Below are 57671 nucleotides of genomic sequence, written 5' to 3'. Positions count from 1 at the left end.
ACGGTATTCATTGAGCATGGCTTCAACTACGATCAAACTCAAACATTTAAAAAAACAAAAACAGAAACCTCAGAGCGAGAAATTAAAATATCCACAGAATTGATTTCTATACTTAAAAAATTAAAAAAACAACAGCAGGAGCTTTTCATTAAACAAGGATATCGAGATGAGCGTAATTTAGTATTTCTAAATAGTAATCACAAAATAATTTCAGATAACGCAGCTAATAAAGCTCTTAGAGGCAAGCTAAGCAGTCCTGATGTTAATGCTGACAATATCATTACTTTTCATGGATTAAGGCACACACATGCTTCAATTTTGATTTCACACGGTGTTGATGTGTCTTATGTATCACAAAGATTAGGACACAAGAATATAGCAATCACGCTTAACACCTATTCTCACTTACTTCAAAAAGCAAAATTACAACAAGAAGAAAAAGCACTTAATGTATTAACGGAAAATTTGGGGTAATGTATAACGTCACACAAATGTCACACAAGCTGATTAGAAATACCGTAATATCAGTATTTACAGCCCCCTTAACATTCCCATACGGGTGATAAATAACTTCTAAAAGAGCTGTAAACACAACGTTTACAGCTCTTTTTTTAACTCAAAAAAATCATCGTAAAATTTATTTACGATGATTTTTAAATTTAACACTACTTGCAATGTCTTTCTCTCAGAGTTTCTGCTGCAGTATGCATTGCATCCATCTTTTGACTGATTACGTCATAAGAATTCAATGTCCTGCTTGAGAATGTGGCAAATCCACAATCTGGGTTTAACCAAACTCTTTCTGGTGGCAAGAATTCGAGTGCCTTTTCGGCTGATTTAACAATTGTATCTGGATCTTCAACTTCGTCACTTCTAGGATTTACAACACCTAATCCCAAAATGATTTTATCTTTCAAATCGTTATTTTCAAATAGTGAATCGATATCTCCAGCTCTAGGAGTTGAGAACTCTAGCGTAAGCATATCTACATCAATAGAATCAAAGAATTTACCTAACTTGTCATATGAACCTGACAAGAGTGTATCTTCTTTCTTAGTCCAATTACCTCTACATACATGAATTGATCCTAATGTTCCACTACCTTTGATTATCTTAAATAATGGTTCGATCAAATCATGTGCAAAATTCAATTCTCGGTCAACCTTGACCTTCTGTGATAAGGCACCTCAAAAGAATGTATTTTCTGATCCTGCTTTTGCAAAAACAACTTCCGACAAAATTGGATCATCGATTTGAATAACGTCAACACCAATATCAATTAGACGATGAATTTCATTGGAAAGTAATTTTACGACATCAGCACCAAGTTCATGACGATCTTCGTAAACTTTTCCAGTTATCTCCTCGAGCCACATTGATCTAGTTAACAAATATGGACTAGGCAATGTTGCCTTTACAGGTTTGTCAGTTAAAGATTTGAGACGCTTGATCTCCTCAAAATCCAAAACTGCATTAGTGTCAATACGGTCAACAGCAATCGGATTATTGATAGTTTCATCAGCATCCATGTTATTAACACTTTCATCGAAACTATCTTCATCTTCTGTTAAAGCTGAAACTTCTGCCAATGACATTAATTTAACGCCATCAACTTTGTCGGCAACGAAAGACATATAGTTGTCACGAGAAAGTTCACCATCAACAATTACATCGATTCCTGAATCTTCCTCACGTTTGATAACATCTTTTGTATCTTTGAGTAAGATTTTATCAAATTCTTCTTTATTGCCACTTTTTTTAGCATCTAATAGTTCAGCACTTCTCGGCATGCTACCCATCAAAGATGTACTAAATGGTTTAAAATCCATGATGATCCTCCCTTCCTAGAGCATTAATATATTTTAAAACTTGTATATAAATAATAACACCATAAAGTGGTCAGGACTTTATGGTGTTATTTAAGTTAAATTTTATGGATAAACGACGTTGTCTTCACCTGACATCAAATCCACAACTTCTGGCATTGTAGTAATACCACCAACACCTAATTTCTTATTTAATTCATAATAGTCCACGCAGATTCCACAAGATAAGACGTTAACACCATCTTTTTCAAGTTCAATTAAATCGTTAAGTGCATCTGAACCTTTCTTAGCTAGGTTAACTCCTTCAGCGTACATGATAATGTTCTTTGGTTTTTCTTTTTGCTCTGTGAGTTGATGAATAAATGCATTCATTAAGTTTTGTGTTAATGCTTTTTCTCCTGCACCCATTTCAGTAGTTTTTAATACAACATTGTATGCCATTTGTGAATCCCCCTTATTTAATTTACAAATTAAGTGTATCACAATGAAAACGCTTTTAGTGATTTTCAAAAAGATTTCTTGTTAGGAAAAACCCTAATTTACCAATGTGTGATTATTATTTCATTTTTATTGAAAATAAATTATATAATTCACAAAAATCTATCAAATGATAAATGTAAGCGACAAAAAAAGCTCGATCGACTATGATCGAGTTCAATTTAAATTTTCAATTTTTCACTTTTTTATAGTACAAACACGCCGACTAAACCAGCAACTAATCCAAATGCAAACACACTGGCTGCGGTAATACCTAAACTCTTCCAGCTTAAAACTGGTTTTAATAATGCTAATGAAACGATACTTACAGCAGGTAATGTCATCAACAATGCTGCTGTTGGTCCAGCTGTTAAGCCTAAGGCCATAAGTGCTTGGATAATTGGAATCTCACCAGCTGTTGGTACAACGAAAATTGTTCCAACTAAGGCAAACAATAGAACAGCTAACCAGCCGCCACTTAATCCACCTTGAATGGCTGGGAAAAGAACTCCTTCAAATGTACCTAATAAGAAGACAATAACTACATAAGCAGGAATACTGTCAATTATTAGTGTATAAAATGCTTTCCACCAGCGTTTCCATAATGCTTCACTGTTTTCGTTAACAGGATCAAATTCTGAACCTTCATTAACTTCAACTTGTTTCTTGGTACTTAATTTTCCAACCAATGTGGCAATGCTAATTACCATCAAGATACCAAAAACAATTCTGAAAATTGTATATTTCCATCCTAAAACTAATCCCATGAAAATCAGTGTAGCTGGATTCAATAATGGATTTGCTAGGAAGAATGCCATGATGCTGTTTACAGATGCTTTTGATTTAGAAAGTCCAACTGTAACTGGTGCGGAACAACATGTACACATCATTGTTGGCACACCCATCAATGTACCAATCAATGTATTTCTTAATTTTGTTCCACCAAGATATCTACGAACCCAACGGACAGGAATCAAAACTTGCACCAATGATCCAACAATGATTGCGACTGCTAAAGCTTTCCATACTGACAAGAAATAAGTAATCGTGAATGTAAATCCGTTTTGAAGTGAAACTCCAGCAGATTTAGCACCGACTCCAGCTATTATCGAATCCCCAACTGAATGAGTTGATGCTGCTGTGATTGCCTTCCCATAATATGGGTACCACTTAACATAAAAAATTCCGGCAATAAATATTGCGAAAAACAAGACAGCAAAGATGATCTGCTGTTTGTTTTTATTATTTGAAACTTGACTGTCCATATAAATCTCCCCCTAAAAAATTGTGAATGCCCTTTCACATATATTTTAGTATAAAGGTCTTTTCATCAATTTTCCATGGAGAATGTGAATTTTTTAATTTCATTTATCTATTGAAAAGTCAGTACTACCTTGGTTTTGACTTGACCGTGCTCAAGTTTTTGATGGATTTGTGCAATTTTATCAAACGATAAACTTTCAAAGCTTTTCTCTAAAAGTTTCCCTTTTTCAAAGCTTTCATTCAGGATTTTGGAAGCCTCTTTTAATTGTTCTGAACTAGCATGACTAATTACAAACCCCTTGATCGACTTACTACTTGTATATAATTTTCCAACATTAAAGTTTGAACCACCACTCTTCGGAGTAGTAATCAAACCAACTGAACCATGTAATCCAATCATATCGATATTGTTTTGTAATTGAACTTGGCCGGATGTATCCACTACATAATCAAAGCCAATGGATTTATCATCCAAAATTTTGTCAGTTAAATTTTCGTCATGATAATCAAAACATTTTTCCGAGCCCAGTTTTTTTAAACGATCAAAATCTCGAGGATTAGAAGTTGTTGAAACTTCTAATCCTTTTTGGGCAGCATATTCCAAGATCTTATCTCCCACATGGCCAGCAGCTCCCTCAACTAGAATACTTTGTCCAGAACGAACGTGTAAAACATCATTCAATAAAATTACTGCTGTGGCAGCTGAATGTACTGACGCTACAACCTGTTTTGGATCCACATCAAAAGGAACTGGATATGCTCGAGATTCAGGCACTGAAATGTATTCACTGGTAACACCCTGCCGACCGTCATACCCCATACTATTAGTCCAAACTAAGTCACCCTTTTTAAAATCTTTGACCTGCTTACCTAGTGACTCAATCGTACCAACAGCATCACGTCCGACTACAAACGGAAATTCCATTTCTGTCTTAAAGCCACCGGAACGCACAAAAGTATCAACATTGTTTACTGAAACGGCAATGACCTTTACCAAGATTTCATTGTCATTAATTTTAGGCATGGGTATCTCACCAATTTGAATCTGGTCCGCATCGCCAGTCTTTAATATGTATGCTGCTTTCATAAATAACCTCCAATAAACCATCAATTTTAATTATTAACTATCCGTTACAAACGTTCTTACAAAAATTATTATCTCTCAAAAATAACGTCCGAAACTATTCAAATATGACCGAATTTTTATGTGTAAATTTGCTATCTTATACCGATTTATTCAATAAAACAAATATAATCAATTAATTCAAATAAATTTATTAGATTACTCATTTTCAACCAATAATAGTTTTTGATTTCAATATTTATTCGTGAACTAATCAATATAAAATGCAGTTAATCCAAATACGGAGTTCCTCATCTTCGTAGAAGGATAATAAAAATATTTGTTTTCAGACAAAAAGTGAGGGTGATCAATATCGTAATTTTTACAAAAATACTACTAGTTGTATCACTGATTACATTTCTCTCATACTTGCTCTGGTTCTCAGTTTTCTATCTTGAACGTGTAAAAGATGTTAACTGCAAAGTGGATGGGACTCCATATAATTTATTCATCATGGTCCCACTATTAAATGAAGAAATGACAGTTTCAACTTACGTCAAAAATTTGATTCTTGAATTAAATAAATTAGGTAACAATATTCAAACTAACATCATTCTTATCAATGATGGATCCACTGATAACACTCTTAGAAATTTACAGTACCTTGAAGGCTCCATTAACAGTCCTCATACAAAGATTCATATATTAAACAGAACTTTACCCAACGCCCAACAAGGTAAAGGTAGTGCATTGAATTTTGGCTTGGATTACATTTCAAACATCCCAACATCATATGATTCAACGCACACAATCGTTGGAATCGTTGACGCTGATGGTTTCATTTCAGCAGATCACATTAAAATGATCATCGGTGCATTTGAGAATAACGACGTTGGCATGGTTCAAACGGCTGTTTCAATGAACAGCACCAAGCATAACTGGCTTTCAAAGATGCAAGATATCGAATTTCTAGGTGCTAACTCTTTCATGCAAGAAAGTCGTAACAAGATTGGACAAGCTATCGCCAGTGGTAACGGTCAATTCATTACTCTGAAGATGGCACAAGAAGTCCGTTGGGGAAATTCTCTACTAGAGGATTTCGAATTCACCGTCCGTGGACTGCTTAAAGGATTTAAGACAATTTTCGTACCACACGCTGTTGTATATCAAGAAGCTGTTCAAAAAGTTCATCCCCTATTTAAACAGCGAATCCGTTGGTGCCAAGGCTCAATGCAATGTTGGGCAAAGTACTCATTAAGGATCCTAAAATCACCACTGATCCACAATAGTGTCAAAACAGATATGCTACTATTTCTAACATTACCGTTTTTCAGCATGATTTTAAATGTAGCAAATTCATTCTCAGCTTTACTTCAAATCAACAATATTTTCACCAGAAAACCATTACCAGTCATGATTGTTTTCTTCACCGTTCTATTATTTACCCTATTTGTATGGCTATTGATGGGTCTCGAATACCATCAAAACTCCGACCGTTTCTCACTAGTAAGATGTGTCCTTAGATCATGGGAATGCATAATCTATAATTACTTCTTATCATTCATCCCCTACTTTGCATTCACATACCTGCTAATGGGCCGTGCAAAATGGGACAAAACAGCTCATGGTTCAGGACAAACTGCAAATGCTAACTAACGAGACTGGAGGTAGACTTTATGAACCGTCCAGAAATAACTAAACATCCAACTAAAACTAAAGCACGTCATCAATTTCATCGTTTCAAAATTTTTTCGACCGCGAACCATTTGACTAGTACCATAGATCTGCCACTGAAGAAATCTACTGTCAAAGACGCCTCTAACAATAAAAAGAAGAAAGCCGCGACTGCTGATTTCGACACTAGCATTCGTTCATCTGCCGGACTTCAATCCCTCAAGTTAGCCTTTCAATCGGCCTCGATCCTAATTTCTATCGGACTATTGATTTTCATGTCACTTGCCGCTTGGGGTGCAACTAAAAATGCGATGAACAATTACTGGCAAGTCATCACATTCACCATGGTCACCTTATTAATATTTGGATTATGCTACGCATTCTCTAATTTGATTGGCCAAAAATCATTCATGTTCTTTGTCGGGATATTATTGGTCATCGCGTTGATAAAAATATTCTTTATTTCTATATACGCAATTCATCCGACTTCAGACTTTTTCAACTATCATTACTTTGCCTTTGCAAGGTCTTCAGGTATTGCTTGGACGAAAAAACTAGTCGGTGTGAACATGTACTTCCCTCACGTCATGAATATCGCAATGTTCTACTCTATTCCCTACTCTCTAATTGGAACAAACTATGTGACATCGCAGATCGTCAATATTGCCTTAACATTCTTTGATGGAATTTTGATCTACAAAATTTGTCTCAGAATTTTCAATCAACAAGCTGGTATGTTTGCTGCACTAATTTTCTCATTGATTCCAGCTTACTTCATGTACAGCACATTGAATGGTGCAGAACCAATGTTCATCACCGCATTTCTCGGCATGTTGCTAGCGTTCCAGACATTTATCAGACGTGACAATTCATCTTCATCAACGAAATGGGTAGCTAGTTTCAGAGATTTGGCAATACTTTCGGTCATAACTTACATGATCAGACCAACTATTGGAATCTGGATCATTGTCGGATTCCTCTACATCTTACTCATTCGTTGGCCTTACAAAGTTCCCGTTAAGTTTCAAATGAAACGTCTACTCTACTTTGGTGGATTCACTTTATTCTTTGTTCTATTCTCAATCTTCTCATCGGCCATCTTCTCACAGGCATATAAGATAAACTTTGCCAGTGACTCGGTCAACAATCGTTACAGCTTAGCCACCGGTACATCTTTAGCTACTGATGGGCAGTACAACCAGAAAATCTATAACAAATTGGATAAAGATTTCAAGGACTACAGTTCGACTGCAGAAATCAATCAAAAAGCTACCAAAGACATGAACGCTCAAGTCAAAGCAAATATCAGTGAGATAACACGTGAAAAAGCTTGGCCTAAGTTCATCAGCAATAAATATGCTGCTTTCTCGAATGAAAACTATGGTTACAACTGGATACTCTATAATACTTGGAACAAAAATAAGCTCAAGAAACCATTCGTGGAAAGTCAATCAGCTTTGGTCAGTTTCTCCACTATCTTCTATGAGTTCATGATCATTTTAAGTATTTTAACGATGAGTCTTATCCTATTATTTAGACATCGTGTGAATGAAAGTATGAGTACATTAAACCGAGTCTTTTATCTATCTTTACTTCTTGATGGATTTATTCTTGGATCAATGATATTCGAAGTACAAGGACGCTATCACGTGATTCTTTACATTCCTCTAGTTATGATTCTTGGACTTGGTGCAAAAATTCTTGGCGAACGACAGAATCATTTAACGGTTCGTCTCTAAAAAAATTAAATTAAACTATAGACTATTTTGACTAATATCAAGATAGTCTTTTTTATTTATCATTTTTGCATATAATTAAGCGAAAAATTAATCATATTTTTTGTATATTTATAGTAGTATAATTTTTATTTATAGCGTATTATAGTTATTGCCAATCAACATGAGGTATGTTTTTAAAGAGGAGATGATAAAAATATTTATATTCACATACGTCCTGTTGGTTCTCTCGTTAGTTACGTTTATTGGGTATTTGTTGTGGTTTTCAATCTTTAATTTTGAACGTGTTCGTGATGTTAATTGTCAGAAGAAAAATGGTATATACAAGTTGTATATTATGGTCCCACTTTTGAATGAAGAAAACACCATCTTTTCATACGTTAACGATCTGATTAATGAATTAGATTTGGTTGATCAAACGATAATTCCAAATATTATTTTGATTGATGATGCTTCTGATGATCGAACACTTGAAAATATCTACAAACTACAAGACATGACTCGCCACTTGCGACCAAATGTTTACGTTTTGGACAGACATTTTCCAAACGCTCAACAAGGTAAAGGTGCTGCGCTTAATTATGGCCTTAGTCTAATCTCACAGATGGACGATGAATTTGACAAACAACACATTATTGTCGGAATTGTCGATGCTGACGGATTTATTTCCGCTAAACACATCACCGACGTTATTGGGGCTTTCGAAAATAATCCTGTTGGAATGGTTCAAACCGCTGTATCCATGAATAAGCCAGAAAACAATTGGTTATCAAGAATGCAAGATATTGAGTTTCTTGGTGCCAATTCGTTCATGCAAGAAAGTCGAAATCGACTCGGTGAAGCTATTGCCAGTGGAAATGGTCAATTTATTACACTTGATATGGCAGAAGCCGTTGGTTGGGGTAACTCATTACTTGAGGATTTTGAGTTCACAGTACGAGGATTGTTTAAAGATTATCGTGCTTTATTCCTACCGACAGCAATCGTGTATCAAGAAGCTGTTGAAAAATTACGTCCGTTGCTTAGACAACGTATTCGTTGGTGTGAAGGTTCAATGCAATGCTTATTCAAGTATGGCGTGCGAATTATGACATCACCAAAGATCAACACTGGTGTCAAAGTTGACATGACTCTTTTCCTATTCTTACCCTTCTTCAGTATGTTGCTGAACTTCGCAAATATTTCGTCCATTCTAGTACAAATAACAAATATCTTTTCGAGAAAACCAATACCAGTATTAATTGTTTTTACCACAGTTATTGTCTTCACATTAATAATCTGGTTTTACATGGCGCTTGAATACTATCGAAACACTAATAATTTATCTGTTTTGAAATGTGTCTGGCGTGCATGGCAATGTATTATTTACAACGTGATTTTGTCATTTATTCCCTACGCTGCTCTGGGTTACTTATTAAAAGGTAGAAGCACCTGGGATAAAACAGCTCACGCACAATAGTTTTTTTGATAGGAGGTGGTCCTATGAATTATCCATGGATAAACCCATCCCATCAGATGAGCCGTAGTGCTTACAAGCAACGAAGTAAGCCCAAGAAACGTCCAAACATTCATTTTAGTACTCTGAACTCCGCCGTAGCAGAACGTCCTCCCCTATCTTTTGGTCGAACTCGTGCCCGTCACAGAGATAACAGTTTTTCCGACCGTCTCGTAAATGACCGTTCAGAGGTCCAATCTTTCAAATTGTTTGGACAGTCAGTCGCAATTTTAGTAGCAATATCACTTTTGATTTTTATGTCCGTTGCAACTTGGAAAGGTGCAACGATGACTGGTAGTTTTGGATTAGAGATTTTTTCTATGACACTAGTTACCGTCATATTGTTCATTCTTTCCTATCTTTCTGCTTCATATATAAGCGTCAGAAACAAATCGTTTGTTTACTTAGTAATTGTGCTATTAGTAATTGCACTGATCAAAGTCTTTATTATATTGACATACAACATAGGTCCTACTTCTGATTACTTCAACTATCACTACTTTGCATATGCAAAAGCATCTGGTATTCCATGGACAAAACATATGATCGGAACAAATATGTTTTTCCCCCACGTACTTAATATAGCGATGATGTATTCCATCCCTTATTCGCTTATTGGTAACAATTACGTTACATCTCAAATTTTAAATATCGCCATTACCATGTTTGATGGCCTATTGATTTACAAATTATCTGCTTCAATGATCAACAAACAAGCTGGAATTTTTTCAGCATTGATTTTTTCATTGATACCATCCTATTTTATGTACAGTTTGATCAACGGTGCCGAGCCGATGTATATAACATTCTTATTAGGTATTTGTATTTCTTTTGACACCTTTTTGAAACGAGATGCACATGATACAAATGCAAAATGGGTCGCCAGCTTTTTGAGTTTAGCAGTTCTGGTTATTTTGGCTTATATGGTCAGACCAACAATTGGTATCTGGGTCGTAGCCGGTTTTATTTACATAATTTTTATGAGAACTAATGAACAATACACGTATAAGTTCAAGCTTACAAGGTACTTTTTCTTTGCTGCCTTTGCCTTGGTATTCATTACATTCTCAGTCTTGTCACCAAAGATTTATTCCGCAGTATATGGAATTCCGATTGCATCAAGTTCTAGCATGAACCGATACAGCTTAGCGACGGGTACATCACCTGAAACTAATGGAGCTTACAACAAGCATATTTACGACATCATGAATAAAAATTATAAAGAGTTTCCTGAACAAGCAAAAATGGATTCGATGACTAATAAAGATTTGAATAAACGAATCGATAGCAACATCAATGAATTAAACGGACAGAACAAATGGGGAATTTTCCTTGATCAAAAATATACCCAATTCTCAAATGAAGATTACGGATACAATTGGATTTTATATAATACCGCCAAAAGTAATCATCACGAGGGATCCTTCTATTCCATGAAAAAATCGTTAGTTGCGCTTTCTGCGATTTTCTATGAATTCATTGTCATACTATGTATATTCACAATGAGTTTCATTCTTTTATTTGCACCAAGGATTCCTGATTCCATTAACACAGTTAATAAACTGTTCTACTTTTCACTATTACTTGACGGATTTATTATCGGCTCAATGATATTCGAAGTCCAAGGTAGATACCATACGGTTTTATACATACCATTGGTATTGATACTGGGACTTGGCGTAAAGCTATTGACCGAACGGAATCGCAAGTTCCAAATAACTCTTACGATCTAATGCAAAAAAGAGCCTTCGATTTTATAAAAAATCGAAGGCTCTTTTGATTATCAGGGTTACTCATCAATTATTTAAAATGGGAACAATATCGAACGTCAAATAAATTTTGATATTTTGACCAATATAATAGTTGTTTATTTTAAATATATTTCATTTCCTAATATATTAAATGTTTACATTCAAATTGTTGACTACGATCTTTTGATTAAAAAAACTCGAGAAACAAAAATCCCCCTATCCAAAATGGACAGAGGGATTTTTGTGTTGGTAAATAGGTAATACATTGTACCACCGTAAAACTATGATTCTAAGATAAATGTCACTCATTTATCTGTCTATATTATCTCTATTTCCGACCAATAAATCCACCTTTTTAACACCAATTTAAATAAAATAATTTAATTATTACGACTATTTGGTTTTGTTTATAATTGATTTTGTATATTTTTTAAATTTTGAATAAGTTCAGAAAAATTATATGGACAATTGAACAAAATCCGTTTCGTTATCTGTTACATTATCGGTCCAAAAATAACCTGAAAACGGCAACTGTTTGGAAGCTTCATTCAAGAGTAACTTTATCCCTTTTCGATTCATCGGGGAGATCGAATAAATTGGATTTGCATTTCTCACCCCATTAGACATTTTCATAAAGACTGAAGATGTATCCATCGAGTCATTATTAACGACTTCTAATCCATTAAAAGTATCTTTGTTGTATCTGCGATAGAACTCGACTATAAAATCATCTAAAATTACTTTGTTCATTTAACTCACCTCATCGAATTCTATTATACGAACATATGTTCTTGTTTTCAACCCAAAAAGTCGGAACTTTATCGTCCCGGCTCTTTTGATGTTACATTAAAATAAGATTATTTCCAACTACATCTGTTGATTTTACATAGAAATCATTACCGATCGGATACAAGATCGTACCATCTTTAAGTGTTACGATATCTTTCTCCAATACTAAGTGAATATCCTGAGTAGGAAAGGCCAACATTTTGATGTCGTATCCTCGAACATTGTATAAAGGAACAGCATCTGTTACTTGAAAGACAATATCATTTGTTTTTTCTGGTGCGGCAATCGTGGAACTAGCATTAGCAGTTTCTGGAGTATCAAAAACAATACCTCCAAAAGTTGCCATTCCGGTTGCTAAGATTGCTGTTGCAGTAATCAAACTCTTGAATGTTTTCTTCACGAGCATCACCCTCTTCTATTTGATATCCATATTATAACGTGTATTGTATTCGATTACATTAAATATTTCTACAATTATTAGCAATATTGACGTATTTTTATTTAGAAATATAAATATAAAAAAAAGATGGTCTCTCGACCATCTAAACCTATTCACTTAAAGCTAATGAGAAAATTTTATTTGCCAAAGGTTTTACATTATTTGCCAACCTTTGATAATTACTCATCACGACAACAGCAGTGTTGCCTGAATCTGAGATATGGAAAACTGATTGATAACCATATCCCCAACCATTTGATCCACGGCTATCAGTATGATTATACAATCCACCACCGTATGTGCTAATGCTAGCGGGAACAAACAATTCCTGGCGCGATTTGTTAGTTAACATGTCTCCAGAAACCAAATATCTCTCAGCCTTATAAAGATCACCTGGGCTCATAAATACTTGACCGGTCCCGAATTCATCTCGTGTTTCATATGCTTTTGTTATATAAGGATTTGCATAAGTTAGACGACCTGATAGTGGATTATTATTTGTATATCCCTGTGATTTATTTACATTATTTGATGAACCATAGGCAAATGTAGTTTCCTTCAAATGAAGTTTCTTGATATACGTTTCTGTGAATATTTGTTTATAATTTTTGTGTGAAACCTTTTCTACGATCCTAGCCAATAAAACAAAATTTATTGGGGAATATTGCCACTTATTGTACATCACGTTACTGTAATACAAAGAGTGTGCATCATCATTGGCAATTTGTGCGTCAGGTAATGGAACAGTTGGACCGTCCCCCGATAAAGTCAAACCAGATTTCATGTCTAACATTTGACGAATAGTTATTTTATGGCTTCCTGGTATTTCGGGGAAATATTTGGCGAGTTTGTCATCCAAACTCATTTTGTGTTCCTGGACTAATTTCATGATCAACCCTGCAGTCAAAGACTTTTGAATCGAGTCGATCTCATAACTAGAATTATCCTTATTCATAAGTTTTTTTGAATAATCGGCATAGCCCATACTTTTTGTATATACAGGCTTGCCGTCTTTGATAATCAAAACTGTGCCGCAGAAATTCCCCTGTTTCAACAAGTTATCAACTTGTCCCGACAATTCTTGATCTTCATATTCTTGATTAGTTTGAGTAACAACTGGTTGTGTCGTGTCAAAAGTATCGGCACGAACTGGAGTTGATGTAACTAGTAATGATTGAAGCAACAATACTGACATTGTACATGTTATAAATCTAACTCTATTTTTCATAACATATCTCCTTAACAGTTACAAAATATTCGTTACCTAACATATATATTTAATTATCTACATTATAAAAGCCTCAACGTTAAAAGAGAAACGTTGAGGCTTGAGATTTAGTAATTTCTAATTGGCATGATCTGCAGTATTTTATTTACTATAATGTCCAGGCTATAAGGGTATTATGGATAATCAATTATGGTAAAATGTATGCAACATAAAAAAGGAGAATACAATGACAATAGCAATAATTATTATCGCAATCGTAGTAATTTTAGGTATTATCTACGCTGGTTTATATAACGGTTTGGTCAAATACAGAAACCGTGCGCGTGAATTTAGCTCACAAATCGATGTTCAACTAAAACGTCGTACTGATTTGATTCCTAATTTGGTCGAAACAGTTAAGGGCTATGCTTCTCACGAAAAGGAAACTTTATCAAAAGTTGTCGAACTCAGAAATAACGTTACTAACGCTGATTCTCTACAAGACAAAGTTGATGCGGACAACCAACTTACTGGTGTCTTAAGACAAGTCTTCGCATTAGCTGAAAACTATCCTGATTTGAAAGCCAACCAAGAATTCTCAAAATTGATGGAAGAACTTTCAAACACAGAAAACAAAGTAGCATATGCTCGCCAAGCTTACAACAGTCAAGTACAACAATATGATACAGCTATCGAAACTTTCCCACGTAATTTAGTTGCGGGAATTCATGGATTCACAGCTATGGAATTCTTATCAATTCCTGAAGCTGAAAAGGAAGCTCCAAAAGTGAAGTTTTAGTAGGAGAAAACAATGATCTATCAACAGATTGATAGTAATAAACGCAAAACATACTTCATATTTGTTATTTTCTTCATAATTCTTGCTGCTCTTGGAAGTTTTATCGGTTACTTTTTCATCAATAATATTTGGTATGGAATTATTCTTTCATTGGTTATTGCATTAGTTTATGCACTGATAACCTATTTCCAATCTACCAGCATCGTCATGCAAATGAATGGTGCCAAGAAGTTGGAAGCCGAGAAAGATGCACCAGACCTTTGGCACATTGTCGAAGATTTAACTATGGTGGCAGATATTCCCATGCCAGAAATTTATATGATCAATGATCCAAGTCCAAATGCCTTTGCGACTGGTCGAGATCCAGAACATGCTGCCGTTGCAGTTACTTCCGGCTTGTATGAAATGATGGACCGTGAAGAACTCGAAGGCGTGCTTGCTCACGAAATCTCCCATGTCAAAAATTTTGATATCAGAGTATCGACGATTTCAGTAGCTTTGTCATCTGCCATCATTCTTATCTGTACGCTAATTGGTAATGCATATCGATTCGTATGGCCTGGATTTAATGATCGTGATAATGAATCAAATTCAGGATGGATGGTGATCCGATTGGTCTTATGGCTAGTCGGACTGGTCTTTATGATATTAGGACCGTTCATCGCCAATTTAGTTCAGTTGGCCATATCTCGAAACAGAGAGTATCTAGCAGATGTTTCTGGCGCTGAATTGACACGTAACCCACAGGGGTTGATAAACGCCCTAGAAAAGCTCGAAAAAAATGAAGAACCAATGAAGAAAGTTGATGATGCCAGTGCGGCACTCTATATCTCTGATCCACAAAAGAAGAGAAAGAGCTTTGCCGGTTGGTTTGATACTCATCCTCCATTGGATAAACGAATAGAAGCATTAAAGAAAACATTTATGTAGAAAAGAAGCTGTGACCAATAAGTCACAGCTTCTTTTTTATTTAAAATATACTTTTACGGAAGTAAAAAATGACACCTGCAATAGCAGCAACTCCCACGACTGAAGCAGAAGTAATTGCTATAAAATGATTCTTGGATTTCTTTGCTTTCGAATTGTTTTTACCATCAGGATATATCACGGAAGCAGATTCGTCTTTCTTAGCTGGTGTACCTGATTTTTTAGAATCTTTCAATGGAACTGGTTTTTTTATTGTAACTTTTTCACCATCGGCAGCTTTCTCTCCAGAATTATCGCCATCGGTTGCTTTTCCATCAGCAGATGTATCTCCACCGTTCGCAGAAGCATCCCCACCATTATCTCCGGAATTAGTAGCAGAATTGTTACCATTGTCTCCACTACTCAATGCAGGGACATTTAGGAATTTCAGATAAACTAACGCATCCATATTCACGTTGGCAACTTTAACATCCAAATGCATGGTAACAGGTATTAGTTTATTCAAATCTGTTGTAATGAACTTAAATGTTGCACCATGAGCATTATTGACAATCTGACCATCACCATTATTGATGCTGGTATATGTAACTGGATGTGAACCGATCCAAGATGGGACTGATGACGTCATTGACACATAGTATTTACCATCTTTGATGATTACATTAGCTGGCTTATCCATGTACTGGTCCGCATGACTAGTTTGTCCATTTGGTTGAAGTACTTGATATTGCAATGATACCGCGTCAACCTTGTTAACCCAAAACTGACTACTTACAAAAATGAGCGATAATACAAACAATACCGCAAGCAATCCCCTTTTTTTCATATATAATCCCTCTTTATGTATCTGTTACTAATATATTACTATAATTTAGACAAAAAAATAACCAAAACGATAAATGAAATTCGTTTTGGTTATTAATCATTATTTATTTATTTTCATCGACAGCCTTTTGAGCCGCAACATTGATGATATTCCATGGACGGTCAAATCCTGGTTGGAAGAAGAAATCGGCATATTCGAGATATTCGATTGTCATCTTAGCTTGAATAGCAACTGAAATAGCATTGATGTCTGCAGTTACATCAGCTTTTGACATAATTTGTGCACCAACGACTTGATGATTATCAGCGTTATACGTTAATTTGAAATAAACTGTTGGATTTTCATCAGCTGGGACAAACTTTGGTCTGTAGCTATCTGTTACATAAACTGATTTAACATTAGCATTATATGCCTTAGCAGTAGCATCTTTAATACCAGTCGAGGCAAACTTGTAATCAAAGACAGTTAAAGCTGATGATCCTGAAATACCAGGGAATTTCTTAACTGGTTTTTCAAGGTTCAATGCAGCAATTCTACCTTGACGACGTGCATTAGTTGCAAGTGAGATATGTGCCTCACCATCGGTTGGCAAGAACTTGATATGAGTTGCATCCCCAACGGCAAAAATATCTTTAGCACTGGTTTGCATATATTCGTCAGTTTTAATTGTTCCATCTTTATTGATGTCGACAATGCCGTTCAACCATTTAGTATTTGGACGAACACCAGCTGCTTCGATGACTAGATCAGCATCATAAGTTCCTTTATCAGTTTGAACTTGTGTAACTTTCCCGCCTTTACCGACGAACTTTTTAACTGTTTCACCTGCAGCAATCTTAACACCGTGTTCTTCCATATTCTTGGCAAGAATATCTGTGAATTCTGGATCCAAATATGTACCCAAAACTCTTGGTAAAATATCAATTACAGTTACATTCATACCGGCTTTGGCAAATACTTCTGTAGCTTCATTTCCGATATATCCTGAACCTATTACAACAACATTGTTGACATCAGGGTCAACTGTTTTGGCCTTTAACTTGATAGCCCAGTCACGACCACGCATTGCATAAATATTTTCTAAGTCGCTTCCCTCAACTGGGATATGTGTTGGAACAGCTCCAGCACTCAAAACCAGCTTGTCATACTTTTCAGTACGAGTTGAACCATCAGCGTGGCTAACAACTTCAACTTCATGTTTTGCAGCATCGATCTTTGTAATTTCTTGTTGAAGATATACAGCAACACCTTGTTTTTCCATTTCCTCTGGAGTGGCATAGCTGACACTATTTACCTTCTTAACTTTACCTTCCAAATACAATTGCATTCCGCAAGATAAGAATGATAGGAAGTCACCCTTTTCATACCATTGAATTTCTGTATCTGGGTTTTGTTTGAGAATTCCTCGAACTGTTTCGTACCCACCATGTGATGAACCTACTACAATAACTTTCATATAGAAACCTCCTTCGACTACTGATTCCATCATAGTTGATAAAAATATTTATTTCAAGTAGTTAGGTCAATGACAACTATTTATTATGCTACACTATGCTGTATACCAAGTCCTATCTTGCAAGCATATTTAGGGAATTTGAGAATAAGACTTGGTAAACTATTTTGGGGAGCATTAAATTTATGTATATGTTATTACTGATAATTTTGGGCGTCATTGTTTTGTTTACCACCTTCATGATCAAGCCTAAGAAAAGGATCCATCATCGACTAGTCACATTAGGACTAGTATTGATAATTGCTGGGGGTACCGGAGTTTACGAAACGTATCAGGGCAATATAGATAATGGTGACAATCCAAGGCAAGCTACCAAGACCAATGCTAATTCGTCCTCGCAACTTGCTAATCTCAATTACAACGGTCATCAAGAAATTGAAGTAAACAATAACAACCCAACTTTTTCAAAAAAAGACTTAAGTATTGCATCTGGCGCATGGCAGAGTTTTGCCGATTTAGACAATTTCAACCGTGCCATTGAGGCAGATGCACTCTTGAATCGCAGCCTTATGCCAACTGAAAAAAGAGAGCCATTATACGTCAATCCTACTGGCTGGAGAAACAAACGTATTCCAGGTGGCTGGTTATACAACCGCTCCCATTTGATTGGTTTCCAACTTTCAGGTCAAAATAACAATCCAAAAAATTTGATGACTGCAACAAGGTCATTGAATTCACCTGAAATGCTAAAACACGAGAATGACATTGCCTACTATCTAAAACAAAACCCAAATAATTTCATTAGATATCGTGTACAACCCATTTACCGAAACAACGAGCTAGTTGCTAGAGGGGTACAGATGATGGCAGAGTCACTCGACTCACAAGGTAATAGTGATGGTCAAGTAAAGTTTAATGTATACATTTTTAATGTTGAGAAAGGCGTAACAATCAATTATGCTGATGGTACAAGTGTAGTTAATAATAACAAGGAGTGATTCGATGAAGTACAGTAATGGTGATAAAGAAGTTTTTGATTTAATTCAAAAGGAAGAAGATCGTCAAAACCGCAATATCGAACTTATTGCATCAGAAAATATTGTTTCCGATGACGTTAGAAAGGCTCAAGGTTCAGTGTTGACTAACAAATATGCTGAAGGTTATCCTGGCCGTCGCTACTATGGTGGATGTGAAATTATCGACCAAATCGAAACGATTGCAATCGACCGTGCTAAAAAATTATTCAATGCGGAATATGTAAATGTTCAACCTCACTCAGGCTCACAAGCTAATGCTGCCGCTTACCAGGCTGTTTTAAAACCAGGTGACGTAGTATTAGGTATGGACTTAAACGCTGGTGGACACTTAACACATGGCTCCAAAGTTAACTTCTCAGGTAAGATGTACCAATTCCATTCATATGGAGTAAATGCCGAAGGATTCATCGATTATGATGAAGTTCAAAAGATTGCTCAAGAAGTACAACCAAAGCTTATTGTTGCAGGTGCTTCAGCCTACAGTAGAACTATTGATTTCAAAAAATTCCGTGCAATCGCTGACTCAGTAAATGCCCTATTGATGGTAGATATGGCCCATATTGCTGGATTAGCTGCTGTTGGACTACATCCCACTCCAATCGGTGTTGCCGATATCGTCACAACAACTACACATAAAACACTCCGTGGACCTCGTGGTGGTATGATTTTTGCTAAACCAGAACTTGGCAAGAAGATCAATTCTGCTATTTTCCCTGGAACACAAGGTGGACCTTTGGAACACGTTATTGCTGCAAAAGCTGTTGCATTTGGCGAAGACCTTCAACCAGAATTCAAGACTTACATCGCTCAAGTTATGAAGAATGCTCAAGCAATGTCAGAAGTTATCAACAATGCAGAAAACCTTTCTGTTTTAACTGGTGGAACCGACAACCACTTGTTGAACGTGGTACTTACAGAAACTGATATGAACGGTATGGAAGTTCAAAACTTGCTTGACACGATTCACATCACAACCAACAAAGAAGCTATTCCTAATGATCCATTGCCACCAAAATACACATCTGGCTTACGTTTAGGAACTCCTGCAATCACTTCTCGTGGATTCGATGAAGATGATTGTCGTGAAGTTGCTTCAATCATTGTAGATGCTATCAAGTATCATGATGATGCCGACAAATTAAAAGAATTGGATGCACGTACAAAAGCTTTAACTGACAAACATCCTATCAAATAAACTAGATATCAAAAAAGACCTCCAAAAATTTGGAGGTCTTTTAATTTTATAAATTCTTATTTCTAGTACGTCTAGCGTAATTACCATAAAGAATCAAGGCAATGGCTCCGAAAGCAACTGGTCCAATAATAGTCCAGAATGCATCCATCCAAGCATGTTCAATAATTGGTTCGATCAACGTAAAGATAATTGCGAATAATACAACCAAGAATACAAGTATCGATGTCGCCCACATCATCTTTTTATTCTTAAAGAAGACATATGGTTTCTCGATATCATTGTTCAAATTGAAGAACGGATATGCACCAACAAGGAACAAATAAGGAACTGAAGTGGAAACATTAGCCATCAAGGTCAATATTTGATACAAGTTTTTAGAATTTCTACCACCGAAGAAATCAACGGCAAGAATGATCACAATAACAAAGGCAGCTTGCATCCACATTGCGTTAGATGGCATACCTTTTTTATTCAATTTAGTAACACGTTCTGGCCAGAAATCCTTGGGAGTACCAAGAATAAATGACTTTAAAGGTGAATAAATCAAAACAAAGAATGAACCCATATAGAGAATAAACATGTCTAATCCGGTAAATCTTGCCAACCACTCTCCAAGAGTGATTGCTGCGGATGAACTCATTCCAATATGTGTACCAAATGTATAACCCAAATTACTCATCATGACATAAGTAATGTTACCAAGGTTAACTCCTTCCTTTCCGATAACAGAATGCCAGTTGGCACTAATACCCCAGAAAAGAATCGTCAGTGAATAAAGAACGGCGATAATTCCAGCAGAAATCAAGATACCACGTGGGAAATCACGTTTAGGATTCTTCATACTGTCGGTAACTCCACCCATTGATTCCAATCCACCGTATGCAAAGATTGCATAAACAATGAAGGAAACCATCCCTAGTGGTGAAGCAAAGACCGGATTAGCAGACTTGATAAAGGTGTTAGCACCAGTAACAGGTTCTGCCATGTGGAATCCAGATAAGAAGATCATAGCAATACTTAATACGAAAAATAGAATATTCAAGGCAATCATCATTGTTCCACCTAATGATGAGATCTTTGATATTTTATCCATACCACGTGTGGCTGTGAATGTAACAAATAAAATCCATAATACGGCTAAAAGACCAATAGTCTGAGTAGAACTCAAGCTACCTAAGTGCCAAGTTTGAGTTGTGTCATGTCCAGCAAAGAATGTCGACATTGGGATCCAAACTTTTGAAGAAGTTGAGACTAGCCAAACTTCCCAAGAAGCTAACCAGATAAAAGTACCAGTGAAAGCTAATTTTGCTCCAACGGCACCTTCGATCCAAGAGTAAATTCCACCCTTTGCTTCATGAAAGGCTGAACCATATTCAGCCATCATAAATCCAACTGGTAGGAAGAAAAATACTGCAGCAAATAAATACCAAATAATACTAGCCAATCCCATTTGTGCATACGCAACAGTTGTATTGGCAAATCCATATACAGACGTGAAAATCATCATGATCAATCCGAACATTGTGATGGTTTTCTTCGTCGAATTACCCTCGTTCATTATAAAAGTTCCCCTATTTCCTCAATAAATTACAAATTCATATCCGTCTTAAAATTCAATGGCGAAAAATCTGTTGAATCAGTGATAAGTTGTGCAATCAATTCTTTGTATCCGTCTAAAGCAATATGTGCCATATCATTAGATGCCTTTGTCAAAAATTCTGGCAACTCTTCATCTGTTTTGCCCAGAGCTTTGATATCGCCGTCCCTCAACTTCTTACGAAGTGAAATGTTGATATCTTTTTGTTTGTTCTGGAACATTTGACCAAGTTCTTGATAATGGCTATCCAATAAAACTCCAGCCAACTTGTAAGTCCAGTAAGCAGACTTATCATCGTATGGAAGTCCACCAATCTTGTATTCCTCGGGCGTATCTGTGATTCCCATGTAGAATGGAACATAAACACTTTGAGATGCCACACCCATGGCAAGCCAATGGATACAAGCAATCTCGGGTTTCAAATCAGGTCTGATCTGTAATACATGTGATTCTTGAGTTTTGGCCAAACTTATTGGACGATAACGTTTGTTGTTCTCTCCCTCATTCAAAGGATCAAATTCAGTCTTCTGAAAATGTGAACTCAAGTAATACTGTGCATCGTCAATACTCAACAGTCTATTAGCACGTTTGATAAATGACAGATCCTGACTTTCAGGACTCTCATCCGTCTTACCAGAAAACTCCTGTTGTCCCCACCAAACTCGCGGTGTGCTATAAATAGCATCCGACATATCGTGAGTACCAAAAATATTTCTAAAACTAAATTTATCTCGATCAGGATTCAAGTTATAATCATTCACAAATTCTTGAATGTCCGACTTAAATAGAAAATTCTTAGGGTCATTGAAATTAATATCTTGGATTGCTAATTGGTTAGCTACGACCGCATAACAATCATCAGGAATACGTTGAGCGACCCAATAATGGCCAGAACCATTTTCAAAATACCAGACTTCATTTTGGTCAGCAAAAAGAACGCCATTAGTCTCATTAGTACCATGTTTTTCAATGATACTACCAAGTCTCATGACACCTTCGCGAGCAGTTTTTACATATGGCAAAACCACAGTGACCATAGCTTCTTCGCCGATACCATTTTCGACCAACGGATCAACGCCAAGCACACGTTGGTTAGAATATGCACTCTCAGTTGCACTCATTGCCACACCATATTCGTTGAATCCATCTTCTTCAAAAAGGCCCTCTTTGTCAGTCCATTCTGGAGTTGCGGAATACTTGTAACGAGTCCGTGGAAGTTTGATTTCAAAACCATTATCGTTAGAAACGTATTTCTGTGGTTCTTCAAAAGTCTCGTAGGGATGTACTACATAATGTTTAGGCCAAGAAGCCTTGGCATCCTCATTACGACCAATAATAGTTGAACCACCGATAGTCGCCTTTTTACCTATTAAAATACTTGTACAAGCTGACAAAGTATTTTTATTATAATTTAGAGCCATAATATCACCTTACTTAAATTTTACAGCTGTGCCATATGCGGCCACAGTTTCCATATCTTGACTGATAGAGTCAGAATCAAAACGCATCATAACGACCGCATCAGCACCCATTTCACTGGCATTTTTGCGTAAACGATCAATTGCAATATCACGAGCTTCAGAAAGAAGTTCAGTGTAAGCTTTGATTTCTCCACCAACAATATTTTTCAAACCAGCTCCAATGTTTCGTACAACGTTTTTAGACTGAGTAGTCAATCCAAAAACTTCACCAATAATCTCGTATTCCTTACCAGGAATAAGTTCAGTGGTAGTAACTAAAATTTGATTTTCCATTCCATCACCTCATTAGAGTTTATTCATCTATTTAATACGATAACATATAAAGTTGTTATAAAATCATTCTTTAAATAGAATTAAACTTGACATAATCTATTATTTTGTATAAAGTTTTCATGTTAATGGGCAATCGCCAAACGGTAAGGCAGCGGACTCTGAATCCGCAATTTGTAGGTTCGAACCCTACTTGCCCAATGAATAGCTTATCATTACCATTAGAAAAGGCTGATTTCGGTTTTCATTCCGACATCAGCTTTTTTGATTTAATCAGATATTTTCAAAAACACAAAAAAATATCGTCTGCTTTCTGCAAACGATATTTTTTGTTTGTCTAAAGATAATCTGCAGCTTTAAGAACTTCACGTGCATGATCTTCATCATCGGGAGCAACCATAACTACTGGCCCAGTACATCCCATACCACTTGTGGCATAGATGTCTGCTTTCCATAATTCTGTTACGGCTTCTTCCAATACGAGGATATCAATTCCTAAAATTGCTTCTGAAACAGCCTTTTTAGCTGGTTCTTTCACTTCTTCAGCTGAATCGTTTTTCTTAGGGGCAGCCACTAAACTATCTAGTACATCTGACAGTCCAGCTTTTTCTGCTGCGTTGTATTCGTCATCGACTTTGTCGACCAAATTACCTTTGACACATCTACCGGCATAACTCAATGCGCCCGCAATGACGTTAGCACCTGAAGCACGACTGATAATGTTGATGATCTTGTCATAACCTTTACCAGCACCAGGTCCATATCCTTCTCCAACTGATTCATAACTTCCACCAGTTAAGAATGAACTCATTACTTTCGTAACAATATTACCTGTCAAACTATCCATGACCATAATGTCTGGAACGCCTTGAAGTAAATCGTTACCACGCATCTCAATTCCACCGTCAGCACGATGACTTTCAGTAAATTTGATGTTATAGCCTTTTTCTTGCAATTTTTTCAGTGATTTTTCAACTTGATGAGCACCATCAATATTTAGGATACCCACAGTTGGTTCTGAAATACCATTTGCCTTAGCCACTGCAATTCCGGAGATCGCATTTTTGACCATGGCGCTGGTTCTCTCCATATCTGAAGTTCCGGTGGTATTAGCAATGAACATTGCCTTCCCAGTCCCAGGAGTTATTGAACGTCCAACTGTTGAAACTCCGATTGGAAATGTGTAGTGCATTGTTACGGCAGCATCTAACTTGCCGTCGGCTAGCAACTCATCCATTTTATCGTGTGCATTCTCGGGATCAGTCGCAGCAACAGTTTCAAGTTTCGTGTCAGTCAATGTACCAATGACTACAACTTCAATGGAGGGATCATTAGCTTGAGCCAGTTCGGCACCACGAAGAACTTCTTCTTCACCATGCTCACTACCAAGTAATGTGACACCAACACGTGGTCTGGAACCAAAATTACCATCTTCTAGACCTTGGGCAATTTCATCAAACACATCTGCAATAGTGTTTTGTACATTATTTTCCATTATTTCTCCCCCCTTTAGGATGGTTTATATTTATTTTAATGAGTCAGCAAATTTCTTCATTGATTCGGCGATCATTTGACGAACTTCGTCTTTATCTACACCCTTGTCATCATCAACTTTTCCATCATTTGCTTCAACAATAAATGAAATACCATCGAAGAGGTTTGTTAATCTTCCTAAGAACAAACTACCTTTACCAATGATCATTGTACGGTGAATCTCTCCACTTTCGATCATTTCAATTGCATGTCCTAAGAATGGAATACCAGAAGGAATGTGTCCTTGAGTTGGAGCAAAACCAGGCATACCGATATTTTCAACAACTTGATTCATTTCATCCCTAGCAAAAATTTTCTTCATGACACCTAGGGCAGCAATCATCTTGTAATTGGCCATAGGAATATCACCTGCACCAGCTGGTACAGTAATTTCTGGATTTTGCATTTCAGCAGAATATACATCAACATCTTTGATAGACATACCAGCATGTTCAAGCGGATCGGCTACAATTGCTTGCATGATTGCTTGAGGTGCAGCACCACTACCAATTTTGTGTTTACCAACAACATCTGTACGAATGATTGGTGATTTGCCATCGTTTTCACCAACGTGAACAGCAAATGCACCTAAACAATCTTCGAGAAGTGGTAGACCTTTCTTAACATGGTCTTTACCATTCATTCCCAATTTAGCTGATGAACCACCAGCAAGAACGACGATATTTGAATATACTCCGGCTTGGACTAGAGCAGCTGCTTCAACCATTGAATGAGCAGGTGCAGCACAGAAACTACGTGTATCTGAACCAGTAGCGTTGACACATCCACAAATTTCACCGATAGATTTAGCATAGTTACCACCGGCACGTTGGAACATGTCACCACAACCCTCTTCACTACATTCGATCAAGTAGTCAACACCGTCAGGTTTAATATCGTTTTTAGCAAATAATTCAGCCAATGCATAAGCACCAGAAGCTTTACTTACTAAGTTTTCGAACATAACGTCACTTGTTAAAGCAGCATCAAATTCATGAGCCCTCTTCAAGCATCCAACAAGTTTGTTATTCAAGTACAATGGTTTGGCATCTTTGTCAGCAATCAAAGCTTCGATCTCATCGATTTTTGCTGGATTTTCAGTTAATTTATCTAGAGTTACCCAATATTTCCCAATAACAGGATCATCGTTCAATTTCTTGGCAACCTCTTTTTGATAGCTTTCTTCCAAAACTACCAATTCAAACATATCAACAGCTTTCATACAGCCATAGAAAAGATCCTCTGACATCATTGAGCCGAACTTACCTTCTGTTGAAGCATCCTTTAGTGGATGTTCGTACCACGGTTGTTCAATATTTCTCAACTCACGTGGATGAATGTTACCGATAAAAGCTTGATTAGGACCATATGCTACAGCATCGTCAAATGAACGTAAATGATCTGGAATAGCCTTTAAATAATCTGAATCTGGACTATTTCTCATTTCAGTTTCTTGCAATTTACCCTCATGTACCAAAATATCTGGTGTATGAACTAATGTATAAGCGGTTCCTTTAAGTACTGGAAAAGTCATACTTTGCACCCCCAAAATAATTATTTGGAACAAAATTTCATAAAATTTCTAAAAAAATAGGAGTCGAAAATAGTTTTCGGCTCCTAGTTGAAACTCTCGAGCTCCCTACTAGTCAAATACTGTTTGTTCAGTAACAGGTGTTTCAAGTGCTTTAAGAGCTTTTCTCACTAGTTTTCTACGCAATTCTTTTTCTTCCTTAGGATCCAATTCTGGATTTCCAAGTGGATAAGGGATTGCAACTGTAGGAACAATTCTGTTAGCTCCAACAGTCTTAGAAATAGGAACAATTGTACACATATGGACAATAGGTAGTCCAGTGGCTTCAATTGCTTTAACCATCGTTGCACCGCAACGAGTACAAGTTCCTCAAGTGGATGTAAGAATAACAGCATCTACGCCGTCTTCTTTTAATTGTGCTGCAATTTCTGTACCAAATTTCTTTGCATTGGCTACAGATGTACCATTACCAACGGTAGCGTACCAATATGGATGTAATGATCCGATTTCTCCGTTAGCAAGCATTTCTTTAATCACGTCGACCGGTAGAACACGATCCAAGTCTTCATTTGCGTAGACTGGGTCGTAACCACCGTGAGCTGTTTCACCGTTTTCTGGTGTAAAGTCATCAATGTTTTCCAAACTGTATTTACCATATTTAGAAGCACTTGATGATTCAATATGATCTGGATTTCCTTTCGGTACCGGACCACCAGAAGATACCAAAGCTATTCTTGCCTTTGTAATATCTTTTACGGCTGGAGCTGGATCAACACGGTCGAAGGTAGGCATTGGATATTCAGTTGTGAATTCCTTGCCTTGAATTTTATTAACTAGCATTTCAATAGCACGTTTAGATCCACGTTCTTGCCTGAATACATTAACTCGGAGACCTTTTGGCATATAGCCTGTGATTTCTGTCTTTCCATCAAGCACTTGTTTTACAACTGCTGTCATATCTGGAATGGCATGTCTCATCGTAGCAGCACTGTTACCAACTTCTACGAAGTAACCGAATTTTCTGTAAAGTTCAAATCCAGGATTTTCTGGGTACATACCACCAACAACTGGAATATGTAAATTTTGATCAACCAGTTTGGCTACTGCACCAGCCGCAACACCGTAACGACCAGCATTAAAACTTGGTCCTACGATTACTAAATCTGGATCGTAACTCTTAATCATTTCAAGAACGGTTTCTGATGCTTCTGCTTCATTTTCGTTAAAGTAGCTATCCCCACAGATGACTGTACCAACGATATCCGCTACATCAGCAAGTTGACCTTTGAAAGCCATACCAGGTCCAACAACACCGTCTCTTTTTTCAGGCTTTACTTCCGCCTTCTCTTCACCACCGATCCCGGCAAAGAATTGGTTTATGTAATGCACAATTCTTTTCTTGGTCATATTTTTTCCTCCTTCTTAAAAGGTTTGGGAAGTAGTGATATTTTATCCACGATATTCTTGTACTTCTTTGATGATAGCGTCTTTATCCAAGACCATTTCCATCATTGATATTTGTTCTTCATATACTGCAGGATCTACTTCATCCTTTAGTTCAAACATGTGATACGCTTTGAGTCCTAACTGGACTCCTGCTAATGGACCAGCAAATGTTGGATCACCAGTTGATACGGTTTCGGCAGCTAAACCACAAGCTTCTGCTTCTCCACCACCTAATACTACTAATAGGTCGTCTTTTCCGTATTTGTCTGTAAGATCTTTAATTCTTTGCTGATTTTCCAGGTCCATAGCTCCCGCGCTCGTTCAAACGAAGCATTCAGTTGTTGAAAATACAACTTCTGCGCCCGCTGATTTTACACAAGCCTCGATAGCCATACCAGGAATTCCATCACGGTCGCCTAAAATGGCGATCTTTTTGTTTTCAAGAATGCCCATAATGCTCTCTCCTTCAATTTTATTAAATTATGTTTACTAACTTCGATTTCTAAACTGTTTTAGCTGATAGGTTGAAGTAACCAGTTTCATTTGTTGAACCAGTGATTACTTGAAGTTCTGCTTCGATGCTTCCATCTTCATGCAAACTTCCATCCCAAGCACCAGCAATAATGTTGGCAACTTCTGGATGCCCAATAACTGTGTCCATAACTGGAAGGTCAATAACTTGGTTGGCATTTCCGGCTGTAACAACAGCATCACCTTTAGGTGTTGAATCAGCTAATGATTGACTGGCACCATCTTGTCCAGCATACTCATCAGTTACAAGAACTGTCTTGATACCTTTACCTTCAAGGTTATTACAGTTCATAACCAAGTCGGCATCAGGGTTACCAAATCCTTCTTCTGAGATTACTGCGGCGTCAGCGCCAAGCATTTCAACTAGTTTAGCGGTCATACTTGATGAACGTTTCTTATCTTGTAATGTTACGTTCTCATTGGTAATGACACATCCGATAAAGTTAATATCTTTACCATGTTTACTGTACAAATCCTCAATAATAGGACTGTTTAAATGCACGATCGATGGGTTCTTATCACAAGCTGAAACACAGTTACCACTTGTAATAGCCCCATCAAATACTTCTGTTGGATACATGAATGTAGGAACGATCTTCTTTGCATCTGCTCCGTAATAGAATGTATTGTGCATCAATCCTTGTGTTTGTAATGCATATACATAAACTACTTTTGGTAGATCAGGATATTGTTCAACTTGTTGAAGTAATGGTTTTGTTTCATAAACCTTTGTTTCATCAGGTTTGATATCTCTTCCTGCTTCACCAAGGTACTTAGCAGCTCTAAAACCAGCTAAACGAAGAACTTCTTCGTGTTCATGTTGTTTAACATTGTCAAGTGGTTCCAATTTCAAAACAATATTATTTGTCTTTGAGAATGGTGTGTATTTTGCACCTTCACCACTCATGTCAATAATACCTTCTTGGAATCCAACAATCTTACCAGTTGTAACTACGGCAGCACCTTTTAGTACATTTGTGACACCTGAACCAACTTGGTCAACTCCGCCGATGATTCCTGGGAATAGATCCCCTTCACCTTCGACTTTGACACGTGGCTCAATAACATCTTTAACAGGAATGATACGAGTCTTGTCTCCAGGTTTTGCTAAGTAAGCATCTAGAGATTTGATTCTTTCGTCTCCACCAATAGCAGTTTCGATCAACTCATCTTTGTTAACGATCAATGTGCCATCTTTAACTTCGGTCTTGTCACCGAAAGCAATATCGTTAATAAGGATATTGCCAACTTCTAATCGCATAATATCCCTCCATTTCTCACAAAAATTCGGTACAGAAACTGCTTAGTGAACTGTTAATTCATCAAGTTTTTCAGTTACAGCAGCCATTCCTTTGTCCTCCAAGATTTCCTTGTCGAGAGTAGCAACCTTCTCACCATCTTTGTAGAACAAGTATGCAGGAATTCCCATAACCTTTTGTTTCATTGCTGTTCTCATGTTGCCTGTTGTGTCGAATGCATAGAATGTTGCGTCGTCAGATTTTTCGTCTGCCAATTTTTCAACATCTGGCATTAATGCCATACATGGTACACATTTAGGGCTGAAGAAATCGATCATAATCAATCCCTTAGAGTCTGCAATTGTTGATTCTAGGTTTTCTTTTGTTAAATGCTCCATCATAATTTTCGCCTCCCTTCCTATTTCTTATCTTTGAAATTTAATCCCTAATAATCCCTAACTAAATTTCAAAGATAAAAAATCTAGATTACTCTAAATTTTTTATCGCCAAAGCCGACACGGTTAGGCTTTAACTGAATCTTTCAATAAATTCTCTACTGCTTCACTGGTAATATTATTTGCTCCTTCAATTCGAGCAACATCTTTACCATTCTTGAACAATACGATTGTTGGAATTTCAGTAACATTGTATTGTGTAGCTGTCTTTTTGGCTCTATATGTATCAAGTTTTACTAGTCCAACTGTATCGTTCTTTTCTTCAACAACACCATCTACGATGGCAATTGGATCAATACTCTCTGATACTTGTGGTGCCCAGAATGCTAGAATAACTGGTTTTTCATTACTTACATCGAGGACATCATTTTGAAGGGTCTCAAGCTCCAATAGATATTTTTCTGCGGCAGATGAGGCAACAGCTCCATCAGCAGCTGCTGTAACAACTTGACGTAGATATGTTTCCCTTGCATCACCAACGCCGTATACACCAGGAACATTTGTCTCCATCATTTGATTAGTGACCATGTATCCTTTTTCATCTAATTCAACTTTGCCTTTAAGGAAATCTGTATGAGGATCAGTACCGATAAAGATAAATACACCATTTGTTGCATAATCTGATAATTCACCAGTATTAATATTCTTGAGAACAACTTTATCAACTAGACCGTCACCAGCAATTTCTTCAATCGTTGAATTCCAAACCCATTTGAGTTTAGGATTCTTCATTGCCTTTTCAGCACTAGCCTTGTTGCAATCTAGATTTCCTTCTTCATGGATAACAATTACAGTTACTGTTGCAGCAAATTTTGTAAGATACATTGCTTCTTCAATAGCTGCATCACCATTACCAACAACACAAACGTCCAAATCAACGAAGAAATCCGCGTCACAAGTTGCACAATAACTTACACCTTTACCACGCAACTCTTCTTCACCTTTAACGTTGATCTTGCTTGGTGTAGCTCCTGGAGATAGAATAACCACTTTTGACTCATATGAATCGCCTTGTTGTGTATGGACCTTCTTGATTGGTCCTGTAAAATCTACTTCATCAACTGTGCCTTTGAAAAACTCTGTTCCAAATGATTTAGCATGGTCTGCAAACTTCTTCATGATTCCAGGACCAGTAGTTCCATCATAGAAACCGGGATAGTTTTCCATTTCGTCTGTCGTTGCTGCTTGACCACCTGGTTCAGCATTCTTGTCCAATACTGCTGTCTTCAATTTCGAACGACTTCCGTAAATACCTGCTGCTAATCCTCCAGGCCCAGCACCGATAATTAAAAGATCATATAACTCAGACATAAAACTTTTCCTCCAATACACAAAATATCTAACTATCTAACAAGTCTATTCGTGATATTCATCGGGCAAACTGTCCATGGCAGAATCTAGTAGATCCAAATCAATTACTTGAAAATCCTCTAGGGTACTTTCATTGTACGGACGAGCTCTTGGTGGGAACTTTTTAAGAACTTGTGTGGAACCCTCGATCAACTTCAGTGAAAACATATCAAGGCTTCCTTTACGATTACTCAAAACCAAGCTCTTATAAGGACTTTGATTTGGTTTAATACTTCCTGCCAACGGGTGATTTATCAAATTAGCTCCGAGATGAATGGAATCTCTTGCATTTGAAAACACAGTCGCAACAGTTAAGTTCTTATCAAATTCTGTTATTTCTGGATACTTTTTCTCAACCATTGGATTATTCGTTAATATATGAAAATTAGCCATTCTTCAGAACCTCTTTGTTCATTTTTTCACTTTACCCTTCACTTGAAATATAACGTAATAATGCGCTTCTTGCAAGCGGTTTCGGTAATTAAATATCGAAATTATTTTTCTGAATATCACTATGTTAATGAAAAAATTAAAAATAATGAACTTTATCATTTAATGCGAATTAATATAAAATATTTTGAATTGTCACTTAAATGTAAATCTTTTTAAGAACTTAATTTTCTTATTTTTGACTAAGACTAAAATTATTATTCAGATTAGCTTTTACTATTTTCAAAATTTTGAATCCGAGCAATTTTTAATTTTATGTTATTCCACAATTTTTGATCATATGTTCCCTAATTTAAATTACATATCATAATGTATAATTTTCATATTGGAATCATTCCAAAATGTAAAATAACGTTGTTTTTCCTAATTTGTGATAATTTTCACTTATTAGTGCAAAAAATTAATAAATTACATGTGATTTTGAATAAGCAAAATATAATACTAATCCGATTGCCAACCAACCGATGTACTTGATCCAAGCTGAAGCTGGCAAGTTAAACAACAGAAGTAAACAAACTAGTGCTGATAAAATCGGAATAACTACACCGAAAGGAACTTTAAATGAACGTTTCAGCTCTGGGTGTTGTTTTCTTAAAAGTAATACCGCTAACGATATTATAAAGAAAATACATAATGATCCAACATTAGCAAAAGTTGCTAGATTCTTAATGTCCAGGAACCCTGCACAAACTGCTGTGGTAATTCCGATCAACCATAATGACCTGTTAGGTGTTTGGGTTTTGGAATTCAGTTTGCTAAAGATTGGTGGTAAGAATCCACCACGACTCATTGACATGGCAATGTTAGATGATGCATAGATAAATGCTAAAATAACTGCCAATATACCAAGTATTGCACCAGCAGACACAATTTGCGCTACTATAGGATGTTTGATGGTGATCAATACGAATGACATTGCTTCGGGAACATTGAGGAGATTGTATTGGACGTCCCCTGTCATGACTAAACTAACAATAATGTAAAGCACTGTGGATATCGTTAGAGAAGCTATGATAGCGATCGGTAAATTCTTTTGGACGTGTTTGCAATCCTCGGCAGAAGTTGCTAAAGCATCAAATCCTAAGAAGGAGAAGAATACTGTAGAAGCTCCTGTGAAGATCCCTTTTACTCCGTATGGTAAAAATGGTTTCCAATTTGAGGATTTAACACTAAATGCCCCAACGATTACAAATAAGATAATGATTCCAATTTTTACCAAAACGAGCACATTATTAACAACTTTACTTTCACTCATTCCTCTTGTTAGTAATAACGTTATTAATAATACAATCAAAACAGCTGGTAAATTGACTAATCCCCCGGTAAATGGAGACTGCGTTAAACTATGCGGTAGATTTATACCAATTTCTCTTAGAAATGATGCAACATATCCGGTCCATCCATTTGCAACGGTTGCGGTCGTTGTAATATAGACTCCGAGCAATGTCCATCCTGAGAAAAAGGCGATCTGTTCACCCATTGTTATCCATGAATAAACGTAAGCACTACCTGAACTTGGGATAGTGGTCGTTAATTCCGAATAACATAATCCGATCAATGCACTAGCTAGGGCAGCTATCAAGAATGAAAATACTACCCCCGGACCTGCGTCCGTGGCTGCAACGATTCCTGTTAAAACAAGAATCCCTGTACCAATAATAGCTCCGACACCCATAATAGTTAGATCGAATAATCCTAACGTTTTGGGCTTGTCATTGCCTGCACACATTAAATCGTCAATCGCTTTTCGTCGCATAATACCTCGCTCCAAGATTTTTAGATATATTTGTAACCGCTTTCATCGTACCACAAAATATTCGATCTGAAACAAGAAATTAAAATCTTTGTGAATTTTCTAACGTACTTTTATTTTTTTCTATTCATTTAACAAATGATACTTATCTTTATTTTGATTAAAGCTTTCTATGAATAATTTTGATTAATCAGCTAATAATCAGATTGATCAAATAAAAAAAGTGGTGCTATAAGCTGTAATATCAGCATTATAGTGACCACTATCTAATTATTAGTTGTTCACACATTTAATTAGCAAAACATTAAAACGATGATATATTATTTAATCAAAATAACCTTTCAATAAAGTTTGTGAATGATTTCTCAATCTTTGAACTTTTTAAATATTTTTTTGATGCGTTTTTATTCCAGGAATATTATAAATAATTTTGTACTTTTTCACCCAAAATATGTCGTGCTTCTTCGATACTAGAATAATAATTTATGTCTTTAAAATATTCTGTACCATTTATCATCGCCGATAATTTAGTTCGCTTATTATGTAAAATCAAAACTGGCTTATTTATTTTTTCTGCATAGGCTAATTCATAACCTACTCCCAAACTTGGATTCGATGTTTCAGCAATTACTAAGTCAGCTTCCTTCATCCAATCAATATCTCTTTTACGAATCTCAGCATCACTTAATTCTGTTTGTCCATCAACTGATAAATCTTTGTCCCCAATATGCTTGGTTAAAACTTCATTATTTTGATTTAAATACTCTATGAGTTCCCGATATATCTCAACGTTTTCTCGCCCACCACGTATAGATCCAGAAAAGTATATTTTCATATGATTACCTCTCTTATTAATGATAACTTAAACTTGCTTTATTGTTTATATATGTTAAATTATTCATATGAAATATATTACATATGAAAGGCAGAACATATAATGGCTCTCAAAATGATTGATTCTAAATTATTGGATGAATCCGAAAAAATAATGAAGATGCTATCAAATCCAGTCAGATTTCAAATGCTCAACCTTCTGGAACAGAAAAAGATGAGTGTTAGTGAATTAACAAATGTGCTCGACCTGGAGCAGTCAGCGGTATCCCATCAATTGGCCTTACTCCGCGAATACCAACTTGTTAGTGCTACTCGAGAAGGAAAATCAAATTATTATCAGCTAGATGATCCGCACATTCTTGATGTTATCAACGAGACACTTGAGCATGCTGATCACGTATTGCGAGGTAAAAAACATGGTGAATAATACAGAATTAACTAAACAAGGATTAACCACAGAATACTTTTCGCTCGCTTGGATGATATTCGAATTTGCGGTCGGATTCTCATCTGGTCTTGCTGCGGGTTCCATATTGCTGATTGCTTTCGGATTAGACAGTTTTCTTGAAATAATCTCTGGAAGTACTTTGATTTGGCGACTGAGAAAAGAAGCCAACGGCGCCCCATCTGCGGAAATTATTCATGCCGAAAAAAAATCATCCCTAATTGTGGGAACTATTCTTATACTATTAGGGATATACGTAACATTTGTATCATTATTTAACTTATTTGCTCATACAGCAGCAGATACTAGTGTTTCGGGGATTTCCATCGCCATTGCATCCGTCGTCTTAATGCCAATTTTAGCTGTTCGCAAACGACATATTGGTAAGGCAATGCACTCAGATGCTTTAGTAGAGGACGGCATGTGTAATATAACTTGCGCATACATGGCTGGGACCGTCTTGATCGGTTCATTATTGACCGCCTTGTTCAACCTCTGGTGGGTCGACTCTGTCGCAGCATTAGTCTTAGTTTATTTTATCGTGTCAGAAGGAATTGAATCACTACAAAATGGATTGAAGAAAGAATAAAAAAAGTGGGTTTGAAGTTTTATCTTCAAGCTCACTTTTTTCGTGTTTCAATACATACCATTAATTTTTAATACTTTCATTTTGTATAGTAAATTTATATTAGCCCAGACAACCAAAATCCAAACAATAAAGTAAAATGGCAACATTATTAGAACTTGAATGAATACTTCTGACTTTAAGAAAAGTACAAGCGCCCATATTAAAACTATGTATGCAATAGGAAAAACGATGTATGCTTCCCTTTTAACGTGCACAAACGGATTATGATTTTTTTTCAAGTCATAATCAATTCCGTATTCCTTTTCCATAGCAACCAAAATTTTATGCAACTCTGCTTTATCAGTAATATCACGTATTTTACCAGCTCTTTCAAGTGTCCGCTCCATATACAATTGCATTAGTATAGTTGAAATAATTGTCATGCCCACTGCAATAATCAAGTTGGTTACTATATCAGCTCTGTTAATAAGAGGTTCCATTCGTGTGCTTGCGCTTTCTATTTCCTTAGAAAATGACGATAACAACAGAGGCGATGAGCTAAGTGCTCCACAGACAACTATCACTAAAGCTGCCATTAAACTCAATTTCTCAGGCTTCTTGTACAAAGAAAAAGAATTATTTTTGGAATCATACATTAATCTTTCGTTCTCATACTCAAATATGAAGTTTCTAAAAAGCATCATTTTATTCTATTTTCCCATTTGATTTTATTCATTATGTCCCCGTCATTTACATAAAAATTATTATAACAATAAATTCAAACGTTATTCATGGAATTTAAAAATAGTTATAATTGAAACAAAAAAAATCGTCTAATCCTATTAAGATTAGGCGTTTTTTTGATGTTATGGTAAATCATTTCCGGCAGAAAAGTAAACATCGTACCACTCTTGTTTAGTCAACTCGACATTTGATCCATCAGCACTATCTTTAATATGCTCTGAATTCATTGTTCCAATGACAACTTGCATCTTTGCTGGATGTCTTAATATCCAAGCTGTTGCTATAGCATTTTTACTTACCTTATATTTATCTGCCAATTCTTGCAGCTTCTTATTTAATTCTGGGAATTTATCATTTCCAATAAATGTTCCTTCAAACATCCCGTATTGGAATGGTGACCATGTTTGGATTGTTATTCCCTTTCTTCTTGAGAATTCCAAGATTCCACCATCATGATCGATTGAACGTGGATCGGTCATATTGGCATGAATACCAGAATCGACCATGCCTGTATGCATAATGCTAAATTGTAATTGATTGATCAATAGTTTTTGGTCAACTGCTTCTTGCATTAACATAAACTGTTGAGTATTAAAATTTGAAACACCAAAGTGACGTACCTTACCAGCAGTTTGTAATTCATCAAATGCTGCAGCAACTTCCTCAGGTTCCATCAATGGATCTGGACGATGTAGTAAGAACGAGTCCAAATAATCAACTTGCATTCTTTCCAAGATTCCATCAACGGCATCTATCAAATGATCTTTCGAGAAATCGTATCGCTTTCCAAAAACAAAACTACCGTGACTTCTTTCTTTATCGAAAACAATTCCACCTTTGGATTGAATAAATAGTTTATCACGTGAAATTCCGGATTCCTTAAGAGCTTTACCAAAGACAGTTTCAGAATTACCCATTCCATAAATATCAGCAGAATCTATGTAGTTGATACCACTGTCATATGCAGCTTCAATAGTTTTAACGGCATCAGGAACAGAAAGAGCCTCCATACGCATGATACCCAAAGCAACAGCAGAAGCTTTCCAATTAGAGTTACCCATTTTAATTTGTTTCATCAAACGACCTCTTTTCTATATTTAAAGCATAAAACCTTGATGTATCCGAGTCCATAATTATACAAAAATAATTGTAGTAAACTATTAATAACGATTATGGAGGAAAATATGAAGAAAACAACCAAATGGATAATTTCGATATTGATCGTAATCATCCTTATAGGCATAACATTCGGAATAGTAAAAAGTAAAGAATATCAACCTTCAACGTCAGCAATAAATGCTGCAAAAACCAGCACAATGATAGGAAGCACTACCGAATTTAAAGGGAATCCAACAAAACCAAGAATAATATTCTATCCAGGGGCTCTAGTGGAACCAAAAAGTTATAGCATCTGGGCAAAACAAATAGCCCATGCAGGCTACTCAGTATACATAGTAAGATTTCCACTAGACATGGCAGTACTAAACGCCAACGCAGCCAAAAAGGTTCAAAACAATAAAGACTACATAATCGGTGGCCACTCCCTAGGAGGAACCATGGCAGCCAGATACGCACATAACAACACAAAACATCTAAAAGGAGTATTCTTCTTAGCCAGTTATCCCGAGAAAAAAGGAAATCTAAGACACTCATCAGCCCCAGTCCTATCGATCACTGGAACAAAAGACGGAGTGTTGGACCAAAAGAATTATAAAACTTCCAAAAAACACTTACCAAAAACAACAGATTTCGAAGAAATAAAAGGCGGAAATCACGCCGGATTCGGAAGCTATGGCAAACAAAAAGGTGATAATAAAGCCAATATTTCCAATAAGCAACAACAGAACAAAGTTGCGAAGCTTATAATAAATTGGCTGAAAAACAAAGTGAAATAAAAAAGGTAAACAAAAGATGGTACAAACAAGTATAGTGTTTGCACCATCTTTAATATTTAACAAATTTCAAAACAACGTCCCCAAAAACAAAATACATGTTGAATGTTTTGTTCAGATGTAGAAAGGAAAACGATTTGGGCCAAGAGGTGAAGTTCCTCTTTGTGTACGAAGTACACAAAGAGGAAGACTCAGCTTTGAAATGATTGCGACTTTTGCAATTAGTTCAAAGTGATGTCCACCTCGTCACGGCCCGAAAAATCGTTTTCCTTTCGGAATCGGCAGTGAACACACCGCTTAGGCACCCTCATGTGGAGCTAACTTATCAACATACAAGTTGGGATCATAATCAGGTTGATTAGAAACATGCATAGCAGCCTGCAAACGAACCATCAAGAAGTCCCACATCGAAGGAGTAATCTCCAACTCATCCAAATCAGATAACGAAATAGTATATCTAATACTATCCTCATCATCATTTTCAACCTTTTGGACCCAGTTAGGTTCACGAAGCAACTCACGTCCAATGGCAACGAAATCGATACCATCATCAGTAACTTTAGCGGCCTCTTCAGGAGTCTCAACAGAACCTACAGAAATCAATGGTAGACGACCATTAACTTGTTTCTTGATTTTTTCGATAAGAGGTTCCTTATCAGATTTGTCATTTAATGAAGTTCTCCAAACATATCCCATTGAAATGTGTAAGTAATCGATTGGTTGATCAGCTAAAACATCAATGAATTTCAAAGTATCGGCAATTCTGATACCAGGATTCTCGATCTCTTCAGGAGAAATTCTATAACCAACAATAAATGATTTGTCAGCGTATTTCTCAACAGCATCATGTACACTCTTGATTACAGCTAGGCCAAATTTCATGCGGTCATCAACATCGCCACCCCATTTGTCTGTTCTGCGGTTTGAATGTGGTGAGAAGAATTGTTGTAACAAGTAAGTATTGGCACCATGTAATTCAACACCGTCAAATCCTGCTTCAATGGCACGACGAGTTGCTTCACCAAAGTCGACGATTGTTTGATCAACTTCAGCTTCGGTCAAAGCACGTGGTGTTTCAGCATTTGGACGTTCAGCTGCGACTGCACTTGCACTAACAGTTTGTGTACCACGTAAAACAGTCGAGTTGGACATACGACCGGCTGAGAAGATTTGTAGAATGGCTTTAGTACCATTTTCCTTCATCGTTGCTGCCATCTTCTTCAAGCCTGGTAAATACTTGTCGTCAGCAATTGAAAGTTCACCCTCGAATCCCTTACCTTCATTGTTAACATTGGCAACTGGAGAGATAAACATCCCCACACCACCAGTTCTTAATTTGAAGTAAGCAAGTTCATTATCGCTAATGAATCCATCCTCAAAAGCTGATACTTCGGTCATTGGTGGAATTACGACTCTATTTTTAACAGTTACACCATTCTTAAATGTATATGGTTTTAGAAAACTATATTTTTCTGACATATTGTTAACGCACCCTTCCTATCCTAAAATGAACCTAACGAGTTATTTATTTAACTTACAAATTCATTATAGTTCACAAATTCACAATTAAAAATTCCTAATGATTATAAAAATATTACTCACAGTTATGAAGAAAATGGAGGTACAATTATTGATCAACTATAAAATAAAGGACATCCTATCAGGTATCAAAAAATCTGGAAGTATAACTGAAACTGCCCAAAGCCTTTACATATCACAGCCTTACGTGAGTAAAATCATCAAAGAGGCTGAAGACGAATTAGATATTGCCCTATTGGACCGTGGTTCAAAACATATTCAATTAAGTTACGCCGGACAAATATACCTTGAAGGATTGAATTCGATTGATACTCAATTTTCAAAATTAGACACCAAAATGAGAGAAATTGCACAATCCCAAGCCGGGCAAATTTCTATCGGTATTTCCGAAAGTTTAGGCGAAGAAATTTTACCTATGATCGTCCCAGAATTCATCAAGCAGTATCCTAATTATCAATTGAACATTACTGAACTTCCTTCTAAGCAGATTGAAAAAGCTGTTATCGAGAATCAAATCGACGTCTATATTGGTTTTAATCCACCAATGAATAATCAATTCGTTTATCGTAAAATGTCTGAGAATCAGCTGTCATTATATACACCTCAAATTGATACTTCATTCCCAGAAGAAATAACTGATGCGTCCCAACTCCTAATTTTGAATCAACAGAACTTCATCTCAATTAGTGAAGAAATGGTTTTTGGTGAGATAATTAAAAACTTCCTTTCAGTAAATAAACTAGAACCGAGACATATAATAGAAGTAAAAAATATCAACACTGCCATATCACTTGCTAACAAAGGTGTTGGTTATGCTATTTTGCCACCACAACCTAATTCAAAATCTGCCATCCCTATATCCAAATCCTTACTGAAAACAGACTTGATCATGGCTCATCGAGCAATAAAAAATAATACCCCCGAAATGATTGCTTTTCTGAAAATTTCTCAACAAGAATTCCATATCGATCCAGATAAACAAACTATTCAAGGCAACACTAAAAGAAGCTAAATCCTCATCGGATTTAGCTTCTTTTTTATAACACAACTTTTATCTTATGCTCGATTTTAATTGTATCCTTGATTGTCTGATAGACGATCGAGTTCTTCATCGCTTCTTGATAAACTTGTTCCAACTCATCAGCCTCATTGAACGAAACCAAATACAACTGTAAGTCGAGAGCGGAAACATGCGGTGTTTCATCGTAGCCACGAACATCCAGGTACGTCAACGGATTGCTTAAATGGAAAGTAAACTTACCTTCTATCTGATCAATGATCCCATCGTGCTTTTGATCATAACGATTGATAGCTGATATCATTCCACTGGCAATACCACCTGTAAAGTGGTCCACACTAGTCAGGACATCGTTAGCAATGTCAAAACTCATCTCTTCATCAACTGAGTAGCTGACCTTATCAGTCCGAATTTTAACTTTCTTACCGTCAGTCGAAATCGCTCTGAATTCAATATCATAATTATTTGCGGAGTTTAAATATCTTTTTTCCATAATCAGCCTATTTATACTCTGCCTGAAGTTGGTGACTCGCATCAACTAGAGATTTGATTTTGTTGATAATGAATTCTTCTTTATTTACTGGACGGTTCGAGAATGTTGCAAATCCACAATCTGGATTCAAGAATAATCTTTCTTTAGGAATATACTTCAATGCTTCTTTAGCTTTACCAACAATAAAGTCAGTCGATTCTGCTTCATGAAGACGTGGATTTTCCACACCCAAACCGATGATATGATCTTTAGAGATTTTTTCATCACCCAATAGAGAGCTGATTTCACCCGCTCTAGGTGTTGAAAACTCAAGTGTTAACATCTCTGCAGAAACGTTTTCAAAGAGGTCTAGTAGTGGTGTATATGGACCTGTGAGCAAGATAGACTCATCATTACTCCAGTTACCACGACAAACTTGCATTGAAGCAATGGACTTACTACGGTCAATATGTTCCAAAACAGGCTTGATCAATGATTTAGCAAATTCTAATTCTTCAGTTGGATCTTTACGTTCAGATAAAGCTGCGCACATAAATGAACGTGGCTTTCCTTCGGTAAAGACAACTTCAGTTAGAACTGGTTCATCAAATTGGATAATATCTACACCCAATTTTTGTAAGTTATCGATCTCTTGTTCAAGAATCTTCACAACATCTTTTCCAAGTTCTTCTTTACTTGCATATCCTTGTTTAGAAAGTTTAGGTATCCACATTGAACGTGTAAGTAAGTATGGACCAGGAAGTGTTATTTTGACTGGCTTGTCAGTATACTTCTTTAATAATTTCAGTTCATTCACGGCAATAGGATGATATTCCAACTTACCAGTACAAATTGCATTGGTAATACTGATAGCAGGAACATCCAATATCGACAAGATATCTTCAAAAGCTTTTTTATCATCAATATAATCAACGATATCATCCATAGACATCATGCTGACTCCACCAATTCTATCGGCCACAAATGAAGAATAATTGTCACGTGAAAGTTCACCAGAAACGATTACATCGAGTCCAAGGTCATCTTGAATCTTGATGATCCTGGCAGTTTCTCTTTCAATCAAATCATCAAAGTCAGATTGTTCCATCTGTCCTTTGCGTAATTTACGTTGTGCAATTAAAATTTCTTTAGTTCTAGGCCAACTTCCAATGATCGAAGTTGTAAATGGTGAAAATGATGTTGCCATAATTAATTCCCTCTAATCGTTAGTTTGTTTTTGGTCAAAGAAATTGAGGTAATCAACGGCTTGTTCAAGTAAGTGGAATCCTTTTGTACGTCCTGGAACCCATTTCTTCAAACCTTCAAGGTCCATCATTTCTTTATGTTCTGGATTGTTGTAATCCATCTTTGAAAGAATTCTTTCCCATTCTGCCTTTGTATCAGGGTCAAAATTAGGTTTTGTTGTAAAGATACAGTGATCATATAGGCCAGTGTGTCCAGCAACAACGATCTTTTGATCATCGATAGTACCATCTTGAGTCCACTTGATACGGTTGTTATCAGTAGTTACGGAAATATCAACACTGCCATCTTTAAGTGCGGCTAATGCATCAACTTCTCCACCTTCATGGTCACCGTCTAAGCCGACATCAACATCAAATGTTTTTTCAACGTAGTCTTTGCCAGAAATCAAATTGTGCTCTTTAAGAGTTTCGATTGGGATCAAACGTGCTTGTGGTGAATCGATAGCACCGAATCCAATAGTCTTTCCTTTGAAATCAGCAAAGTCTTTGATACCACTATCATTTCTAGCTAAGAAACAACTTGTTCTGTCCAAATCTGTATCACGCATGTATGAATATCCACACTTGTTGTCTGATTTGATCATTGCTTCAACATGAGCCAATGGTGAATTCCAAGCAACATCGATTTCACCCTTGATCAAAGCTTGTGTTTGATCACGATAATTCTTGAAGAAAACATTTTCTAAGTCCATTCCTTCAGACTTGAAATACTTAGCGATGATTCCCCAAACAACTGTAACTTGTGGTGCATATACAACTGCACCGACTTTAATACTTTTTGCCATTATAATTACCCTCCAAAATATTTAAATTCAAAATTAATCATTCAAGTATGGTAGATCAACTGATAGTCTACCTAACCAAACTTTAAGAACATCTAGTCCTGGTGCCATAACTTGTGCACCTAATGAATCTCTCATCAAACGTTCCATTGGTTGAACATTTCTAACATATCCGATACCACCGAATAGACGCATACCTTCTGTACCATTCTTAACAGCTGCTTCAGTAGTTGTAATTCTAGCAGCAATAACATTTGGAAAGCCGTCTTCTTCTTCAGCAGCAACACTTGCAGCACCAGCAAATAATGTTTCTCTTGCAGCGTATGCACGTGCCTTTAATTCAGCAACATTAACTTCAACAGTTTCGATATCAGCTAATGATTTACCTGAAGTATATGATCTTTCTTTAACATATTTAGCAGCAGCATCTGCAATAGCCATCGAGATACCAGCACTTGATGAAGCAAGTCCAACGATAAAGATCAATCTGTCTCCATCACCGTTACCAGGAATCTTGCATGAGTCGTCAAGTTTAACGTGGTCAAGAACCATTGGATCTGAAACATTTCCACGTAGTCCTAATCCATTGAATGTTGATTCGAATGATAGTCCTTCAGCATCTCTTGGAACTAACCATAAGTTGTTTGAACCATCTTTTGTTGAATGTGTGATTGTTAGGTAGTAATCAGCCTCACGTGCTGTTGTAACGAAACTCTTACGTCCGTTCAAAATTGAATAGCCATCATGTGGTTCTTCAGTCATGTCTGGTCTGTAGAAGTGAGTACCTGAACCAGTTTCACTGTATGCAAGTCCTAAGATGATCTCACCACTTGCTACTCTAGGAAGGATATCTTTCTTCATTTCTTCTGAAGCATAAAGTGATAGGCAATATGCACCAACGTTACTCATCATGTAACACAATGATGCTGAAGCACCACTTTCAGCTAAACCTGTACAAACTTCAGCATGCTCTTCGATACCTTTACCTTGTCCACCATATTCTTTTGGTATTACCAAACCGAAGTAACCAGCTTTACGAAGTGCATCAACAGATGCTTTTGGAAAACGTCCCTCAACGTCGACCTCATTTGCTTCATCAGCTAAATATTTCTTACCAAACTCTTTTGCTTCTTCATAATATTTATGCATTTATATTTCCCCCAAGTTAATTAAAAATTGTTAGACAGCCTCTTCCACTTTGTCAGCAGATTCGTCTTCTGATTTTTTAGAAAAATGTAATTTTGTTTTTGCTTCCGCAAATGGAATGAAAATTGATAATACTGCAAAGAATAATGCAAGATATCCATACCATAGGTAAGGAATTACTTGAACTGGAGATACTTTTCCTCCAGCAATACTTGTTGCTAATAGGATCTGAGCACCATATGGCAATGTACTCTGAAGTACAACGACCGTGGTATGCATCAATGAACCCATCTTCCGTCGATCAATGTCATAGTTGTCTGACATATCTTTAACGATAGGACCTGTAACCAAACCAGTAACAGTATCGTTTGCTAAAGCAATATCAACTGTACCTGGCAATACCATGGCAACAGCTTGAGCTGACTTTTTACCAACGATAAATTTCTTCAATTTTTCGTTGATCCAGTCAATTCCACCCTCTTCTTTGACCATGTATGCTAATCCACCAACTAAGAGTGAGAATAGTAAAACATCAAACATCTTTACAAATCCGTCTTGAACATAACCAGTGAATTTTAGAATTGAGAAGTCTCCGTAGATAATTCCGATAGCACCAGCGAACAGTGTTCCGAATGTTAAGACAACGAAAACGTTAACTCCAATAAGTGCGATAACTAGAACAAAGATATATGGCAATATCTTCATTATCGAATAATTCCCCGCCGTGACTTGAGTTACGTCACCACCAGTTCCGAAGATGAAGAACAAAATTACAGCAACTATCAAAGCTGGACCAGTAATCTTGATATTGACCTTGAACTTATCTTTGATTTTAATATTTAAAATACGTGTAATAACGATACCTGTATCAGCGATAACAGACATGTTGTTACCAAACATAGCTCCACAAAGTAGAGCTGCTAAAAGAAGTGCCATACTAATTCCTGTTTTGTCAGCAAGAGTTACACAGATAGGAGCGATCGTTGCAATAGTTCCCATACTTGTACCAATAGCTAAACAAACGAAACAAGAAATCAAAAACATTCCGGGTACTAAGAATTGAATTGGTACGAGACTTAGTCCCAAATTAACAGTGGAATCAACTCCACCGATTTTTTCAGTTACTGTACCAAAAGCTCCGGCAAGTAAGAAAATCAAACACATTATGATGATATTGTCTTCACCACAACCTTTTACTAGGGCATTAAACTTTTTCTCTATCGAACCACGATAAATAATAAAAGCGACAATAATACCCACAATTACAGATATAGAAGCTGGCATTGCATAGAATCCCTGTTTGTCACCTTTGAAGGTCAAAAATAACCCTACAAAAAGATATAAGCCAACAAATACGACAAATGGAAGTAATGCGAGTCCAGAAGGTTTCTTCTTCATCTGTTTCCCCCCATTCTGAATGATCTACTTATATATAGATCCTTATTTTTCGGCTATTTTTTAATTTAATCCAAATTCTTTCATTTGGAACCGCTTACAAATTTTCCAAGATTTGTGAAGGTTGTATCAATTAAAATGCACAATCATTGCGATTCCCCCTTTAAGCTCTGAATTTGGATCAAATAATTTAGTCAAGCACAAATGCCATGTTATAGGCAAATTACTTGACAACTGATTTTATCCACTTATGAGCGTACCATGTTATGCGCTTTCAAAAAAGTGGCAAAAAGGCGGATTTGACCAACAAATTAGTGAGATTGTGAAATTATGTATCAATAATTACACAATATTCTAGTTAAATATTTTTTCTAATTTGTGCCAATTAAATTAGATTATTTTACATGATTTGATGCCATATTTTAATTTACTAACAGTTCCTTAGCCACATAATTGCTGATAATGTCCATATTTCATATAATCAACTTTAATCATGATTAAAATAAATATTAAAAACGTTTTCATAAAATGTCTTTGGTTAAAACTAAATATATTTTCATTTATCTTGTGAAAAACCATCAAATATAATACTAAAAAAAATATAAAAAAAATCATTTATCCAAACTAGTTGGATAAATGATTCATTGGTTTATATATATTTCTTCCATTTCAATCTACTCAACCATGTTTGTTGAGCGGACTTATTAATGAATTTACGCTTCTTCACATACTCACCATTTGCATTCAAGTAATATGAATTAGCTGTATCTTTAGTGAACATCTTGATAATTTTCAATAATTCACGTTTAGGCTTTTCATCGACAATTGGCATCGCTATCTCAACACGACGATCCAGGTTTCTAGTCATCAAGTCAGCTGAAGATATCCATAAGTCAGTGTTACCCTCGCCGTATTTAAACTTGTAGATACGACTATGTTCCAGTAACTCACCTACAATACTCTTAACAACGATATCTTCTTTAGGACCGCAGATACCGAGTTTCAAACAACAAGGTCCTCTGACAATGATCCTAAATGGAAGACCAAGTCTGGCTGCACTGTAAATTGCGTTGATAACTTCAATATCAGTCAAACCATTTACCTTGATGAATACTTCGGCATCCCCAGTACGCAAATAATCCTTGGTTGCACGTTTGATGTTAGTAATGATCATTTGTTTTAAATCAACTGGTGACGTTGCCAACATATTGTAATTATCTTCATGTGTTAAAGCTAAGTTGCCGAAGAATTGAATCGCGTCGTCAACATAACGTTTATCACTGGTGAAGAAACTCAAGTCAGTAAAGACATTTGCTGTGACAGCGTTGTAATTACCAGTACCGATTTGAACATACCCTTTGTTTTTACTTTCTTGCAAGATCAAACAAATTTTGGCGTGGACCTTATTCAATCGATCACCATAAACCACATGCACACCAGCACTTTCCAGATCAGTAGCAACGTCGAGGTTATGTTTCTCATCGAATCTAGCTCTTAATTCAACAACTACAGTAACATTGATGCCTTTTCTAGCTGCTTCCTTAAGTAAATTAACAACTTTCGATTTCTTTTCAGTACGATAAATCGTCATTTTGATGCTTGTCGTATCTGGGTCTTCAATTCCAGTCTTCAAGAATTTTAGAAATACATCAAATGAGGCGTAAGGATATTGAATCAACATCGGTTGTTTCTCAATCGAATGTAAAATGTTCTGAGAGTTTTTCCACTTCAAATTGTTGAAAGGCTCAAAAACCAATCCAGGTTGATCCTCATATTTCTTAAACAATTTATCTAAGAATTTCAAATCAAGTGGACCTGGTATCCGATAAACACTCTTCTTGTTGATACCTAATAATGATGCGAAAAAGCTTCTACCTTTATCACCATTATTTGCGGAAAATTCAACTCTAGTTACTCGTCGAGTTCCACGATTATTGATGTAATCTGTCATCTTATCTAGATAGACTTCATCAGAAAGTCCCTCTTCGAGAAAATCATATTTCTTATTCTTATCATATGAAAGACGATAGGTATAGCTCTCCTTGACATCATATTTTCTCCAAATGTCAGCAGAAATATTCGTGATCAAATCTTCCAATAAGATGTAGTGATCATCAACGCCAGTTTTGACAAGACGGTCAATATCATCTGGAATGGCAATATTATATAGTTCGTTTTCAGAACACAACAATATATTCAAATTGGTAGTATATTTCAAATTGCTAGAAAACGGAGTTACTTTTAATTCATTTACGACGTGTTTCAAATAATATTCCTGAACATAATTTCTTTCATCGTCAGTCAGAAAGTCATATGTAGTCATTTGAAAGACGCCTTTGTCCTTCAAACGTTCAAGAATAATAAATAAAGCTTCGTATTGTTTGGTAATATTGCGTGCATTAAATTCATGGATCAAACTCAACAGATCAATTCCATTGAGCCCAGTTCTTTTTTCAATCTTTTTCTTGGAGATCATGCTATAAACGTTATGCATCCGGACACCAAAAAATTCATCCAAATTATTGGAAGCAATCGATAAAAATCTCAACTTTTCTAACAATGGAACCTTGGCATTATAAGCTTGGTCGATAACCCGATTATCAAACAACAACCAGCTTAAATCCCTGTTGTAATATTTACTTTTCATTTTCAAGTTCCTCTGTGAAGGACTCAAAGTCGTACTTAACTTGTTTAGCATAACTATTTGCAAAATTCATTAACGAATTGGCAATGTCTTGATATTCCTCACCAAATCCAATTACTAATGGATAATTAGGTGAATGAGAATGCGCTCTGGCAAGCAAGATAACGCAAACGGTCACGTAATCTTGGAATGACTCAAAATCCAACTTATCTAAATTGATGGAAGTTTTCATATCTTTAAATTGACGCATATAAAAACTATATTTTTCAGTATCAAATGCACCTAAAAACGGATCTGATGCACTTTGTAAAATTAATTGGCTATCGACAATGTTCTGTCCTTGACTGACATTTTTGTCAGAATACAGCTCATCATTATTGTAGATAGGTAAAGCTTGTTTTGCTTGCAATACAAGGAAGTTCTTATCCAAATCTTGCAAGAGAATTAAGTAACAAAGTGTCCCTACACTACCGACTCCAACACTATGTCTAACCACGTCTATTATATCAAAATCTTCAAGAAACAGTCTTACATCGCTCCGCTGGCGTGCTTTGTATTCCTTGTAACCTGCTACAACAGTTTCGTAATCTTCTTCACTAATGTGTTGGGTGACCGGTTTATTCTCATCAAATCTACGCTCGCCGTCTTTATTCAATAAAGTATATTTCTCAATAACTAATTTTGAATTACTACGTTGAGCTTTCTTAATACTCTTCGTGATCAACTTTTCGAAAGAATTACGGAAGTAATCCTCATTGTCTTTCAAATTACCGAAAATTTCGGTTATGTTTTGAAGTGTATTAGGTAGAATAAATCGTTTCATTTCGGAAATTTTTGTCATGTGTTTCAAGGTATCAAAATAAGTATCCACGACACCTAACAAAAATTCCTGGATATCAGTTTCTTCAAACTTGTGATCGCGGGCAACTAAAAGAGCACTGACCAAAAATCGTTTAAGGTCGTATTCCCAGTAACCCAAATGTGCCTCATCAAAATCGTTCATATCGAATAACAATTGGCCCTCAGATGATCCGTAAAAACCAAAGTTACCCAAATGTGCATCCCCACCAATCAAAACCTTGATTCCACTATCAGGATGGTTGGCCAAATCATAATGCATAACATCAGCAGTCCCCCTAAAAAAAGCAAATCTAGATTTAGACATGCGTTCCCTCTTGACTGCTAACAGTTCTGGTACTAAAAGTTGATTCTTGATATTTAAAATCTTATGAATATTTCTTCGTTTTGGTTCAAATTCATTGAAATCATCAGGAACGGTTGTAGCAAAATAACGGCCTTTGATGATTAATTGTTCAGTACTTTTAAAGGCGTCAGTATCCTGAAAAGTATATGGTGTTTGACTCATTCCCTCATCTCCTTATCTGCTATTATACAATAGCTTAGTGACATAACTATTAGGTTTTACTTGGTTTTTTCATAAATTAAAAGTCCGTTAAAACAACATGTCGGATTATTATATTTCTATATATTAAATTTCATGATGTTATAGTAGATATAAGAGAAACGAGGAGGAATTTTCATGAAATATATCATAGTAGGTGGCGTTGCTGGTGGAATGTCAGCGGCCACAAGATTACGAAGACTTAATGAAGACGCTGAAATAATCGTTGTTGAGAAAGGACCATACGTTTCATTCGCAAACTGTGGACTACCATACTACCTCGCTGGTGAAATTACAGACAGATCACAATTGTTGGTTCAAACTCCAGAAAAATTAAAAGCTAGATTTAATCTAGATGTTCGAACAAATAGTGAAGCAATTAAAATTGATTCAAAAAATAAATCTCTAGATATAAATAATGAGGGAAAAACTTATACAGAATCTTATGACAAATTAATATTATCTCCCGGAGCAAAGCCTCTAGTACCTGATATCAAGGGCATTTCATCCGCAGATAATATTTTCACGTTACGCAATTTACCAGATATCGATAGAATCATGGATTTTGTTGAAAACAAGCAGCCTAAAACTGCCACAGTTATCGGTGCTGGGTTCATTGGCTTAGAGCTAACTGAGTCACTCGCTAACCGTGGTATTAAAGTAACTATCGTTGAAAAGGCAACTCACGTTTTGCCAACTATCGATACAGAAATGGCAAGTTTTGTTCAAACAGAACTTGAAAAGAATAATGTAACTACCATCACAGAAAAGGCGGCTGGAGAGTTTAAAGAAAATGGAAAACAAATCATCTTGGATGATGGATCACAAATCGAGTCTGATCTAACTATCTTATCCGTTGGTGTTAAACCAGATTCAACTCTAGCTAAAACTGCTGGCATCAAACTAGGTTTGAAAGACGGAATCTTAGTTGATGACCATTACCAAACAAGTGAACCTGACATCTACGCTGTCGGTGACGCAATCGTTGTTAAACAGACGACTACAAAGCAAGATGCCGTTATCAGCTTGGCATCACCAGCCAACAGACAAGGACGCCAAGTTGCTGATGTGATTTCTGGATTGAATAGAACTAATAAAGGCAGTTTGGGGACAGCAATCGTTCGAGTATTCAACATCGGTGCTGCCTCTACTGGTTTGAACGAAAAGCAATTACAATCACTGAACTACGATTATAAAGTTATCCACCTAGAAGGTAGCGACCACGCTGGATATTATCCTGGATCACAAAAGATGGTCTTGAAAGTTATCTTCAATGGCAAAACTGGTAAGATTTATGGAGCCCAGGCAGTCGGTCCAAACGGAATGGATAAACGAATCGATATCATTGCAACAGCTATCAAAGCAGGAGTTAAAGTTTCTGATTTACCAGAACTAGAATTTTCATACGCCCCACCATATGGTGTTGCCAAAGATATCGTGAACATGGCCGGGTACATTGCTGAAAATGTGCTTGAAGGAGAAACCGATTCGATTCAATGGTATGAATTGAAAGACGAAATGGCTGCTGGTGCAAAACTTGTAGACGTTCGTACTCCAAAAGAATTTGCTGCAGGTCACATGAAAGGTGCATTTAACGTTGAGTTGGATGGCATCCGCGATCACTTATCCAAGTTTTCAAAAGATGAGACTTACATTATTAGTTGTAAGAGTGGACAACGTGGTTATATTGCAGAACGTATTCTTAAACAACATGGAATTAGTTGTAAGAACCTTGATGGTGCTTATGATTTGTATGCGTCAGTGTTGGGTGACGAGATAGTTCACTAGGTTTCCGCTTCCGGAATTGAATCGATTTTTTTAATGAACGTACGTCGCCTTTGGCGCGTGCGCAACCATTTAAAATATTGGCTACGCCAATCAACAATCAATGAAGGGAACGTGGTGAACTCACTTTGAACTAATTGCAAAATACGCAATCATTTCAAAGCTGAGTTTTTATCTAAGCGTACTTCGTACACTAAGATAAACCCCACCACTGAGCCGAAATCTATTTCTTTCCTCCAGCTAATTCATCCGAAGTATTTGAACCCTATCCTTTAAATCATTGTAAAAAAATATCAAAAAAGTCCTGAAACTTTTATGTTTCAGGACTTTTTGTTTACATTATTTCAGCTGAGGGATTTTCAGAATTTAGTTTAAATGTTGTTCCTTCTACTTTGAAGTATTTCATACATTGTTCTTGTAATTCTAATATTCCTTCATTTGCGCGTGCTGCTTGTTCTGCGTTGATTGATTCTAGCACCATTACTGCGTTGGTTGTGTCTTCAGTAAGCATTGTTCGTTGCGCTTCTCGCCAATTTAAGCTTCGACAAATTGCTCCTGTTTTATCATAATAAATGATTTCTCCTGTTAAGGCTGGTGAATCGTCGTCATCTCCTAGTGGTCGGAAACTTTCCCCACCTTTTGCTTTTCCCAGTTGGAGATCTCCATCAATCTTGTCGATGTTTTCGCCACCGCATGGTGAGCCATATTTCAGTCAACTACTCCCCACTTAAGTAGGGAGCTTGTAAGAACCAATGAAACAAGTCACATTAGCATCACAATTTACCTAGATACACCGTTGCCTAGATATACCGCAGTATTCCTGGGTCTTACATAGTAATTACCAAGGTCTTTAAAGTCCGCAAGTTGCCAAACGGACTGAACAGTTTTACATTGCTTTAGCTAATATGTTTTTAGCCGCGTTGTGATCACGGATGTGATATTGAGTACAGTCAGGACAAGTCCATGTTCTATCAGAAAGGGTTAGTCTTTCTTTACCCTTCATTACGTAACCACAATTTGAGCATGTTTGAGTTGTGTACTTTGGATCAACTGCAATAAAGACTTTATCGTACATCTCTGCCTTGTATTCCAACATTTGTAGAAATGTTCTCCAACCAACATCACTGATGCTCATAGCTAATGCATGATTTTTTAACAAGTTTTTACTTCTTAACTCTTCAACTACTACCAGATCGTGGTTCTTGATGAGTGCAGTAGATGTTTCATGTAAGAAGTTGGTGCGACGATTACAGACTTCATTATGTAACTGGGCAACAATGACTCTTTGCTTTTGATAGTTCTTTGAGTCAGGTAATCGTCGATGTTCTTTCTTAGCTCTGAGTTGTTTTCTAGAGAGAATCCGTTGTTGCTTAGCAAGTCGTTTCTTGTTTTTTTTGTAATATCTTGGATTCTCTACAACATCTCCATTAGAAGTTGTTAGGAAGTTCTCTGTATTAAGATCAATTCCAATTGAATCTCCCGTACTCTTCCCTGACCGAACAAAAGGAGAATCAGATGCCAATTGAAGTGAGATGTAATAGTTTCCCACTGCATCCTTAGAAACTGTCACGGTTCCAATACGAATATCAGCATGTTCCACCATTACTCTTTTATAGCTTCCGGATACCCGGATACGTCCAATCAAGGAAATATTAATACGCTTGTTATCAAGAAATCTGATATTACCGTTGAATAATGACGGAGTTGTAACTTTTGAAGAATATCTATTTGGTAATTGAAAGCTTCCTGAATGTTGTTTCTTATGGAATTTAGGAATACCAGTAGTATGGACTTTCATAAACAGATTCCAAGCCGATTTATAGTTTCGAATTGCCATACTAGTTACATCAGTACCAACATTGAATTTATTCAGCCAAGAACGAAGTCCGAAAAGATACTTCGTACTTTCCTTGCGCTCTGTTAAATAATCGATTCGATCTTGGACTTGTTTGATGTATAACTTACATTTGCGCAGTTGATAAAGTTCTTTATCAATCGCAACCATTTCATTATAAGCAAATCTAGAACCATTAAGATTGTGCTCAATGATTTGTTTCTGTTTATCTGAAGGGTAACATCTAACTTTCACACCATAATGGTACTGGTAATCATTCATTAATTTGCGCACCTTGTTACCCGTCCCTGCATAAGAAATTTCAAATATGTATCATTCGATATAACCATCATATCAATATACGAACATATGTTCAAGAAGAATATTAAAAGGAGTACCACAAACTATAATTAAGAAAGGCAGTCTCATAAAACGATAATTCCTCCCAGCATTTAAATACTGGGTTTCCTTATCTTGAGACTCTTATGAAATACTATTATAGATGTCTACTAATGGGTTGATTGGTGAAAATGTTTTACCTTTAGAAACTCTTTTTAGTAGTGCTTCGATTGAGCAGCGTGCACCATTCTTTGTTTTGAACTTTCTCAAAGCTTGACGCCACTGATCAACTACTGGATTCAATCTAAATGTATCATCTGTTAAATATTGTTTTGAGTCTACGGTAGCTTCATCTAACATCTTCTGAAAATATACATCATCGTCCTCATTCACGCGATTATCGATTCCATGTAACGTCAAAACATTTATTTGACCATCAGGAAATAAATTCCAGAACTCTTTAGCTACAATAATTTTCTTCATAATATTCTCCTACAATTTCTTGTTCAAAATAAAATCAGTCTGTGGATCATCACCTAATTGGAAAACGTGCGAGCCGGTTTTAACAAATCCCTGCTTTGCGTAAAACTTCTTAGCATTCTCGTTATGTTCCCAAACTCCTAAATTGATACTAGATACATGATTTAACTTCGCCAAACTTATTGCGTGATCCATTAAGAGATTGCCAAATCCTTTGCGTTGATTACCCTGCAAAATATAAATCCGTTCTAATTCAAAATTATCTTTATTTGAAATAATTTTTGAATAACCGATGGGTTGATTGTTTAACAATAGGAAATAAAAGTCAGAATTCGAATCTTTCATCTCTGATTTCAACTGTTGAACATTGTATGAGTTTTCCAGAAACTCATTCATGTTTTCTTCAGTATTATCGGCTTCAAATGTTTGTTTAAAAGTCTTTTTAGAAATTTCACTGAGTGTCTGCGCACCCAAATTATCAACATGTTTTATTTCGATTGTGTTTGCCATTTTAGTATTTTCGTCTCCCACCAGATTTTACAAATTCCCAGTCCTGATTAATATTGTCAGCAACTTTCAATAAGTACTCACTCAGTAATCTCTGTTCCTCGACACTGAGACCATTTAAGGCAACTTGATTTGAATAATCATTTTCTCGTTTGATTAATGGATAAATCTTTTTGCCCTTCTCCGTCGTAAATAAGTGTTTAATTTTCATATTGGCATCATCATTAGTTCGCTTGATCAATCCTTGTTTCTCCAATTTTTGAACAGCTCTAGCTGCAGTTGTCTTATCGATTTTAATGATGTTGGCTAACTTCTCCAATATAATACCGGGATTCTCTTCTATGCGTACCAGATATAAATACTGGCCACGAGTAAGGTCAATATTCTTAAATTCAATGTTTGATATCGAATCTAATGAACGGGCAATCATTCCAATTGGACGTAAAATCTCTTCCACTTCTGTCGCCTCAACTTTTATTTAATAAAAATAATCATAGAACTGTTTAGTTGCAATTGCAACATAAATAACAAAAACATTCTTCTATTAATATTTATTTATATCAAACTACTGGTATCCAGGCCGTTTACTTTTCGATAAAATATTCTAGAAATATATTTTTGTAAACCCATTCATTCTAATTGAAGACTACCACTGGATGTAATATTAGAAAGCCAAGGAATAACAAATGCGAAAGAAATCATTTGCATTCTCACTCTACTTATTTTTGTTGCTGACAGTTGGAAGTTTCTCCAAAAGTCCTATTGATGTCGAGAGTGCTCAAAGCGAAAACAATAAAGAAGAAATAACAATTGCTCAAGATAGTCCAACGGAACTTATGCCAACTGAGACTCAAAAACCAATGGATGAACAGAATAAGAATGAACAAGTCTTTGACAATGAAGCCAAGACTGAAGAGCTAAAAACGCCTAAAAGTAATGATGAAATGCTTGTTTATCCACAACGATTTGTCCCAACTCCTGATCCAATCAGAGCACTAGGCTGGTGGTTCACCTCTGGATTTACAGTACAACCTAAAAAAGGTTATTACATTGAAAAAGGTAAAAGTGTGACGATAAAAACTAAGTCAGATCGAAACACAGGTATTTCGCTTGTCTTTCCTTTCACCCCCCAAGTATATGACTGGTATCACATCGATGCTAAAAATATAAAACCCAATGTTGATCCAAGATGGTATTCTCCTACTTCTACATTTGGACAAACAAGAAAAATAAAAGTTAATGGAAAAGAAGTTGGGACGGTATTTTATCAACTCCACTCTTGGTGGACATATGGAGTCAATTTACATATTCAACCAAATGTTTTCTCAAAGGTAGCAGCTGTTCACACTCTTCCCAATCCAGTAAATGCATCTTCGATTAAGCTTGTGGCAGAAGATGATTATTTATATAACGTCAAGGGTTCTGATAATGCTACAACACTTGATATTATTCCAGATCCAGAAAATTCAACAGGTGAGACTTCTTATCGCCTCAAAAATCCAGGAAATGCAAATATCGCTACTGTAACTACCGACGGAGATTTAATTGCTAATATAGAGGGGCTCTCAGGTACTGTAACCGTCATTGGAGAAATGAAAAACCCTGATGGCACGATTCTTACAGACACTAAAGAGATTCGCATTGGCGGTGGATTAGATGATCAAAGTGTTTATTCTGGTGAAGATGTTGAATTTAAACTCCTAGGGAAATTTGATCAATCACCTACCAGCACCAAATGGTATCGAAAAGATGGAGTCTTGGATCCTAAAGAGATATCGACTGAAAACAACGGAAAACTGATAATACCAAAAGCAAAAATATCGGATGACAATTCTCAATATTATGCTGAGCTTACATTCAATTATGAAGATCCAAATTCAAACTCCAGGAAGACAAAAATTATTACGACTAATACTGCTACTCTTCAGGTTACTGATAGTGAGCCAACTATATTAGTTAAAAATGATATTTTCAACGAGACATATGACGACAATCAAAATGATAACCAGGCTATCAGAAGTGTAGCTAAGAATGATATCATTCACAGAAAAATTAATATTAAAGATGAGTCCAAATATTTTGAAACCACAGAGATTCCTGGCACGTTAAGAATTCCGTATAGCAATAATGAAAAATTGCAAACAATCCTAATTGACGGAGTGGCAATTCCCAATTCTAAATACAGCCTAAGTCAACTGACAGATAATAAAGAGATAGTATTTAGCAACTTTAAAATCAATCGACTACAAACTTATGAAATAGAACTTATAACTAAAGTTCAAAATCATCAAAATTCAATATTTAGGTCTTCCGCGTATTTTGAAAATACCACTTTTACAGGACTTACGTATAAGAAGCATGCAATGGATAATTCTATATACTTCATTAAAAACTGTATTGAAATAAGTACCAAACCTATCAACTATGGAGTCAGACAGAAACTAAAAGGACTTCTAATAGAAAGAAAAGATGTAATGGATGATTTCGAAGCCATTCATATACTTGATTCTAGAAGAATGAAGAACCATGTTCAGCTTTATTTAACAGTGAAAGAACCTTTTAAAAACATTGATCCAAATAATCACGAAAAAATTCCAATCGAATTCCAATATTATATCGATGAACACAATATCAATGAAATTACTGATAAACCTTGCTTAGTTGAAGAAACAGATGAAGGTGAGTCTCTCAAATCATTAACTTGGTCAAAAACTGAAGGATTAAAGTTATATATTGCCGATAATCAATTTGAAGATGGAAAATTCAAATCGTCATTGTGTTGGTCACTTCTAAATACACCAAAATAAAACGAGGTGAAGTGAACCCCATTAATTGGAGTTTATTTTAAATTTTATTCGTCTAATCACAATATGTGATTAGACGATTTTTTGTTTATACGAAAGTCTCATCTCATTTGGGGTTAACCAGTTGTTGGATGATCTGATTCGTTTCGTATTGTAGTAACGGATCCAATTGTCTATTGCACTT

The 57671-nt window shown here is 36.2% G+C and carries 52 protein-coding genes, 1 tRNA gene and 1 pseudogene (1 of these 54 running past the window's edge); 16 read left to right on the top strand and 38 right to left on the bottom strand.

The window, feature by feature from the left end; all coding sequences use genetic code 11:
• Positions 1-474 carry the 3' portion of a site-specific integrase gene (locus tag EKM63_RS09135; RefSeq protein ID WP_125705905.1) on the top strand. The gene continues 663 nt to the left of window position 1, outside the view, so 474 of the gene's 1137 nt are visible here — the last part of the coding sequence; its start codon lies beyond the left edge, outside the window; the stop codon is at positions 472-474.
• 191 nt (positions 475-665) lie between these two features.
• Here EKM63_RS09135 and EKM63_RS11575 read toward each other — a convergent pair whose 3' ends face one another.
• The 4 genes from EKM63_RS11575 to EKM63_RS09110 all read right to left on the bottom strand — a co-directional run bounded on the left by EKM63_RS11575 (position 666) and on the right by EKM63_RS09110 (position 4653).
• A complete protein-coding gene (locus tag EKM63_RS11575; protein WP_318530640.1) occupies positions 666-1829 on the bottom strand; it encodes a cobalamin-independent methionine synthase II family protein in 1164 nt (387 codons plus the stop codon).
• Between the two features lie 102 nt (positions 1830-1931).
• The gene (gene yedF / locus EKM63_RS09120; protein ID WP_125705900.1) at positions 1932-2267 is read right to left on the bottom strand and encodes a sulfurtransferase-like selenium metabolism protein YedF; all 336 of its coding nucleotides are present in this window, start codon (positions 2265-2267) and stop codon (positions 1932-1934) included.
• 242 nt (positions 2268-2509) lie between these two features.
• Entirely contained in the window at positions 2510-3568 is a 1059-nt protein-coding gene (locus EKM63_RS09115; RefSeq protein ID WP_125705898.1) for a permease, read from the bottom strand.
• A 107-nt stretch (positions 3569-3675) separates the two neighbouring features.
• On the bottom strand, positions 3676-4653 hold the full coding sequence (locus EKM63_RS09110; protein ID WP_125705897.1) for an NADPH:quinone reductase: 978 nt from the start codon (positions 4651-4653) through the stop codon (positions 3676-3678).
• Between the two features lie 339 nt (positions 4654-4992).
• Between EKM63_RS09110 and EKM63_RS09105 the strand changes: the two genes are divergently transcribed.
• The 4 genes from EKM63_RS09105 (at position 4993) to EKM63_RS09090 (ending at position 11267) form a co-directional block, all read left to right on the top strand.
• The gene (locus tag EKM63_RS09105) at positions 4993-6285 is read left to right on the top strand and encodes a glycosyltransferase family 2 protein (protein ID WP_225418286.1); all 1293 of its coding nucleotides are present in this window, start codon (positions 4993-4995) and stop codon (positions 6283-6285) included.
• A 20-nt stretch (positions 6286-6305) separates the two neighbouring features.
• The gene (locus EKM63_RS09100) at positions 6306-8042 is read left to right on the top strand and encodes a glycosyltransferase family 39 protein (RefSeq protein WP_125705895.1); all 1737 of its coding nucleotides are present in this window, start codon (positions 6306-6308) and stop codon (positions 8040-8042) included.
• Positions 8043-8226: 184 nt separating this feature from the next.
• Positions 8227-9498: a glycosyltransferase family 2 protein gene (locus EKM63_RS09095; RefSeq protein WP_225418285.1), complete on the top strand. Its 1272-nt coding sequence runs from the start codon at positions 8227-8229 to the stop codon at positions 9496-9498.
• 23 nt (positions 9499-9521) lie between these two features.
• The gene (locus tag EKM63_RS09090; protein WP_125705893.1) at positions 9522-11267 is read left to right on the top strand and encodes a glycosyltransferase family 39 protein; all 1746 of its coding nucleotides are present in this window, start codon (positions 9522-9524) and stop codon (positions 11265-11267) included.
• Between the two features lie 474 nt (positions 11268-11741).
• Here EKM63_RS09090 and EKM63_RS09085 read toward each other — a convergent pair whose 3' ends face one another.
• From EKM63_RS09085 to EKM63_RS09075, 3 genes are all read right to left on the bottom strand, one after another.
• On the bottom strand, positions 11742-12035 hold the full coding sequence (locus tag EKM63_RS09085) for a hypothetical protein (RefSeq protein ID WP_125705892.1): 294 nt from the start codon (positions 12033-12035) through the stop codon (positions 11742-11744).
• Between the two features lie 91 nt (positions 12036-12126).
• On the bottom strand, positions 12127-12474 hold the full coding sequence (locus EKM63_RS09080; RefSeq protein WP_125705890.1) for a hypothetical protein: 348 nt from the start codon (positions 12472-12474) through the stop codon (positions 12127-12129).
• A 148-nt stretch (positions 12475-12622) separates the two neighbouring features.
• On the bottom strand, positions 12623-13741 hold the full coding sequence (locus EKM63_RS09075) for a serine hydrolase domain-containing protein (protein WP_225418284.1): 1119 nt from the start codon (positions 13739-13741) through the stop codon (positions 12623-12625).
• Between the two features lie 226 nt (positions 13742-13967).
• On the opposite strand from EKM63_RS09075, the gene EKM63_RS09070 reads away from it, so the two are divergent.
• Positions 13968-14519, top strand: a complete 552-nt coding sequence (locus EKM63_RS09070; RefSeq protein WP_125705888.1) for a LemA family protein — start codon at positions 13968-13970, stop codon at positions 14517-14519.
• A gap of 12 nt (positions 14520-14531) precedes the next feature.
• Positions 14532-15449 carry a zinc metalloprotease HtpX gene (gene htpX, locus EKM63_RS09065; protein ID WP_125705886.1) on the top strand — a complete coding sequence of 306 codons (918 nt, stop codon included), beginning with the start codon at positions 14532-14534 and terminating at the stop codon, positions 15447-15449.
• 40 nt (positions 15450-15489) lie between these two features.
• On the opposite strand, the gene EKM63_RS09060 is transcribed toward htpX, so the two are convergent.
• Both EKM63_RS09060 and EKM63_RS09055 read right to left on the bottom strand, forming a co-directional pair.
• A complete protein-coding gene (locus EKM63_RS09060) occupies positions 15490-16272 on the bottom strand; it encodes an NEAT domain-containing protein (protein ID WP_125705884.1) in 783 nt (260 codons plus the stop codon).
• Between the two features lie 103 nt (positions 16273-16375).
• Positions 16376-17728: an FAD-dependent oxidoreductase gene (locus EKM63_RS09055; protein ID WP_125705882.1), complete on the bottom strand. Its 1353-nt coding sequence runs from the start codon at positions 17726-17728 to the stop codon at positions 16376-16378.
• A 182-nt stretch (positions 17729-17910) separates the two neighbouring features.
• On the opposite strand from EKM63_RS09055, the gene EKM63_RS09050 reads away from it, so the two are divergent.
• Together EKM63_RS09050 and glyA are read left to right on the top strand one after the other, a co-directional pair.
• On the top strand, positions 17911-18723 hold the full coding sequence (locus EKM63_RS09050; protein ID WP_125705880.1) for a DNA/RNA non-specific endonuclease: 813 nt from the start codon (positions 17911-17913) through the stop codon (positions 18721-18723).
• Between the two features lie 4 nt (positions 18724-18727).
• On the top strand, positions 18728-19957 hold the full coding sequence (glyA, locus tag EKM63_RS09045; protein WP_125705877.1) for a serine hydroxymethyltransferase: 1230 nt from the start codon (positions 18728-18730) through the stop codon (positions 19955-19957).
• Positions 19958-20003: 46 nt separating this feature from the next.
• On the opposite strand, the gene yjeM is transcribed toward glyA, so the two are convergent.
• The 3 genes from yjeM to EKM63_RS09030 are packed head-to-tail and all read right to left on the bottom strand — an operon-like array spanning position 20004 to position 23308.
• Positions 20004-21515, bottom strand: coding sequence for a glutamate/gamma-aminobutyrate family transporter YjeM (gene yjeM / locus EKM63_RS09040; RefSeq protein ID WP_125705875.1), 1512 nt, complete (start codon positions 21513-21515; stop codon positions 20004-20006).
• A gap of 29 nt (positions 21516-21544) precedes the next feature.
• A complete protein-coding gene (locus EKM63_RS09035; RefSeq protein ID WP_125705873.1) occupies positions 21545-22975 on the bottom strand; it encodes a C69 family dipeptidase in 1431 nt (476 codons plus the stop codon).
• 9 nt (positions 22976-22984) lie between these two features.
• Positions 22985-23308, bottom strand: coding sequence for a heavy metal-binding domain-containing protein (locus tag EKM63_RS09030; protein WP_125705871.1), 324 nt, complete (start codon positions 23306-23308; stop codon positions 22985-22987).
• 126 nt (positions 23309-23434) lie between these two features.
• Here EKM63_RS09030 and EKM63_RS09025 point away from each other — a divergent pair.
• A tRNA-Gln gene (locus EKM63_RS09025) sits at positions 23435-23506 on the top strand.
• 136 nt (positions 23507-23642) lie between these two features.
• On the opposite strand, the gene grdD is transcribed toward EKM63_RS09025, so the two are convergent.
• The 10 genes from grdD to EKM63_RS08975 all read right to left on the bottom strand — a co-directional run bounded on the left by grdD (position 23643) and on the right by EKM63_RS08975 (position 34427).
• The gene (grdD, locus tag EKM63_RS09020; RefSeq protein WP_125705870.1) at positions 23643-24800 is read right to left on the bottom strand and encodes a glycine/sarcosine/betaine reductase complex component C subunit alpha; all 1158 of its coding nucleotides are present in this window, start codon (positions 24798-24800) and stop codon (positions 23643-23645) included.
• 30 nt (positions 24801-24830) lie between these two features.
• A complete protein-coding gene (grdC, locus tag EKM63_RS09015; RefSeq protein WP_125705868.1) occupies positions 24831-26372 on the bottom strand; it encodes a glycine/sarcosine/betaine reductase complex component C subunit beta in 1542 nt (513 codons plus the stop codon).
• A gap of 108 nt (positions 26373-26480) precedes the next feature.
• On the bottom strand, positions 26481-27776 hold the full coding sequence (gene grdB, locus EKM63_RS09010; RefSeq protein ID WP_125705866.1) for a glycine reductase complex selenoprotein B: 1296 nt from the start codon (positions 27774-27776) through the stop codon (positions 26481-26483).
• Between the two features lie 42 nt (positions 27777-27818).
• Entirely contained in the window at positions 27819-28268 is a 450-nt protein-coding gene (gene grdA / locus EKM63_RS09005; RefSeq protein WP_125705864.1) for a glycine/sarcosine/betaine reductase complex selenoprotein A, read from the bottom strand.
• Positions 28269-28317: 49 nt separating this feature from the next.
• Positions 28318-29607: a glycine/sarcosine/betaine reductase component B subunit gene (locus EKM63_RS09000; RefSeq protein WP_125705862.1), complete on the bottom strand. Its 1290-nt coding sequence runs from the start codon at positions 29605-29607 to the stop codon at positions 28318-28320.
• A gap of 42 nt (positions 29608-29649) precedes the next feature.
• Entirely contained in the window at positions 29650-29985 is a 336-nt protein-coding gene (locus EKM63_RS08995) for a thioredoxin family protein (protein ID WP_125705860.1), read from the bottom strand.
• Between the two features lie 120 nt (positions 29986-30105).
• The gene (locus EKM63_RS08990) at positions 30106-31350 is read right to left on the bottom strand and encodes an FAD-dependent oxidoreductase (RefSeq protein ID WP_125705859.1); all 1245 of its coding nucleotides are present in this window, start codon (positions 31348-31350) and stop codon (positions 30106-30108) included.
• Between the two features lie 45 nt (positions 31351-31395).
• Positions 31396-31782, bottom strand: a complete 387-nt coding sequence (locus EKM63_RS08985) for a GrdX family protein (RefSeq protein ID WP_125705856.1) — start codon at positions 31780-31782, stop codon at positions 31396-31398.
• 457 nt (positions 31783-32239) lie between these two features.
• The gene (locus EKM63_RS08980; protein WP_125705854.1) at positions 32240-33595 is read right to left on the bottom strand and encodes an APC family permease; all 1356 of its coding nucleotides are present in this window, start codon (positions 33593-33595) and stop codon (positions 32240-32242) included.
• 415 nt (positions 33596-34010) lie between these two features.
• Positions 34011-34427: a nucleoside 2-deoxyribosyltransferase gene (locus EKM63_RS08975; RefSeq protein ID WP_125705852.1), complete on the bottom strand. Its 417-nt coding sequence runs from the start codon at positions 34425-34427 to the stop codon at positions 34011-34013.
• Positions 34428-34529: 102 nt separating this feature from the next.
• On the opposite strand from EKM63_RS08975, the gene EKM63_RS08970 reads away from it, so the two are divergent.
• Positions 34530-34853: an ArsR/SmtB family transcription factor gene (locus EKM63_RS08970; protein ID WP_125705850.1), complete on the top strand. Its 324-nt coding sequence runs from the start codon at positions 34530-34532 to the stop codon at positions 34851-34853.
• Positions 34843-35460 carry a cation transporter gene (locus EKM63_RS08965; protein WP_125705848.1) on the top strand — a complete coding sequence of 206 codons (618 nt, stop codon included), beginning with the start codon at positions 34843-34845 and terminating at the stop codon, positions 35458-35460. The genes EKM63_RS08970 and EKM63_RS08965 overlap by 11 nt, the downstream gene beginning before the upstream one ends.
• Before the next feature lie 47 nt (positions 35461-35507).
• Here EKM63_RS08965 and EKM63_RS08960 read toward each other — a convergent pair whose 3' ends face one another.
• Complete coding sequence (locus EKM63_RS08960; RefSeq protein ID WP_125705846.1) at positions 35508-36143, bottom strand: hypothetical protein; 636 nt, start codon at positions 36141-36143, stop codon at positions 35508-35510.
• 162 nt (positions 36144-36305) lie between these two features.
• Positions 36306-37259, bottom strand: coding sequence for an aldo/keto reductase (locus EKM63_RS08955; RefSeq protein ID WP_125705844.1), 954 nt, complete (start codon positions 37257-37259; stop codon positions 36306-36308).
• Between the two features lie 108 nt (positions 37260-37367).
• Here EKM63_RS08955 and EKM63_RS08950 point away from each other — a divergent pair, with 108 nt between their 5' ends.
• On the top strand, positions 37368-38078 hold the full coding sequence (locus tag EKM63_RS08950; protein ID WP_125705842.1) for an alpha/beta family hydrolase: 711 nt from the start codon (positions 37368-37370) through the stop codon (positions 38076-38078).
• A 294-nt stretch (positions 38079-38372) separates the two neighbouring features.
• Here EKM63_RS08950 and EKM63_RS08945 read toward each other — a convergent pair whose 3' ends face one another.
• Positions 38373-39554, bottom strand: coding sequence for an NADH-dependent flavin oxidoreductase (locus EKM63_RS08945; RefSeq protein WP_125705840.1), 1182 nt, complete (start codon positions 39552-39554; stop codon positions 38373-38375).
• Positions 39555-39705: 151 nt separating this feature from the next.
• On the opposite strand from EKM63_RS08945, the gene EKM63_RS08940 reads away from it, so the two are divergent.
• Complete coding sequence (locus EKM63_RS08940) at positions 39706-40626, top strand: LysR family transcriptional regulator (RefSeq protein WP_164504940.1); 921 nt, start codon at positions 39706-39708, stop codon at positions 40624-40626.
• Between the two features lie 25 nt (positions 40627-40651).
• Here EKM63_RS08940 and EKM63_RS08935 read toward each other — a convergent pair whose 3' ends face one another.
• From EKM63_RS08935 to EKM63_RS08905, 7 genes are all read right to left on the bottom strand, one after another.
• Positions 40652-41125, bottom strand: a complete 474-nt coding sequence (locus tag EKM63_RS08935; protein ID WP_125705835.1) for a hypothetical protein — start codon at positions 41123-41125, stop codon at positions 40652-40654.
• A 7-nt stretch (positions 41126-41132) separates the two neighbouring features.
• Positions 41133-42311 carry a cobalamin-independent methionine synthase II family protein gene (locus tag EKM63_RS08930; RefSeq protein WP_125705833.1) on the bottom strand — a complete coding sequence of 393 codons (1179 nt, stop codon included), beginning with the start codon at positions 42309-42311 and terminating at the stop codon, positions 41133-41135.
• A gap of 12 nt (positions 42312-42323) precedes the next feature.
• Positions 42324-43154: a phosphate/phosphite/phosphonate ABC transporter substrate-binding protein gene (locus EKM63_RS08925; RefSeq protein ID WP_153382448.1), complete on the bottom strand. Its 831-nt coding sequence runs from the start codon at positions 43152-43154 to the stop codon at positions 42324-42326.
• Between the two features lie 33 nt (positions 43155-43187).
• Positions 43188-44300 carry an acyl-CoA dehydrogenase family protein gene (locus EKM63_RS08920; protein WP_125705829.1) on the bottom strand — a complete coding sequence of 371 codons (1113 nt, stop codon included), beginning with the start codon at positions 44298-44300 and terminating at the stop codon, positions 43188-43190.
• A 30-nt stretch (positions 44301-44330) separates the two neighbouring features.
• Positions 44331-45695 (bottom strand): Na+/H+ antiporter NhaC family protein, encoded by a 1365-nt coding sequence (locus tag EKM63_RS08915; protein ID WP_125705827.1) that lies wholly within the window; start codon positions 45693-45695, stop codon positions 44331-44333.
• A 646-nt stretch (positions 45696-46341) separates the two neighbouring features.
• Positions 46342-48339, bottom strand: coding sequence for a polyphosphate kinase 1 (ppk1, locus tag EKM63_RS08910; protein WP_125705825.1), 1998 nt, complete (start codon positions 48337-48339; stop codon positions 46342-46344).
• The gene (locus tag EKM63_RS08905) at positions 48329-49702 is read right to left on the bottom strand and encodes a DUF2252 domain-containing protein (protein WP_125705824.1); all 1374 of its coding nucleotides are present in this window, start codon (positions 49700-49702) and stop codon (positions 48329-48331) included. The genes ppk1 and EKM63_RS08905 overlap by 11 nt, the downstream gene beginning before the upstream one ends.
• A gap of 174 nt (positions 49703-49876) precedes the next feature.
• Here EKM63_RS08905 and EKM63_RS08900 point away from each other — a divergent pair, with 174 nt between their 5' ends.
• Entirely contained in the window at positions 49877-51526 is a 1650-nt protein-coding gene (locus EKM63_RS08900) for an FAD-dependent oxidoreductase (RefSeq protein ID WP_125705822.1), read from the top strand.
• A 331-nt stretch (positions 51527-51857) separates the two neighbouring features.
• Here the strand turns inward: EKM63_RS08900 and EKM63_RS08895 are convergent.
• The 5 genes and pseudogenes from EKM63_RS08895 to EKM63_RS08880 form a co-directional block, all read right to left on the bottom strand.
• Positions 51858-52235 (bottom strand): annotated as a pseudogene (locus tag EKM63_RS08895) (B3/B4 domain-containing protein); the annotation flags it as partial.
• A gap of 174 nt (positions 52236-52409) precedes the next feature.
• Positions 52410-53639 (bottom strand): RNA-guided endonuclease InsQ/TnpB family protein, encoded by a 1230-nt coding sequence (locus EKM63_RS08890; protein WP_125705818.1) that lies wholly within the window; start codon positions 53637-53639, stop codon positions 52410-52412.
• A gap of 201 nt (positions 53640-53840) precedes the next feature.
• Positions 53841-54179 carry a hypothetical protein gene (locus EKM63_RS11400; RefSeq protein ID WP_191988659.1) on the bottom strand — a complete coding sequence of 113 codons (339 nt, stop codon included), beginning with the start codon at positions 54177-54179 and terminating at the stop codon, positions 53841-53843.
• Between the two features lie 9 nt (positions 54180-54188).
• Positions 54189-54686: a GNAT family N-acetyltransferase gene (locus EKM63_RS11395; protein ID WP_191988658.1), complete on the bottom strand. Its 498-nt coding sequence runs from the start codon at positions 54684-54686 to the stop codon at positions 54189-54191.
• 1 nt (position 54687) lies between these two features.
• Positions 54688-55140, bottom strand: coding sequence for a MarR family winged helix-turn-helix transcriptional regulator (locus EKM63_RS08880; protein ID WP_125705816.1), 453 nt, complete (start codon positions 55138-55140; stop codon positions 54688-54690).
• A 229-nt stretch (positions 55141-55369) separates the two neighbouring features.
• On the opposite strand from EKM63_RS08880, the gene EKM63_RS08875 reads away from it, so the two are divergent.
• Positions 55370-57490: a hypothetical protein gene (locus tag EKM63_RS08875; protein WP_125705814.1), complete on the top strand. Its 2121-nt coding sequence runs from the start codon at positions 55370-55372 to the stop codon at positions 57488-57490.
• Between the two features lie 69 nt (positions 57491-57559).
• Here the strand turns inward: EKM63_RS08875 and EKM63_RS11605 are convergent, their stop codons facing one another.
• Entirely contained in the window at positions 57560-57664 is a 105-nt protein-coding gene (locus EKM63_RS11605; protein WP_404825342.1) for a hypothetical protein, read from the bottom strand.
• Positions 57665-57671: the final 7 nt, after the last annotated feature.

The sequence above is a fragment of the Companilactobacillus mishanensis genome (genome assembly GCF_003946505.1).
Lineage (GTDB): Bacteria > Bacillota > Bacilli > Lactobacillales > Lactobacillaceae > Companilactobacillus > Companilactobacillus mishanensis.
The sequence above is the reverse complement of the archived record's forward strand: the minus strand, read 5'-3'. Positions and strand labels throughout refer to the sequence as shown.

Excerpts from the sequence above, each read along its gene's own strand:
- EKM63_RS08935 (WP_125705835.1), bottom strand. The coding sequence starts at position 41,125 with ATGGAAAAAAGATATTTAAACTCCGCAAATAATTATGATATTGAATTC.
- EKM63_RS08960 (WP_125705846.1), bottom strand. The coding sequence starts at position 36,143 with ATGATGCTTTTTAGAAACTTCATATTTGAGTATGAGAACGAAAGATTA.
- EKM63_RS09055 (WP_125705882.1), bottom strand. The coding sequence starts at position 17,728 with ATGAAAGTTATTGTAGTAGGTTCATCACATGGTGGGTACGAAACAGTT.
- EKM63_RS08995 (WP_125705860.1), bottom strand. The coding sequence starts at position 29,985 with ATGATGGAGCATTTAACAAAAGAAAACCTAGAATCAACAATTGCAGAC.
- EKM63_RS08875 (WP_125705814.1), top strand. The coding sequence starts at position 55,370 with ATGCGAAAGAAATCATTTGCATTCTCACTCTACTTATTTTTGTTGCTG.
- EKM63_RS08905 (WP_125705824.1), bottom strand. The coding sequence starts at position 49,702 with ATGAGTCAAACACCATATACTTTTCAGGATACTGACGCCTTTAAAAGT.
- EKM63_RS08945 (WP_125705840.1), bottom strand. The coding sequence starts at position 39,554 with ATGTCAGAAAAATATAGTTTTCTAAAACCATATACATTTAAGAATGGT.
- EKM63_RS08925 (WP_153382448.1), bottom strand. The coding sequence starts at position 43,154 with ATGGCAAAAAGTATTAAAGTCGGTGCAGTTGTATATGCACCACAAGTT.
- EKM63_RS08955 (WP_125705844.1), bottom strand. The coding sequence starts at position 37,259 with ATGAAACAAATTAAAATGGGTAACTCTAATTGGAAAGCTTCTGCTGTT.
- EKM63_RS09100 (WP_125705895.1), top strand. The coding sequence starts at position 6,306 with ATGAACCGTCCAGAAATAACTAAACATCCAACTAAAACTAAAGCACGT.
- EKM63_RS09035 (WP_125705873.1), bottom strand. The coding sequence starts at position 22,975 with ATGGCTCTAAATTATAATAAAAATACTTTGTCAGCTTGTACAAGTATT.
- yedF (WP_125705900.1), bottom strand. The coding sequence starts at position 2,267 with ATGGCATACAATGTTGTATTAAAAACTACTGAAATGGGTGCAGGAGAA.
- EKM63_RS09000 (WP_125705862.1), bottom strand. The coding sequence starts at position 29,607 with ATGCGATTAGAAGTTGGCAATATCCTTATTAACGATATTGCTTTCGGT.
- EKM63_RS09085 (WP_125705892.1), bottom strand. The coding sequence starts at position 12,035 with ATGAACAAAGTAATTTTAGATGATTTTATAGTCGAGTTCTATCGCAGA.
- EKM63_RS09115 (WP_125705898.1), bottom strand. The coding sequence starts at position 3,568 with ATGGACAGTCAAGTTTCAAATAATAAAAACAAACAGCAGATCATCTTT.
- EKM63_RS08900 (WP_125705822.1), top strand. The coding sequence starts at position 49,877 with ATGAAATATATCATAGTAGGTGGCGTTGCTGGTGGAATGTCAGCGGCC.
- glyA (WP_125705877.1), top strand. The coding sequence starts at position 18,728 with ATGAAGTACAGTAATGGTGATAAAGAAGTTTTTGATTTAATTCAAAAG.
- EKM63_RS08980 (WP_125705854.1), bottom strand. The coding sequence starts at position 33,595 with ATGCGACGAAAAGCGATTGACGATTTAATGTGTGCAGGCAATGACAAG.
- EKM63_RS08990 (WP_125705859.1), bottom strand. The coding sequence starts at position 31,350 with ATGTCTGAGTTATATGATCTTTTAATTATCGGTGCTGGGCCTGGAGGA.
- EKM63_RS08975 (WP_125705852.1), bottom strand. The coding sequence starts at position 34,427 with ATGAAAATATACTTTTCTGGATCTATACGTGGTGGGCGAGAAAACGTT.
- EKM63_RS09060 (WP_125705884.1), bottom strand. The coding sequence starts at position 16,272 with ATGAAAAAAAGGGGATTGCTTGCGGTATTGTTTGTATTATCGCTCATT.
- grdD (WP_125705870.1), bottom strand. The coding sequence starts at position 24,800 with ATGGAAAATAATGTACAAAACACTATTGCAGATGTGTTTGATGAAATT.
- EKM63_RS09095 (WP_225418285.1), top strand. The coding sequence starts at position 8,227 with ATGATAAAAATATTTATATTCACATACGTCCTGTTGGTTCTCTCGTTA.
- EKM63_RS08890 (WP_125705818.1), bottom strand. The coding sequence starts at position 53,639 with ATGAATGATTACCAGTACCATTATGGTGTGAAAGTTAGATGTTACCCT.
- EKM63_RS08950 (WP_125705842.1), top strand. The coding sequence starts at position 37,368 with ATGAAGAAAACAACCAAATGGATAATTTCGATATTGATCGTAATCATC.
- EKM63_RS08915 (WP_125705827.1), bottom strand. The coding sequence starts at position 45,695 with ATGAAGAAGAAACCTTCTGGACTCGCATTACTTCCATTTGTCGTATTT.
- EKM63_RS08965 (WP_125705848.1), top strand. The coding sequence starts at position 34,843 with ATGGTGAATAATACAGAATTAACTAAACAAGGATTAACCACAGAATAC.
- yjeM (WP_125705875.1), bottom strand. The coding sequence starts at position 21,515 with ATGAACGAGGGTAATTCGACGAAGAAAACCATCACAATGTTCGGATTG.
- grdC (WP_125705868.1), bottom strand. The coding sequence starts at position 26,372 with ATGACTTTTCCAGTACTTAAAGGAACCGCTTATACATTAGTTCATACA.
- EKM63_RS11395 (WP_191988658.1), bottom strand. The coding sequence starts at position 54,686 with ATGGCAAACACAATCGAAATAAAACATGTTGATAATTTGGGTGCGCAG.
- htpX (WP_125705886.1), top strand. The coding sequence starts at position 14,532 with ATGATCTATCAACAGATTGATAGTAATAAACGCAAAACATACTTCATA.
- EKM63_RS09050 (WP_125705880.1), top strand. The coding sequence starts at position 17,911 with ATGTATATGTTATTACTGATAATTTTGGGCGTCATTGTTTTGTTTACC.
- ppk1 (WP_125705825.1), bottom strand. The coding sequence starts at position 48,339 with ATGAAAAGTAAATATTACAACAGGGATTTAAGCTGGTTGTTGTTTGAT.
- EKM63_RS08930 (WP_125705833.1), bottom strand. The coding sequence starts at position 42,311 with ATGGCAACATCATTTTCACCATTTACAACTTCGATCATTGGAAGTTGG.
- EKM63_RS08920 (WP_125705829.1), bottom strand. The coding sequence starts at position 44,300 with ATGCATAAATATTATGAAGAAGCAAAAGAGTTTGGTAAGAAATATTTA.
- EKM63_RS11400 (WP_191988659.1), bottom strand. The coding sequence starts at position 54,179 with ATGAAGAAAATTATTGTAGCTAAAGAGTTCTGGAATTTATTTCCTGAT.
- EKM63_RS09110 (WP_125705897.1), bottom strand. The coding sequence starts at position 4,653 with ATGAAAGCAGCATACATATTAAAGACTGGCGATGCGGACCAGATTCAA.
- EKM63_RS09090 (WP_125705893.1), top strand. The coding sequence starts at position 9,522 with ATGAATTATCCATGGATAAACCCATCCCATCAGATGAGCCGTAGTGCT.
- EKM63_RS08970 (WP_125705850.1), top strand. The coding sequence starts at position 34,530 with ATGGCTCTCAAAATGATTGATTCTAAATTATTGGATGAATCCGAAAAA.
- EKM63_RS09070 (WP_125705888.1), top strand. The coding sequence starts at position 13,968 with ATGACAATAGCAATAATTATTATCGCAATCGTAGTAATTTTAGGTATT.
- EKM63_RS09075 (WP_225418284.1), bottom strand. The coding sequence starts at position 13,741 with ATGAAAAATAGAGTTAGATTTATAACATGTACAATGTCAGTATTGTTG.
- EKM63_RS09030 (WP_125705871.1), bottom strand. The coding sequence starts at position 23,308 with ATGGAAAATCAAATTTTAGTTACTACCACTGAACTTATTCCTGGTAAG.
- EKM63_RS08985 (WP_125705856.1), bottom strand. The coding sequence starts at position 31,782 with ATGGCTAATTTTCATATATTAACGAATAATCCAATGGTTGAGAAAAAG.